Source organism: Pseudogulbenkiania subflava DSM 22618 (assembly GCF_900177275.1).
GTDB classification, from domain to species: domain Bacteria; phylum Pseudomonadota; class Gammaproteobacteria; order Burkholderiales; family Chromobacteriaceae; genus Pseudogulbenkiania; species Pseudogulbenkiania subflava.
Genome location: NZ_FXAG01000002.1, coordinates 221,819 through 278,478 on the forward strand (window position 1 = coordinate 221,819; position 56,660 = coordinate 278,478).

At 64.9% G+C, this 56,660-nt stretch carries 48 protein-coding genes and 1 riboswitch (2 of these 49 running past the window's edge); of the genes, 27 read left to right on the forward strand and 21 right to left on the reverse strand.

The window, feature by feature from the left end; translation table 11 throughout:
• The 4 genes from B9N72_RS02635 to ispH form a co-directional block, all read left to right on the forward strand.
• Positions 1-616: the 3' portion of a bifunctional riboflavin kinase/FAD synthetase gene (locus tag B9N72_RS02635; protein ID WP_085274888.1), read on the forward strand. 320 nt of this gene lie to the left of the window's left edge; only the last 616 of its 936 coding nucleotides appear in the window; the start codon falls outside the window, past its left edge; it ends in the stop codon at positions 614-616.
• Complete coding sequence (gene ileS, locus B9N72_RS02640) at positions 613-3,396, forward strand: isoleucine--tRNA ligase (protein ID WP_085274889.1); 2,784 nt, start codon at positions 613-615, stop codon at positions 3,394-3,396. The genes B9N72_RS02635 and ileS overlap by 4 nt, the downstream gene beginning before the upstream one ends.
• Positions 3,389-3,892, forward strand: coding sequence for a signal peptidase II (gene lspA / locus B9N72_RS02645; protein WP_085274890.1), 504 nt, complete (start codon positions 3,389-3,391; stop codon positions 3,890-3,892). Before ileS ends, lspA begins: the two co-directional genes overlap by 8 nt.
• A gap of 148 nt (positions 3,893-4,040) precedes the next feature.
• On the forward strand, positions 4,041-4,976 hold the full coding sequence (ispH, locus tag B9N72_RS02650; RefSeq protein ID WP_085274891.1) for a 4-hydroxy-3-methylbut-2-enyl diphosphate reductase: 936 nt from the start codon (positions 4,041-4,043) through the stop codon (positions 4,974-4,976).
• Positions 4,977-5,019: 43 nt separating this feature from the next.
• Here the strand turns inward: ispH and B9N72_RS02655 are convergent, their stop codons facing one another.
• Positions 5,020-5,811, reverse strand: coding sequence for a substrate-binding periplasmic protein (locus B9N72_RS02655; protein WP_085274892.1), 792 nt, complete (start codon positions 5,809-5,811; stop codon positions 5,020-5,022).
• A gap of 171 nt (positions 5,812-5,982) precedes the next feature.
• Here B9N72_RS02655 and htpG point away from each other — a divergent pair, with 171 nt between their 5' ends.
• The 4 genes from htpG (at position 5,983) to B9N72_RS02675 (ending at position 9,727) form a co-directional block, all read left to right on the forward strand.
• On the forward strand, positions 5,983-7,887 hold the full coding sequence (gene htpG / locus B9N72_RS02660; RefSeq protein ID WP_085274893.1) for a molecular chaperone HtpG: 1,905 nt from the start codon (positions 5,983-5,985) through the stop codon (positions 7,885-7,887).
• A 309-nt stretch (positions 7,888-8,196) separates the two neighbouring features.
• Entirely contained in the window at positions 8,197-8,577 is a 381-nt protein-coding gene (locus B9N72_RS02665; protein ID WP_085274894.1) for a DUF2784 domain-containing protein, read from the forward strand.
• A gap of 32 nt (positions 8,578-8,609) precedes the next feature.
• On the forward strand, positions 8,610-9,047 hold the full coding sequence (trxC, locus tag B9N72_RS02670; RefSeq protein ID WP_085274895.1) for a thioredoxin TrxC: 438 nt from the start codon (positions 8,610-8,612) through the stop codon (positions 9,045-9,047).
• Positions 9,048-9,124: 77 nt separating this feature from the next.
• Positions 9,125-9,727: a 3'-5' exonuclease gene (locus tag B9N72_RS02675; protein ID WP_085274896.1), complete on the forward strand. Its 603-nt coding sequence runs from the start codon at positions 9,125-9,127 to the stop codon at positions 9,725-9,727.
• A 232-nt stretch (positions 9,728-9,959) separates the two neighbouring features.
• Here B9N72_RS02675 and B9N72_RS02680 read toward each other — a convergent pair whose 3' ends face one another.
• The 6 genes from B9N72_RS02680 to B9N72_RS02705 all read right to left on the reverse strand — a co-directional run bounded on the left by B9N72_RS02680 (position 9,960) and on the right by B9N72_RS02705 (position 17,040).
• Positions 9,960-10,571 carry a glutathione S-transferase gene (locus tag B9N72_RS02680; protein ID WP_085274897.1) on the reverse strand — a complete coding sequence of 204 codons (612 nt, stop codon included), beginning with the start codon at positions 10,569-10,571 and terminating at the stop codon, positions 9,960-9,962.
• A gap of 283 nt (positions 10,572-10,854) precedes the next feature.
• Entirely contained in the window at positions 10,855-11,562 is a 708-nt protein-coding gene (locus B9N72_RS02685; RefSeq protein WP_085274898.1) for an SIMPL domain-containing protein, read from the reverse strand.
• Positions 11,563-11,754: 192 nt separating this feature from the next.
• The gene (locus B9N72_RS02690; protein WP_085274899.1) at positions 11,755-12,549 is read right to left on the reverse strand and encodes an ABC transporter ATP-binding protein; all 795 of its coding nucleotides are present in this window, start codon (positions 12,547-12,549) and stop codon (positions 11,755-11,757) included.
• Positions 12,536-13,462, reverse strand: coding sequence for an ABC transporter permease (locus tag B9N72_RS02695; RefSeq protein ID WP_085274900.1), 927 nt, complete (start codon positions 13,460-13,462; stop codon positions 12,536-12,538). The genes B9N72_RS02690 and B9N72_RS02695 overlap by 14 nt, the downstream gene beginning before the upstream one ends.
• Positions 13,463-13,563: 101 nt before the next feature.
• Positions 13,564-14,532 carry an ABC transporter substrate-binding protein gene (locus B9N72_RS02700; RefSeq protein WP_085274901.1) on the reverse strand — a complete coding sequence of 323 codons (969 nt, stop codon included), beginning with the start codon at positions 14,530-14,532 and terminating at the stop codon, positions 13,564-13,566.
• Positions 14,533-14,874: 342 nt separating this feature from the next.
• Complete coding sequence (locus B9N72_RS02705) at positions 14,875-17,040, reverse strand: malate synthase G (RefSeq protein ID WP_085274902.1); 2,166 nt, start codon at positions 17,038-17,040, stop codon at positions 14,875-14,877.
• A gap of 193 nt (positions 17,041-17,233) precedes the next feature.
• Between B9N72_RS02705 and B9N72_RS02710 the strand changes: the two genes are divergently transcribed.
• Both B9N72_RS02710 and B9N72_RS02715 read left to right on the forward strand, forming a co-directional pair.
• A complete protein-coding gene (locus B9N72_RS02710; protein WP_085274903.1) occupies positions 17,234-18,130 on the forward strand; it encodes a LysR family transcriptional regulator in 897 nt (298 codons plus the stop codon).
• A gap of 489 nt (positions 18,131-18,619) precedes the next feature.
• On the forward strand, positions 18,620-20,017 hold the full coding sequence (locus B9N72_RS02715) for a branched-chain amino acid transporter BcaP (RefSeq protein ID WP_085274904.1): 1,398 nt from the start codon (positions 18,620-18,622) through the stop codon (positions 20,015-20,017).
• Between the two features lie 375 nt (positions 20,018-20,392).
• Here the strand turns inward: B9N72_RS02715 and aceA are convergent, their stop codons facing one another.
• The gene (gene aceA, locus B9N72_RS02720) at positions 20,393-21,691 is read right to left on the reverse strand and encodes an isocitrate lyase (RefSeq protein ID WP_085274905.1); all 1,299 of its coding nucleotides are present in this window, start codon (positions 21,689-21,691) and stop codon (positions 20,393-20,395) included.
• Between the two features lie 434 nt (positions 21,692-22,125).
• Here aceA and grpE point away from each other — a divergent pair, with 434 nt between their 5' ends.
• The 3 genes from grpE to dnaJ all read left to right on the forward strand — a co-directional run bounded on the left by grpE (position 22,126) and on the right by dnaJ (position 25,991).
• Complete coding sequence (gene grpE, locus B9N72_RS02725) at positions 22,126-22,671, forward strand: nucleotide exchange factor GrpE (protein ID WP_085274906.1); 546 nt, start codon at positions 22,126-22,128, stop codon at positions 22,669-22,671.
• A 115-nt stretch (positions 22,672-22,786) separates the two neighbouring features.
• The gene (gene dnaK, locus B9N72_RS02730) at positions 22,787-24,706 is read left to right on the forward strand and encodes a molecular chaperone DnaK (protein ID WP_085274907.1); all 1,920 of its coding nucleotides are present in this window, start codon (positions 22,787-22,789) and stop codon (positions 24,704-24,706) included.
• Positions 24,707-24,863: 157 nt separating this feature from the next.
• A complete protein-coding gene (gene dnaJ, locus B9N72_RS02735; RefSeq protein ID WP_085274908.1) occupies positions 24,864-25,991 on the forward strand; it encodes a molecular chaperone DnaJ in 1,128 nt (375 codons plus the stop codon).
• Between the two features lie 67 nt (positions 25,992-26,058).
• On the opposite strand, the gene B9N72_RS02740 is transcribed toward dnaJ, so the two are convergent.
• The 4 genes from B9N72_RS02740 to B9N72_RS02755 all read right to left on the reverse strand — a co-directional run bounded on the left by B9N72_RS02740 (position 26,059) and on the right by B9N72_RS02755 (position 32,885).
• Positions 26,059-27,456 (reverse strand): amino acid permease, encoded by a 1,398-nt coding sequence (locus tag B9N72_RS02740; RefSeq protein WP_085274909.1) that lies wholly within the window; start codon positions 27,454-27,456, stop codon positions 26,059-26,061.
• 824 nt (positions 27,457-28,280) lie between these two features.
• On the reverse strand, positions 28,281-29,774 hold the full coding sequence (locus B9N72_RS02745) for a leucyl aminopeptidase (RefSeq protein WP_085274910.1): 1,494 nt from the start codon (positions 29,772-29,774) through the stop codon (positions 28,281-28,283).
• 465 nt (positions 29,775-30,239) lie between these two features.
• Complete coding sequence (locus B9N72_RS02750; protein ID WP_085274911.1) at positions 30,240-31,553, reverse strand: voltage-gated chloride channel family protein; 1,314 nt, start codon at positions 31,551-31,553, stop codon at positions 30,240-30,242.
• A gap of 88 nt (positions 31,554-31,641) precedes the next feature.
• Positions 31,642-31,705, reverse strand: a riboswitch (Fluoride riboswitch).
• 118 nt (positions 31,706-31,823) lie between these two features.
• Entirely contained in the window at positions 31,824-32,885 is a 1,062-nt protein-coding gene (locus B9N72_RS02755) for a porin (RefSeq protein ID WP_085274912.1), read from the reverse strand.
• A 484-nt stretch (positions 32,886-33,369) separates the two neighbouring features.
• Here B9N72_RS02755 and B9N72_RS02760 point away from each other — a divergent pair, with 484 nt between their 5' ends.
• From B9N72_RS02760 to mpl, 14 genes are all read left to right on the forward strand, one after another.
• Positions 33,370-33,627 (forward strand): hypothetical protein, encoded by a 258-nt coding sequence (locus tag B9N72_RS02760; protein WP_085274913.1) that lies wholly within the window; start codon positions 33,370-33,372, stop codon positions 33,625-33,627.
• Positions 33,628-33,743: 116 nt separating this feature from the next.
• Positions 33,744-34,745, forward strand: a complete 1,002-nt coding sequence (gene hemB / locus B9N72_RS02765; protein WP_085274914.1) for a porphobilinogen synthase — start codon at positions 33,744-33,746, stop codon at positions 34,743-34,745.
• A gap of 262 nt (positions 34,746-35,007) precedes the next feature.
• A complete protein-coding gene (locus B9N72_RS02770; protein WP_085274915.1) occupies positions 35,008-36,207 on the forward strand; it encodes a glycine C-acetyltransferase in 1,200 nt (399 codons plus the stop codon).
• A gap of 109 nt (positions 36,208-36,316) precedes the next feature.
• Positions 36,317-37,348, forward strand: a complete 1,032-nt coding sequence (gene tdh / locus B9N72_RS02775) for an L-threonine 3-dehydrogenase (RefSeq protein ID WP_085274916.1) — start codon at positions 36,317-36,319, stop codon at positions 37,346-37,348.
• A 355-nt stretch (positions 37,349-37,703) separates the two neighbouring features.
• Complete coding sequence (glyQ, locus tag B9N72_RS02780; protein ID WP_085274917.1) at positions 37,704-38,594, forward strand: glycine--tRNA ligase subunit alpha; 891 nt, start codon at positions 37,704-37,706, stop codon at positions 38,592-38,594.
• A gap of 4 nt (positions 38,595-38,598) precedes the next feature.
• On the forward strand, positions 38,599-39,039 hold the full coding sequence (locus B9N72_RS02785) for a surface-adhesin E family protein (RefSeq protein WP_085274918.1): 441 nt from the start codon (positions 38,599-38,601) through the stop codon (positions 39,037-39,039).
• A complete protein-coding gene (gene glyS / locus B9N72_RS02790; protein ID WP_085274919.1) occupies positions 39,036-41,096 on the forward strand; it encodes a glycine--tRNA ligase subunit beta in 2,061 nt (686 codons plus the stop codon). The genes B9N72_RS02785 and glyS overlap by 4 nt, the downstream gene beginning before the upstream one ends.
• A 78-nt stretch (positions 41,097-41,174) precedes the next feature.
• Entirely contained in the window at positions 41,175-41,717 is a 543-nt protein-coding gene (gene gmhB / locus B9N72_RS02795) for a D-glycero-beta-D-manno-heptose 1,7-bisphosphate 7-phosphatase (RefSeq protein ID WP_085274920.1), read from the forward strand.
• Positions 41,718-41,745: 28 nt separating this feature from the next.
• Positions 41,746-42,516 carry a lysophospholipid acyltransferase family protein gene (locus B9N72_RS02800; RefSeq protein WP_085274921.1) on the forward strand — a complete coding sequence of 257 codons (771 nt, stop codon included), beginning with the start codon at positions 41,746-41,748 and terminating at the stop codon, positions 42,514-42,516.
• The gene (locus B9N72_RS02805; protein ID WP_085274922.1) at positions 42,497-43,189 is read left to right on the forward strand and encodes a M48 family metallopeptidase; all 693 of its coding nucleotides are present in this window, start codon (positions 42,497-42,499) and stop codon (positions 43,187-43,189) included. Before B9N72_RS02800 ends, B9N72_RS02805 begins: the two co-directional genes overlap by 20 nt.
• 26 nt (positions 43,190-43,215) lie before the next feature.
• Positions 43,216-43,602 carry a lactoylglutathione lyase gene (gene gloA, locus B9N72_RS02810; RefSeq protein ID WP_085274923.1) on the forward strand — a complete coding sequence of 129 codons (387 nt, stop codon included), beginning with the start codon at positions 43,216-43,218 and terminating at the stop codon, positions 43,600-43,602.
• A 258-nt stretch (positions 43,603-43,860) separates the two neighbouring features.
• Complete coding sequence (locus tag B9N72_RS02815; protein WP_234985865.1) at positions 43,861-46,062, forward strand: sensor domain-containing diguanylate cyclase; 2,202 nt, start codon at positions 43,861-43,863, stop codon at positions 46,060-46,062.
• 220 nt (positions 46,063-46,282) lie between these two features.
• On the forward strand, positions 46,283-47,680 hold the full coding sequence (locus B9N72_RS02820; RefSeq protein WP_085274925.1) for a sodium:proton antiporter: 1,398 nt from the start codon (positions 46,283-46,285) through the stop codon (positions 47,678-47,680).
• Between the two features lie 132 nt (positions 47,681-47,812).
• Positions 47,813-49,189 (forward strand): UDP-N-acetylmuramate:L-alanyl-gamma-D-glutamyl-meso-diaminopimelate ligase, encoded by a 1,377-nt coding sequence (gene mpl / locus B9N72_RS02825; protein ID WP_085274926.1) that lies wholly within the window; start codon positions 47,813-47,815, stop codon positions 49,187-49,189.
• A 75-nt stretch (positions 49,190-49,264) separates the two neighbouring features.
• Here mpl and B9N72_RS02830 read toward each other — a convergent pair whose 3' ends face one another.
• The 9 genes from B9N72_RS02830 to B9N72_RS02870 all read right to left on the reverse strand — a co-directional run.
• The gene (locus B9N72_RS02830; protein WP_085274999.1) at positions 49,265-50,200 is read right to left on the reverse strand and encodes a GGDEF domain-containing protein; all 936 of its coding nucleotides are present in this window, start codon (positions 50,198-50,200) and stop codon (positions 49,265-49,267) included.
• A gap of 124 nt (positions 50,201-50,324) precedes the next feature.
• A complete protein-coding gene (locus tag B9N72_RS02835; protein ID WP_085274927.1) occupies positions 50,325-52,253 on the reverse strand; it encodes a sensor domain-containing diguanylate cyclase in 1,929 nt (642 codons plus the stop codon).
• A 157-nt stretch (positions 52,254-52,410) separates the two neighbouring features.
• Positions 52,411-52,926, reverse strand: a complete 516-nt coding sequence (locus B9N72_RS02840; protein WP_234985866.1) for a hypothetical protein — start codon at positions 52,924-52,926, stop codon at positions 52,411-52,413.
• A 23-nt stretch (positions 52,927-52,949) separates the two neighbouring features.
• Complete coding sequence (gene serB / locus B9N72_RS02845) at positions 52,950-53,801, reverse strand: phosphoserine phosphatase SerB (RefSeq protein ID WP_085274929.1); 852 nt, start codon at positions 53,799-53,801, stop codon at positions 52,950-52,952.
• 174 nt (positions 53,802-53,975) lie between these two features.
• Positions 53,976-54,440, reverse strand: a complete 465-nt coding sequence (locus tag B9N72_RS02850; protein WP_085274930.1) for a DoxX family protein — start codon at positions 54,438-54,440, stop codon at positions 53,976-53,978.
• The gene (locus B9N72_RS02855) at positions 54,437-55,210 is read right to left on the reverse strand and encodes an HvfC/BufC N-terminal domain-containing protein (RefSeq protein ID WP_085274931.1); all 774 of its coding nucleotides are present in this window, start codon (positions 55,208-55,210) and stop codon (positions 54,437-54,439) included. The genes B9N72_RS02850 and B9N72_RS02855 overlap by 4 nt, the downstream gene beginning before the upstream one ends.
• Positions 55,194-56,030 carry an MNIO family bufferin maturase gene (bufB, locus tag B9N72_RS02860; RefSeq protein WP_085274932.1) on the reverse strand — a complete coding sequence of 279 codons (837 nt, stop codon included), beginning with the start codon at positions 56,028-56,030 and terminating at the stop codon, positions 55,194-55,196. The genes B9N72_RS02855 and bufB overlap by 17 nt, the downstream gene beginning before the upstream one ends.
• A gap of 66 nt (positions 56,031-56,096) precedes the next feature.
• Positions 56,097-56,354, reverse strand: a complete 258-nt coding sequence (locus B9N72_RS02865; protein WP_085274933.1) for a BufA1 family periplasmic bufferin-type metallophore — start codon at positions 56,352-56,354, stop codon at positions 56,097-56,099.
• Positions 56,355-56,432: 78 nt separating this feature from the next.
• On the reverse strand, positions 56,433-56,660 hold the 3' portion of the coding sequence (locus tag B9N72_RS02870) for a BufA1 family periplasmic bufferin-type metallophore (protein ID WP_085274934.1). It continues 36 nt past the right edge of the window; the window shows 228 of its 264 coding nt (coding positions 37-264); its start codon lies beyond the right edge, outside the window; it ends in the stop codon at positions 56,433-56,435.

Here is a 56,660-nt window from a genome sequence, read left to right on the forward strand (position 1 = left end):
CGGGCAGGTGCTGGTCGAGCAACTGCAGGCCCGTTATCTGCTGATCGGCGACGATTTCCAGTTCGGTGCCGACCGCAAGGGGGACTTCCGGCTCCTCTCAGCCTGTCCAGGCTTTGTCACCGAGGCGATGCCGTCGGTGCTGGTGCAAGGCGAGCGTGCCTCGAGCACCCGGGTGCGGGAGTGTCTGGCAGGTGGTGATCTGGCCGCCGCCGAGCGCCTGCTCGGCCGGCCCTACCAGTTGTCCGGGCGTGTCATGCACGGCAAGAAACTGGGCCGCACCATCGGCTTCCCCACTGCCAACGTCCATCTGCCGCATCGCAAACCGGCGCTGCAGGGGGTGTTCGTGGTCGAGGTGGATACGCCGGACGGACGCAAGGGCGGGGTGGCGAGCCTCGGGCTCAACCCTACCGTCAGCACCACGCCGGACTACAAGCTGGAAGTGCACCTGTTCGATTATGCCGGCGATCTCTACGGCCGGCGTCTGAGCGTGCGTTTTCTGAAGAAATTGCGCGATGAAGCGCGTTACGACAATTTGACTGAACTGGTAGCCCAGATCGAACGCGATGCTGCCAGTGCCAAAACCTATTTGACCAGTTTGCAGCGAGAGCAGGCATGAGTATCGATTACCGCAAGACCGTCAACCTCCTGGATACCCCGTTCCCGATGCGCGGGGACCTGGCCAAGCGTGAGCCGGGCTGGCTCAAGCGCTGGAGCGAGCAGAAACGCTACGACAAGCTGAGAAAGCTTGCCGCCGGGCGTCCCAAGTTCATCCTGCACGACGGCCCGCCGTACGCCAACGGCGACATCCATATCGGCCACGCGGTCAACAAGGTGCTCAAGGACATCATCGTCCGCTCCAAGACGCTGGCCGGCTTCGACGCACCCTACGTGCCGGGCTGGGACTGCCACGGCTTGCCGATCGAACTGATGGTGGAGAAGCTGCACGGCAAGAACATTCCCGCCGCCAAGTTCCGCGAGCTGTGCCGTGAATACGCGCACGAGCAGATCGCACGCCAGAAAAAGGATTTCATCCGCTTGGGCGTCTTGGGCGACTGGGACAATCCCTACCTGACCATGGATTTCAAGACCGAGGCGGACATCGTGCGCACCCTCGGCAAGATTTACGAGAACGGTTACCTGTTCAAGGGCGAGAAGCCGGTGCACTGGTGCATCGAGTGTGGTTCGGCGCTGGCCGAGGCCGAGGTGGAGTACGAGGACAAGACCTCGCCGGCGATCGACGTCGGCTTCAAGGTGCTGGACGGTGCGCGTCTGGCGGAAGCCTTCGGTCTTTCGGCCAACGTCGACAACGCGCTGGCCGTGATCTGGACCACCACGCCGTGGACGCTGCCTGCCAACCAGGCGGTGGCGGTCAATGCCGCGCTGACCTATGGGCTCTACGATACCCCGCTGGGCAAGCTGGTGCTGGTGAAGGAACTGGCGGCCGGCGCGCTCAAGCGTTACGGCTGCGAAGACGCGCCGCTCTTGGCCGAAACCGTCGGCGAGCAGCTCGAGGGTTTGCAACTGCAGCATCCGTTCTACGAGCGCGTGGTGCCGATCGTCTGCGGCGAGCACGTCACCACCGACGCCGGTACCGGCCTGGTGCACACCGCACCGGCACACGGCCTGGAAGACTTCCAGGTGGGCCAGGCCTACGATCTGCCGGTGGAAAACCCGGTGATGGACGATGGCCGCTATGCCTCGACGACGCCGCTGTTCGCCGGGCTGTCGGTATGGGAAGCCAATCCCAAGGTGATCGAGACGCTGGCCGAGCAGGGCACGCTGCTGCATCACACCAAGCTGGCACACAGCTACCCGCACTGCTGGCGCCACAAGACGCCGATCATCTTCCGCGCCACGGCGCAGTGGTTCATCGGCATGGACAAGCAGGGCAACGGCGGCGAGGTGCTGCGTCAGCGTGCGCGCAGCGCGGTCGACGCTACCGAGTTCTTCCCGGGCTGGGGCCGCGCCCGCCTCGAAGCGATGATCGGCAACCGCCCGGACTGGTGCGTGTCGCGCCAGCGCAATTGGGGCGTGCCGATGACCTTCTTCGTGCACAAGGAAAGCGGTGAGCTGCACCCGCGTTCGGCACAGCTGCTGGAAGAGGTCGCGCTGCGCATCGAGCAGCAGGGCATCGAAGCCTGGTTCAGCCTCGACGCGCACGAGCTGTTGGGTGACGAGGCCGAGCAGTACAAGAAACTGTCCGACACCCTGGACGTCTGGTTCGACTCCGGTTCGACCCATTTCGCCGTGCTGAAGCAGCGCTCGGAGCTGGCGTGGCCGGCCGACCTGTACCTGGAAGGTTCGGACCAGCACCGCGGCTGGTTCCAGTCGTCGCTGCTCACCGGTTGCGCCACCATCGGCCGCGCGCCGTACCAGCAGTTGCTGACCCACGGCTTCGTGGTGGACGGCAAGGGCCTGAAGATGTCCAAGTCCAAGGGCAACGTGGTGGCGCCGCAGAAGGTCAACGACAGCCTCGGCGCTGACATCCTGCGCCTGTGGGTGGCGTCGACCGACTACTCCGGCGAGCTGGCGATCTCCGACGAGATTCTCAAGCGCGTCACCGAGAGTTACCGTCGCCTGCGCAACACGCTGCGCTTCCTGCTGGCCAACCTGTCCGATTTCGACCCGCTGGACAACGCGGTGCCGTTCGCCGACCTGCTGGAAATCGACCAGTACGCCATCCTGATGGCCAAGGAACTGCAGGAAAAGGTGGCCGGCGAGCTGTATACCCGCTACGCCTTCCACTATGCGGTGCAGGAAATCGTCGGTTACTGCTCGGAAGATCTCGGCGCCTTCTACCTCGACGTGCTGAAGGACCGCCTGTACACCACTCAGGCCGATAGTCGTGCCCGCCGTTCGGCGCAGACCGCGCTGTACCACATTACGCGCAGCCTGCTGCTGTTGATCGCGCCGATCCTGTGCTTCACCGCCGACGAGGCGTGGGAAGTGCTGACCAAGAGCGAGGAGGAGAGCACGCTGTTCCACCTCTGGCACGAGTTCCCGCTGCCGGAGGCCGAGCAGGAGGCGGCGCTGGTGGCGAAATGGAGCGCGCTGCGCGCTTTCCGCGCCACGGTGAACAAGGACATCGAGGCGCTGCGTGCCGAGGACAAGCTGGGCTCCTCGCTGCAGGCCGAACTGGACATCGAGGCCGACGCCGAGCTCTATCCGCTGCTGGCGTCGCTGGGCGACAGCCTGAAGTTCGTGCTGATCGTGTCGCGCGCCACCGTGCGCCAGGCCGAGCAGACGCGTGTAGCGGTGACGCCGTCGGAGCACGCCAAGTGCGAGCGCTGCTGGCACTACCGTGACGACGTCGGCGCCCACGCCGGCCACGACAACGTGTGCGGCCGCTGCGTGGACAATATCGACGGCAAAGGCGAGGCGCGTGTTCATGCCTGATAGCGCAGCACTGGCCGCCGGCCGCAGGGGTTATCTGAAGTGGTTCGCGCTGGCACTGCTGGTGATCGTGCTCGACCAGCTGAGCAAGGTGTACTTCAACAGCCAGTACCAGTTTGGTGAGGTGCACGAGGTCGTGCCCGGCTTCTTCGGCTTCACCCTGTTGTACAACCCGGGTGCGGCGTTCAGCTTCCTGGCCAGCGCCGGCGGGTGGCAGAAGCATCTGTTCACGCTGCTGGCCTTCGCCGTGTCCGGCTGGCTAGGCTGGAGCATCGTCAAGGGCCATTTTTCCTGCCGCATGAACCTGGCCGCCGCCTTCATCATGGGCGGGGCGCTGGGCAACGTGATCGACCGGATGATTCACGGCCACGTGATCGACTTCATCCTGGTGCACTACTACAACGCCTGGTACTACCCGGCGTTCAACCTGGCCGACTCGTTCATTTGCGTCGGCGCCGGGCTGATGGTGCTGGACGGACTGAAAAAGCCGTCACGGTGATGGCCAGGTTGGCCGAAGGCGCCTTTGCTGGCGGCCTGGCCGGTCTGTACGCGGAATACTGGAAGGGCAGTGCCTGAGCCTCGCTGCCCGAGCTGACGAGGTCGGCCGTGCCCTTCCGACAAACTACGATGCTGATAAGGATTAACCGATGACGAAGACCATCATGCTCGCCAACCCGCGCGGTTTCTGCGCCGGGGTGGATCGTGCCATCGCCATCGTCGAGCGCGCGCTGGAGCTCTACGGTGCGCCGATCTACGTGCGTCACGAGGTGGTGCACAACCGTTTCGTGGTGGACAACCTGCGCGACAAGGGCGCGATCTTCATCGAAGACCTGGCCGACGTGCCGCGTGGCGCCACGCTGGTCTATTCGGCGCATGGTGTGCCGCTGTCGGTGCGTCAGGAAGCCGAGGAACGCGGACTGACGGTGTACGACGCCACCTGTCCGCTGGTGACCAAGGTGCACGTCGAGGTCAAGCGCATGCACCTGGCCGGCATGGAAATCATCATGATCGGCCACGCCGGCCACCCCGAGGTGGAGGGCACCATGGGCCAGGTGGACGGTGACATGTACCTGGTGGAAAACGTCGCCGACGTGGCGACGCTCGTCGTGAAGAACCCCGACAAGCTGGCCTATGTCAGCCAGACCACGCTGTCGGTGGACGAGACGCGCGACATCATCGCCGCGCTGCGCGCGCGCTTCCCTGCCATCGCCAACCCGAAGAAGGACGATATCTGCTACGCCACGCAAAACCGCCAGGATGCGGTGAAGGTGCTGGCCGAACAGTGCGACCTGGTGATCGTGGTGGGCTCGCCCAACAGCTCCAACTCCAATCGCTTGCGCGAGGTGGCGGCGCTGAAAGGGGTGGCGGCGTACATGGTCGACAACGCCACGCTGCTGGAGCCGCAGTGGTTCGAGGGCAAGAGCCGGGTCGGCGTCACCGCCGGGGCCTCTGCGCCCGAAGTGCTGGTGCAGGCCGTGATCGCCCGCATCCGCGAGCTGGGGGCCGATAACGTGACCGAACTCGACGGCGTCGAGGAGACCACGACCTTCGCCCTGCCGCCGGGCTTGCGTGCCGCCTCCTGAGCCCGTTGCCTGCGTTCCCCGATACGAAAAAACGCCCTGCCGGTCAGGGCGTTTTGCTTGTCTCGGCGCTGTCTGCCGTGCCGGCGTAGTGCAGCCACTGCGTCAGGCTGCGGCCGGTATGGCGGCGATAGAGCCGGTCGATCTCGCCCTGTTCCTTCATGCGGGTGAGCACCGCATCCAGTGTCTTCGGTAGCTCCGGGTGGCGCGCCGCCAGCACGGCGTACACCGGCTGGCGCGCTACCACCGGATGCAGCGGGCGCAGCGGTAGCCTCAGCGTGGCGTTGCTCTGTTCGAACGCCAGCAGGTCGAGGAACACCGCGTCGACACGCTTGCGGGCGATCAGGCGGTAGGCCTGGGTCGGGTCGGTGGCCGGCCAGGCGTGCGCCTGGATGAAGGCTTGCAGCGGTTCGGGATAGAGGTAGCCGGTGATCAGCGCGAGGCGGGCCTGTTCGAAGGCGGCGAGGCCCTGGTATTGGGTGAGCGGCGAGTCCTGGCGCACGATGGCAGCGATCTGCCAGTACTCGGTGGCCTCGTGTGCCTGCGGCAGGCCAGGTAGTTCGTTGTCGAGCACGAACAGCTTCATGTCGACCAGCCCTTGCTTGAGCTGTTCCGAGCAGCGGTTGTACTGCATTTCCTTGAATGCCACCGTGGGAACCCCCGCCTGGCGCAGCGCCTGGCGGTAGATGTCGATGCTGGGGCCGTAGGCCTGGCCGGTCCTGCTCAGCTGGGCGTAGGGTGGCCACTCCTCGAAACAGACGGTGAAGGTGCCGGCAGCATGGCTGCTGGCCGTGGCCAACAGCAGCAAACACCAGAGGGTGGGGAGGAGTTTGCGCATGGGTTCCGCTCAGTGGTTTTGTGTGTGCCGGGGCGTGCTCGTGCTCCTGATGCAGTCCGGAACCGGAGGCCCGGGCTGGGCCAACAGCATACACGATGCCTGCCGGCACTTGAAATAGCGCCTTATGCCTCTACTTCCCCCTCATTCCGTCAACAACTGTGAAACGACACCATGAGCGCACAGAAAGAAACCCTGGGCTTTCAGACCGAAGTCAAACAGCTTCTGCACCTGATGATCCACTCCTTGTACTCGAACAAGGAAATCTTCCTGCGTGAACTCATCTCCAACGCTTCGGACGCGTCCGACAAGCTGCGCTTCGAGGCGATCGCCAAGCCTGAGCTCTTGGAAGATGACGCCGAGCTGAAGATTCGCGTGAGCCTGGACAAGGAAGCCCGCACCGTCACCATCACCGACAACGGTATCGGCATGAGCCGCGCCGAGGTCATCGAGCACATCGGCACCATTGCCAAGTCCGGCACCAAGGCTTTCTTCGAGTCGCTGACCGGCGACGACAAGAAAGACGCCAACCTGATCGGCCAGTTCGGGGTCGGTTTCTACTCCGCCTTTATCGTTGCCGACAAGGTGACGCTGACCACGCGCCGCGCCGGCGCGCCGAGCAGCGAGGCGGTGTGCTGGGAGTCGGAAGGGCACGGCGAGTACACGCTGGAGCCGGTGGAGAAGGCCGCGCGCGGCACCGAGATCGTGCTGCACCTGAAGGAAGGCGAAGACGAGTTCCTCAACGACTGGTCGATCAAGCGCATCGTGCGCACCTACTCCGACCACATCTCGATCCCGATCCAGATGAAGCAGGGCGCCAGCTTCGACGAGGACGGCAAGGAAGTGGTGTCGGACGAGTGGGAAAGCGTCAACGCCGCCTCGGCGCTGTGGACCCGTTCCAAGAACGACATCAGCGACGAGCAGTACCGCGAGTTCTACAAGCACACCGCACACGATTTCACCGACCCGCTGGCGTGGAGCCACGCCCGCGTCGAGGGACGCCAGGAGTACACCGAGCTGTTGTACATCCCGTCGCGTGCCCCGTTCGACCTGTACGAGCGCGAGCGCAAGCAGGGCGTCAAGCTGTACGTGCGCCGCGTGTTCATCATGGAGGACACCGAGAAGCTGATGCCGCACTACCTGCGCTTCGTGCGCGGGGTGATCGACAGCAACGATCTGCCGCTCAACGTCAGCCGCGAGATCTTGCAGCAGAGCAAGGACATCGACGCCATCCGCGCCGGCTGCGTGAAGAAGGTGCTGGCGCTGCTGGAAGATTTGGCTGCCAACGATGCCGAGAAGTACGCGACCTTCTGGCAGGAGTTCGGCCAGGTGCTGAAGGAAGGCGTCGGCGAGGACTTCGCCAACAAGGAGCGCATCGCCAAGCTGCTGCGCTTTACCTCGACCGTGAGCGAGGGCGACAAGCCGACGGTGTCGCTGGCCGACTACGTGGCGCGTATGAAGGAAGGTCAGGAGAAGATCTACTTCATCACCGCCGAGACGCTGGCCGCCGCCAAGAATAGCCCACACCTCGAGGTGTTCAAGAAGAAGGGCGTCGAGGTACTGCTGCTGACCGACCGCGTCGACGAGTGGGTGAGCGCCAGCCTGACCGAATTCGACGGCAAGCCGTTGCAGTCGGTGGCCAAGGGCGCGCTCGATCTGGGCAAGCTGGAGGACGAACAGGACAAGGCGGCGCAGCAGCAGGCTGAAGAGGCCGCCAAGCCGGTGCTTGAGCGTATCAAGAGCGCGCTGGCCGAGCGCGTGCAGGACGTGCGCGCCACGGCGCGCCTGACCGACAGCCCGGCCTGCCTGGTGGTGGGCGAGCACGATATGAGTGCGCACCTCGAGCGCCTGCTCAAGGCCGCCGGCCAGAGCGTGCCGCAGGCCGCCAAGCCGACGCTGGAGATCAACCCGGAGCACGTGCTGGTGAAGCGTCTGGCCGAGGAGCAGGACGAGGGCCGTGCCAGCGATCTCGCCCAGGTGCTGTACGACCAGGCGCTGCTGGCCGAAGGCGGCAAGCTGGACGATCCGGCTAGCTTCGTCAAACGCATCAACAAGCTGTTGCTGGAACTGTCGGTCTGATTCAGGGCTTCGGCCAACGTTGGCCGAAGGCGCCGTCGCGACCGCTCTCCCGTCACTGGGAGGGCGGTTTTTACATGAGGGCCTGGCAGGCGTCGCCATCCTGGGCTAGTTAGAGAGGGCGAGCCCACGGCGGTGACGGGTGGGCGGGGAGGGCGAAATGTGGCTGGCAATGGGACGGCGTGGGGCGGTGGCCAGGTTCGACGGGGCCGCCGGCGCGCCGAGTGGGCGCCGCCGCGGACCCTGGCCCTGCGCTTGCTGCCCTTGCGTATGCCCGCCATTGGGCTGGCGTGACGGCGGCGGGGCGGCGACGTGATCTATCGTCTGCTGGCCGATGCCGTGTTGTTGCTGCACCTGGGGTTCATCGTGTTTGCGCTACTGGGCGGCTTGCTGGTGTGCCGGCGGCGCGGCTGGCTGTGGTGGCACCTGCCGGCCGCCGCATGGGCGATGGCGATCGAACTGAGCGGCGGAATCTGCCCGCTGACACCGCTGGAAAACCGCTTGCGTGCGCTGGGCGGGGCGGCCGGCTACCCGGGCGGCTTCGTCGAGCACTACCTGCTGGCGCTGATCTATCCCGAGGCCCTGACCCGTGCGCTCCAGCTGGTGCTGGCCGGGCTGGTGCTGGCGGTCAATCTGGCGGTGTACGGGTACGTCATCCGGCGCTGGCGCCGGGGTCAGCCGCCCGGCGGCTAGGGTGAGTCGTTTTGATGAAGGAGTGATGTGAGATGCAATTGGTTTGCCCGTCCTGCGGTGCCCGCAACCGTGTTCCCGACGAACGTCTGCTGGAGTCGCCCAAGTGTGGCAAGTGCGCCGGCGCGCTGCTCGCCGCCGCGCCGCTGGCCTTGTCCGACACCGCCTTGCCGGGGTTTCTCGCCGGCACCGAACTGCCGGTGCTGGTGGACTTCTGGGCCGGCTGGTGCGGTCCGTGCCAGATGATGGCGCCGCAGTTCGCCGCCGCCGCCAAGGCGCGGCCGACGCTGCGTTGCGTCAAGGTCGACACCGAGCAGGCGCCGCAGGCGTCGCGGCACTACCAGATCCGCAGCATCCCGACCCTCATCCTGTTCTGGCAGGGGCGCGAGCTGGCGCGTCACAGCGGTGTGATGCAGGCCTCCGAACTGCTGCAGTGGGCCGAGCGCCAGCTGCAGGCGGCGGGCGTGCGCTGAGCGCGGCGCTGGTGTTCTGTGCCGGCGCCGCGTACACTCGGCCGGCCTTCATTCCCCGCGCCGGTGCCTGTCTTCCCATGACCGCAGAACAACACTTGTCCAAGGACGATATCCGTACCCTCCCGAGCTATCCGGGGCTGGCTCCGATGGCGGTGAGCGTGGTGGCGAACGAGGCCGAGATGGAAGCCGCGTATCACCAGCTCAGCGTATGCCGCGTGCTCGGCTTCGATACCGAGTCGCGCCCGACCTTCCACAAGGGCGAGACCTCGAGCGGCCCGCATCTGGTGCAGCTCGCCACCGCCACGCACGCCTACCTGTTCCCGGTGGAGCGGCTCGCCGACCTGACGCGGCTGCGGATGATCCTGGAGTCGCCGGCAATCCACAAGGTTGGTTTCGAGCTGGGCTCCGACGTGCAGCGGCTCCGCGCCAAGCTGGGCATCGAGTGCGCGGCGCTGGTGGATATCGGGCGGCTGTTTCGTCAGCCGGGCGAGCACCGTACCGTGGGTGCGGTGCAGGCGGTGGCGCGCTTGTTCGGCCAGTGTTTCCGCAAGTCGAAGCGCCAGTCGACCTCGAACTGGGCGAGCCCGGTGCTGAGCGAGGCGCAGTGCGTGTACGCCGGCAACGACGCCTACGTGGCGCTGCAGGTATACCGTGAGCTGGAGCGACAGGGGCGGGTCTAGGGCATGGGCGTGCTGGATGACACGCCTTAGAACCTGTTCACGATCTTGCTGCGCGTCCCTGAGCGGGGCTCATGTGCTGCTCGGAATCCACATGTACTCCAGTACACTCCGGTTCCTGCGCTGCTCTTCACCCCGCTGAGGGCCGCTCGCGAACAGAGCGTGGACAGGTTCTTAGGGCAGCAAAAAGCCGGGGAAAACCCCGGCTTTTGTTTGTCTGGTGTGCAGCGCCGCTTCAGGCCGTCGGCGGTACGGTGTCGACGAAGGACTGACGTGCCGACAAACGCTGGTAGTAGTCGGCGAGGGTGGGGTGGCTGGTGCGCCAGTCCAGCGTGGCGAAGCGGAAGTCCAGGTAGCCCAGGCAGCAGCCGACCGCGATGTCGGCCAGGCTATAGCCTTCGCCGTTGCACCACGGGCGTTCGCCCAGATCGTGCGCCAGCGCTGCCAGGCCGCGCTCGACTTTCTGCTGCTGGTGCGCCATCGCTTCCTCGCTCTGTTTCTCCGGCGGGCGGCGCCGTTCCATGACGATGGCGACGGCCGCGTCGCAGATGCCGTCGGCCAGCGCTTCCCAGCGCCGGGTGGCGATGAACGAGCGGTTGTCCTGCGGCAAGAGGCGCGACACTGGCGAGATGTTGTCGAGGTACTCCACGATCACGCGCGAGTCGTACAGCGTGTTGCCGTCGTCCAGCACCAGCACCGGCACCTTGCCGAGCGGATTGTAGCGAGCAACTTGCGAATCGGCCTCCCAAGGCTGGTCGATCAGGATCGGGCAGTCGATTTTCTTTTCGGCGAGCACGACCCGCACTTTGCGGGCGTAGGGACTGGTGAGTGACGCGATCAGTTTCATGGCATGAACAGGGTGCTTGGTCGTGGGGGAGCCGGTCGACCTCGACCGGCGGGTAAGCAGGTTTACTTTAACGTATCGGCGGGCCGCCTCAAAGCGCTTTAGTGTCTATCCCGATCTGTCGGCAGCGCCTGCGCCGCTTGTGTGTCGGCAGCTCACTGAGCGTGCGAGTCTCTGTCCAGAGACTCGCTCAGCCATGATCCTCATGTGCCTTGTGGCCATTCCGGTTGCTGTGCTCTGGCGACACCCCAGCTGCTTTGGCGCGCTCTCCGGCCGGGACAGACTCTTAACGCAGTTCCAGCTGGCCGTTGACCTGCAACTGCAACTGGCTGCGGCCGGGCTGCCATTCGGCCGGGGCGACTTCGGCGTCGGCGGCCATGGCCAGCGTCTTGCTGCGCATCAACAGCGGTACCGGCGGCGGCATCTGGTTGCCGATGGTGAGCTGGTGCATGTTGAGGGTGTTCTTGCCCAGCGCCTTGGCCGCGATCTGCGCCTGCTCCATCAGCGCGGCGATGGCTTCCGGGATCATGGCCTTTTCCGCGGTGTGGCGGGCGTCATCGGACACCACGAACTGCACGCCTTCCAGCAGCATGTAGCCCTGCAGCTTGGCGATCAGCTCGCTGCCTTGCGCCATGTCGCGGGTTTTCAGCTTCAGTTCGGCGCGGCCCTGCCAGCCGTCGATCTTGCCGCTCTTGTTGTAGGCGGGCCAGCTGTTGTAGCTGCCGCTGCTGACTTCGACGTTCTTGTAGCCGCGCGCGTCGCTCTGGGCGCGGTTGATGAGCTGGTTGAGGCGGTTGGCCAGCACGCCCGGCTGCGGCTGACGGTCCTGCACATACAGCGTGGCGATCATCTGGTCGTTGGCGATCTCGCGCTGGGCGCTGGCCGACAGGTTCAGCACGGTGGCGGCCGGGTCGGCCCGTTCGGCGGCCGGCGCCAGCGGGGCCAGCAGGAACAAGGGGGCGGCCAGGCTCAACAGGGTGGTGAGGCGGGTCATGGGGGCTCCTGTCTCGGGAAGGCGGATAATGACAGTATCGCTCAGCGGCGCGGCACTGTCGTGACAAGAGACTATGACGATGGCGGGCGCGATGAGTTCAGTACGGCGCCAACGGTGTCGGCCAACCCGATGAGTTCAGCCGCGCGCCAAACGCTTCGGCCAACCTTCAAAGGTTGGCCGATGGGGCGGAGATCAGCCCAGCAGCAGCGCGTCGTCGGCGATCGCTTCGCCGCGGGTGCGTTCGAACATCGCCAGCAGATCGGGCACGTCCATGCGGGCGCGCTCCTCGCCGGATACGTCCAGCACCACCCGGCCCTGATGCAGCATCACGGTGCGGTCGCCATGATCCAGCGCCTGTCGCATCGAGTGCGTCACCATCATCGCGGTCAGCTGGTTCTCGCGCACGATCTGGTCGGTCAGTTCCAGCACGAAGGCGGCGGTCTTGGGATCGAGCGCCGCGGTGTGCTCGTCCAGCAGCAGGATCTGCGACGGCTTGAGCGAGGCCATCAGCAGGCTCACTGCCTGGCGCTGACCGCCGGAGAGCAGGCCCATGCGGTCTGACAGGCGGTTTTCCAGGCCCAGCTTCAGCGTGGCGAGTTTGTCGCGGAACAGGCTGCGCAGCGAGGCATTCAGGGCGCCTTTCAGGCCGCGCCCTTCGCCGCGCTGCCAGGCGATCGCCAGGTTCTCCTCGATGCTCAGCGCCTCGCAGGTGCCCGCCATCGGGTCCTGGAACACGCGGGCCACCAGGCCGGCGCGCTGCCAGGCGTTGAGCCGGGTGACGTCGCGCCCGGCGATCTCGATGGTGCCCTGGTCGACGATCAGGTCGCCGCTGATGGCGTTGAGGAAGGTCGACTTGCCGGCGCCGTTCGAACCGATCACGGTGACGAACTGGCCTTGCGGGATGTCCAGCGAGGCCCCGCGCAGCGCCGGGTTCTCGATCGGGGTCCCGGGGTTGAAGGTTTTGTAGAGGCCGTTAGCGCGCATCATGAGCAGTGCTCCCCTTGGTGACGGCCGAGCGTTTGGCGGCGAATTTGCGTTTGAGTGACGGCAGTACCAGCGCGAAACCGACCAGCAGCGCGGTGATCAGGTTGAGGTCTTGCGCCTGCAGGCCGATGAAGTCGGCGTTGAGCGCCAGCGCGATGAACAGGCGGTACACCAGGGCGCCGAGCACGGCGGCCAGTGTCGCCACCATGATGGTGCGGCCCGGGATCAGCGTCTCCCCTATGATCACTGCCGCCAGCCCCACCACGATGGTACCGATGCCCATCGAAATGTCGGCACCGCCCTGGGTCTGCACGTACAGAGCGCCGGCCAGCGCGATCAGGGCATTGGAGATGGCCATGCCCAGCAGCACCATGCGCTCGGTGGCGACGCCCTGCGCACGCGCCATGCGTGCGTTTGCGCCGGTGGCGCGCATCGCCAGGCCGGACTGGGAGGCGAAGAAGGCGTCCAGCGCCAGCTTGGCGATCACCACGATCACCGCCAGTACCAGCGGCTGGATCAGGTATTGCGAGTCGGGCGCCCGGGCGATGAACGGGCTGAACACGGTGTCGGCGCCGATCAGCGGCATGTTGGGTGCGCCCATGATGCGCAGGTTGACCGAGTAGAGCGCGATCATCACCAGGATACTGGCCAGCAGTTGCAGGATGTTCAGCCGCACGTTGAGCCAGGCGGTGATCAGGCCGGCCACGGCACCCGCCGAGGTGCCGGCCAGCGTGGCCAGCCACGGGTCATGGCCGCCGGCGATCAGGGTCGCGGCGACGGCGCCGCCCAGCGGGAAGCTGCCGTCGGCGGTCAGGTCGGGGAAATTCAGAATGCGGAAGGAAATCAGCACACCCAGCGCCACCAGCGCGAAGATCAGGCCGATTTCCGTGGCGCCCAGCAAGGCGATCAGGGACATGAAACGACACCTCGTGAAACGTTCGCTCCCCAGGCCGGGCTTGTGGCCCGACCCGGGGAGAGGGAGCAGACTTCGGGGTTGGCCGAAGCCTCAAGACAGACTTACTTGATGACTTCCTTGGCGGTTTTGATCAGCTCGGGCGACAGCTTGATGCCCTGCTTCTCGGCCGCGGCCGGGTTGACCACCAGATTGAGCTTGGTGCCCACTTCCGGTGCGATCGCGCCCGGCTTCTCGCCCTTCAGGATGCGCACCACCAGCTTGCCGGTCTGGCGGCCCATGTCGTAGTAGTTCTGGCCGAGGGCGGCGACGGCGCCACGCTTGACCGTGTCGGTATCGGCGGCCACCAGCGGCAGCTTGCTGTCGACGGCGACCTTGTACAACGACTCGTAGGCCGACACCACGTTGTTGTCGGTGGTGGTGTAGATCACGTCGACCTTGCCGACCAGGCTCTTGGCGGCGGACGGCACGTCCACGGTGCGGGCGGCGGACGCTTCCACCAGCGACATGCCCTGCTTGGCGAGTTCGGCCTTCAGTTCCTTGGCGACGATGGTCGAGTTCACCTCGCCCGGGCTGTACACCATGCCGACGTGCTTCACGCCCGGCTTCACCTTCTTGATTAGCTCGATCTGCGGGGCCAGCGGCAGCGCATCGGAGACGCCGGTAATGTTGGTGCCGGACGGCTTCCAGTCCTTCACCAGCTTGGCGGCAACCGGATCGGTCACGGCGGAGAACACCACCGGGATCGACTTGGTCGAGGCGGCCAAGGCCTGGGCGCTCGGGGTGGCAATGCCGACGATCACGTCCGGGGTGTCGCCGACGAACTTGCGGGCGATCTGCGCGGCAGTGGCGGTGTTGCCCTGGGCGCTCTGGAACTGGTACTTCAGGTTCTTGCCCTGAACAAAGCCGGCGGCCTTGAGCTCGTCCTCGATGCCTTTGCGGGCGGCATCGAGCGCCGGGTGTTCGACGATGGCGGTGACCGCCACCGATTTCATCTCGGCGGCCAGCAGCGGGGAGGACAGCGCCGTGGCGGCAGTGGCCAGCAGCAGCGAGCGGGAAAACAGCGACTTCATGCAGACTCCTTGTGCGGTATGGGCCGAAACCGGGACTCATGTTGCGGCATCGTGGCAATTTTATGGCAAAGCACAAAAAAAATTTGCCGTACGCGCGCAATGAAATGTCTTGTTTGATGGTGTTATTGCAAGAATATTGTCTGTTTTGCCATGGCGCGGGGGCGAGGCTGCGCCCGGGGGCCGTGCCGTGGTGAATCATGGCAAAGTATTTTGTCTACAGTATTGTCTTTTCTTAGACAAAACCGCTGCCAGAGAAGGAATGGCCAGGTGAAAGGACACGAAAAAGCGGCCCTTGACGGGCCGCTTTGCGTTGAGCAAAAAGACGCTCTTTCGCCTCGGCTCTTACAGCGCGTGTGCCTTCTCTACCTGGCGCCAGTGGTGCAGCAGCGGCTCGGTGTATCCGGACGGCTGGGCGCAGCCCTGGAACACCAGGTCGCAGGCGGCCTTGAAGGCGATCGAGGTGTCGAACGCCGGAGCCATCGGCTGATAGGCCGGATCGCCAGCGTTCTGGCCGTCCACCACCGCGGCCATGCGTTGCAGGGTTTCCTTCACCTGCGCCACGGTGACGATGCCGTGGCGCAGCCAGTTGGCGATGTGCTGGCTGGAAATGCGCAGCGTGGCGCGGTCTTCCATCAGGCCGACGTTGTGGATGTCCGGCACCTTGGAGCAACCCACGCCCTGGTCGATCCAGCGCACCACGTAGCCCAGGATGCCCTGCGCGTTGTTGTCGAGCTCCTGCTGGATGTCTTCGGCCGACCAGTTCGGATTGGCCGCCACCGGGATGGTCAGGAGGTCGTCCTGCACGTCGACGTACTGGCCTTCCAGCGCCTTCTGCACTTCCTGCACATCGACCTGGTGGTAGTGCAGCGCGTGCAGCACGGCGGCGGTGGGCGACGGCACCCAGGCGGTGTTGGCGCCGGCCTTGGGATGGGCGATCTTCTGCTTCAGCATCTCGGCCATCAGGTCCGGCATCGCCCACATGCCCTTGCCGATCTGGGCGTGGCCGCGCAGGCCGCAGTCGAGGCCGACCTGGACGTTGTTGCGCTCGTAGGCGGCGATCCACTTCGAGGTCTTCATGTCGCCCTTGCGGATCATCGGGCCGGCTTCCATCGAGGTGTGCATCTCGTCGCCGGTGCGGTCGAGGAAGCCGGTGTTGATGAAGGCCACGCGGTGACGGGCGGCAGCGATGCACGCCTTGAGGTTGACGCTGGTGCGACGTTCCTCGTCCATGATGCCGAGCTTCACGGTGTACTGCGGCAGGCCGAGCAGCTGTTCCACCTTGCCGAACAGCTCGTCGGCGAAGGCGACTTCGTCTGGGCCGTGCATCTTCGGCTTGACGATGTAGATCGAACCGGCGCGCGAGTTGCCGCTGCGCTGCTGGTCGTGCAGCGCGATCAGCGTGGTCACCACGGCGTCCATGATACCTTCCGGCACTTCGTGGCCGTCGCCGTCGAGGATGGCCGGGTTGGTCATCAGGTGGCCGACGTTGCGCACGAACATCAGGCTGCGGCCATGCAGCGTCAGCGCGCTGCCGTCGGCGGCGGTATAGCGGCGGTCCGGGTTGAGGGCGCGGGTGAAGCTCTTGCCGCCCTTGCTCACTTCTTCGGTCAGCGTGCCCTGCATCAGGCCGAGCCAGTTGCGGTACACCACGACCTTGTCGTCGGCGTCGACCGCGGCGACCGAGTCCTCGCAGTCCATGATGGTGGTGATGGCGGCTTCCATCACGATGTCCTTGACCCCGGCGCCGTCCTGGGCGCCGATCGGGTTGCTCTTGTCGATCTGGATCTCGAAGTGCAGGCCGTTCTGCTTGAGCAGCACCGAGGTCGGCGCGGCGGCGTCGCCGTTGTAGCCGAGGAACAGCTCCGGCTGCTTGAGCGAACTGGTGCGACCGTCCTGCAGCTCGACCTGCAGCTGGCCGCCGGCCACGCGGTAGGCCGCGGCCTGGTGGTGAGAACCGGTTTCCAGCGGCGCGCTGGCGTCGAGGAAGTCACGGCCGAAGGCGATCACCTTGGCGCCGCGCACCGGATTGTAGCCGCCTTCCTTGCCGGCGCCGCCTTCTTCGCTGATGGCGTCGGTGCCGTACAGAGCGTCATAGAGGCTGCCCCAGCGCGCGTTGGCGGCGTTCAGGGCATAGCGCGCGTTCATCACCGGCACCACCAGCTGCGGGCCGGCCTGCTCGGCGATTTCGCTGTCGATGTTGCTGGTGCTGATGCGGCCGTCGGCCGGCACCGGCTTGAGGTAGCCGATGGAAGTGAGGAACGCCTTGTAGGCGGCCATGTCCGCGATCGGGCCCGGATGCTGGCGGTGCCAGGCATCGATTTCGCTCTGCAGGCGGTCGCGCTCGGCGAGCAGGGCGCGGTTCTTCGGCGCCAGTTCGTGCACCAGGACATCGAAACCGGACCAGAACGCGGTGGAGCCGATGCCGCTACCCGGCAGGACTTCCCGTTCGATGAAGGCGTGGAGGACGGTGGCAACCTGCAGTCGATGGCAAGGGGTTCGTTGGGTCATGACGTTACTCTCTCTCGTTTCCGTTGGGGCTGGTCCCCGATCAACCGGCCTGGGTTTTCGTGGCGACACCAGGGGAATATTCCCTCTTAATTTGACATAAATGGTATCGCGATGCGCTGGGATCAGTTTAGTGATGTTTATATGACAAAAAAAGACCTAAGATGCCATAGCATCTTTTACTTTTTGTGAGCTAATGGACACGTTCAAGCAACTCGAAACCCTGGTCGCGGTGGTGGCACACGGCAGCCTGTCGGCGGCAGCGCGCATCGAGGGGGTGGTGCCGGCCGTGATCGGCCGCCGTCTGGATGCCCTGGAGGAGCGCCTCGGCGCCAAGCTGCTGGTGCGCACCACGCGCAGCGTCACGCTGACGCAGGAGGGCAGCGCCTTCTACGAGGAAAGCCTGCGCATCCTGGCCGAGTTGGCCGAAGCCGAGGCGGCGGTGGCGTCCGGCAGCGCGCGTGCGCGCGGCCACCTTCGGGTAAGCGCTCCGGCCGGTTTCGGCCGCCGTCACGTTGCCCCGCACGCCGCCAGCTTCCAGCTGCTGCACCCGGACGTGAAGGTGACGCTCGACCTGTCGGACCGCCTGGTCGACCTGGTGCGCGACCGCGTCGACTGCGCCATCCGGATTTCGGACCTGTCCGATTCCAGCCTGGTGGCGATCCGCCTGGCCGAAAACCATCGCGTGGTGGTGGCCGCGCCAAGCTACCTGGAGCGCCACGGCACGCCGCGCACGCTGGACGACCTGGCGCAGCACAACTGCCTGTCGCTGGGCGAAAGCCAGAGCCGTGGCTGGACCTTCACCCGCGACGGCGAACCGGTCAACCTCAAGGTCTCCGGCACCCTGGAATGCAACGACGGCGCGGTGCTGCACGACTGGGCGCTGAAGGGGTACGGGCTCACCTGGCGCTCGTTGTGGGAGGTCAAGGATGACCTCTCCGAAGGGCGGCTGGTGACAGTGCTGGACAGCTTTTCCTCGCCGGATTACCCGGTGTACGCCATGGTGCCGCAGCGCAAGTTCCTGCCGCTGCGGGTGCGCCACTTCATCGACCATCTCAAGGCCTGCTACGCCGAACCGGGCTATTGGGGTTGAGCGCGGCGCTGCGCATGATCGGCATGCCCGGTACCCCGCGCGTGGCGTCGCCTTGGCGGTGTTTTGGCGGTAGGGCGTTCGGCTGCTCGCAGTGTCGTTCGCTGCGGCATATGGTGGCCTCGCCGGCACCTTCGCCGTGTGGCGGAATAAGGTGTGAAATTGCGCTGGATCAATGGATCGGGGTGCAGTGTTTCCGATAGAGGGCAAAGGCTGCTATTTTGCGCGCCTGTTTGCCGGATTGTTGCAGCCTGGGCCATGGCGGCTATGACAGCGGCGAGTATGGGGTATGAGTTTTACCTTGTCTGGCCTGTGCATTGAGGTAATATCACGCCGTTTCGTCTTCGTGTAGGTGGCTTTATTGGCTGTCTTCGCGCATTGACGAGTTATTTTCGGAGCGCCGTGTGCCCTGACCCATTTCTGCCATGCGCCCGCCTCACGGCGGGCGCATGGCATTTGGCACACCGTGAACACTCGGGGACTGTTTGAAACATGAGCTTGATGCGCAAGAAGAGCGTGAGGGGCATGCTGTCTGCCGCCCACACCTCACAGGGGCTCCGCAAGGAGCTGTCCGCTTTTGACCTGACCATGCTGGGTATCGGCGCCATCATCGGCACCGGCATCTTCGTCCTGACCGGCACCGGGGCCACCGTGGCCGGCCCTGGCCTGGTGCTGTCCTTCGTCATCGGCGCCATCGCCTGCGGTTTCGCCGCGCTGTGCTACGCCGAATTCGCGTCCATGCTGCCGGTGTCGGGTTCCACCTATACCTACGCCTATGCCACGCTGGGCGAGCTGATCGCCTGGATCATCGGCTGGGACCTGATGCTGGAATACCTGCTGGCGTCGTCGGCGGTGTCGGTGGGCTGGTCCGGCTACTTCCAGAGCCTGATCGCCGGTTTCGGCCTGCATCTGCCCGACGCCTTGACCGCGGCGGCCGGCGCCCGCCCCGGCGTGGAGACGGTGTTCAACCTGCCGGCGTTCGTGATCGCCATGCTGATCACCGCGCTGCTGGCGTTCGGCATCAAGGAGTCGAAGAAGGTCAATAACGTGGTGGTGATGATCAAGGTGGCGGTAGTGGTGCTGTTCATCGCCATCGCGGTGTGGCACGTCAAGCCGGCCAACTGGAATCCGGCGCTGCCGTACGGCATGACCGGCGTGTTCCACGGCGCCGCCATCGTGTTCTTCAGCTTCCTCGGCTTTGACGCCGTGACCTGCGCCGCGGAAGAGGTGAAGAACCCTGAGAAGGATATCCCGAAGGGCGTGATCTGGTCGCTGGCGGTGTGTTCGGTGCTGTATGTGATCGTTTCCGCCATCATGACCGGTATCGTGCCGTTCATGCAGTTCAAGGGCATCGACCACCCGGTGTCGCTGGCGCTGCAGGTGGCCAAGCTCGACTGGTTCGCCGGTTTCGTCGATCTGGGCGCGATCCTGGGCATGCTCACCGTGATCCTGGTGATGACCTACGGCCAGACCCGCATCCTGTTCGCGATGTCGCGCGACGGCCTGTTGCCCAAGGTGTTCTCCGAGGTGCATCCGAAATACGGCACGCCGTACAAGGCCACCTGGCTGATCGGTACCATCATCGCGTTGATCGCCGGTTTCGTGCCGCTGGGCACGCTGGCCGAGCTGGTGAACATCGGCACCCTGGCCGCGTTCTCGCTGATCGCCGCCGCCATCATCCTGCTGCGCAAGCGTGAACCGGACCTGCCGCGCAAGTTCCACTGCCCGGGCGTGCCGTACATTCCGGCGCTGGCTATCGTGTTCTGCGTGTTCCTGATGACGCAGCTCGCGGCGCTGACCTGGCTCTGTTTCGTGGTCTGGCTGGTGCTGGGGCTGGTGGTGTACTTCGGCTATTCGCGCCGCCGCTCGCTGCTGCACGTGCGCGCCTGACCGAGGCGACGCTCCGTAGGCATCCAGGGCCGGCTTTTGCCGGCCTTTTTGCTGGGCGGCCGGCGGATTGAGGCCAATCGGTCGGCCGGGTGTCGCCGCCGGCCGGCCCATGGCCTGAAGGCTGCGACGACCTTGTGTCCGGTTGGCGCGGGGAACAGCAGGAGTGTGCCGGTAGAGGTGCTGCTGATTCGTTTGAGATCAGGGCCGCGCGTAGTGGCCACCTGCCAGGATGGGCGGTCCCCCGCGTGATCTTGTTGCGCCGGGAAACAATAGAGCGATGCCTGGATGGCGCCGCAACGAAAAACCCCCGCCGAGGCGGGGGTTGCTTGACACAGACGGCAGGGTCGAATTGCCGTTCAGTCGAACGCTTGGATCTTAGTGGAACTGTTCTTCTTCGGTCGAGCCGGTCAGCGCGGTCACCGAGGACTTGCCGCCCTGGATCACCGTGGTGATGTCGTCGAAGTAGCCAGTGCCGACTTCTTGCTGGTGCGAAACGAAGGTGTAGCCACGTTCGCGGGCGGCGAATTCCGGCTCCTGCACCTTCTCCACGTAGGCGGACATGCCGCGAGCCACGTAGTCTTGCGCCAGATCGAACATGTTGTACCACATGTTGTGGATGCCGGCCAGGGTGATGAACTGGTACTTGTAGCCCATGGCACCCAGTTCGCGCTGGAACTTGGCGATGGTGGCATCGTCCAGGTTCTTCTTCCAGTTGAACGATGGCGAGCAGTTGTAGGCCAGCAGTTTGCCCGGGTGCTTGGCGTGAACGGCTTCGGCGAAGCGGCGGGCGAACTCGAGGTCCGGGGTACCGGTTTCGCACCATACCAGGTCGGCGTAGTCGGCGTAGGCCACGGCGCGGGCAATGGCTTGCTCCAGGCCTTTACGGGTCTTGTAGAAGCCTTCGGCGGTGCGCTCGCCGGTCAGGAACGGACGATCGCGCTCGTCGCAGTCGCTGGTCAAGAGGTCGGCCGCTTCGGCGTCGGTACGGGCGATCACCAGGGTCGGCACGCCGTAGACGTCGGCCGCCATACGGGCAGCGATCAGCTTCTGTACGGCTTCCTGGGTCGGTACCAGCACCTTGCCACCCATGTGACCGCACTTCTTCACCGAAGCCAGCTGGTCTTCGAAGTGCACGCCACCGGCGCCGGCGCGGATCATCGCCTTCATCAGCTCGTAGGCATTCAGCACGCCGCCGAAACCGGCTTCGGCGTCGGCCACGATCGGGGCGTAGTAGTCGGTGTAGCCGGCGTCGCCGCGCTCGATACCCTTGGAGTGCTGGATTTCATCGGCACGGGTAAAGGCGTTGTTGATGCGCTCGACGACCTTCGGCACCGAGTCAACCGGGTACAGCGACTGGTCCGGGTACATCGCGGAGTATTCGTTGTTGTCGGCGGCGACTTGCCAGCCGGACAGGTAGATGGCCTTGATGCCGGCTTTCACCTGCTGCATGGCCTGACCGCCGGTCAGCGCGCCAAGGCAGTTGATGTACGGTTCGTTGTTGACCAGGTTCCACAGCTTTTCAGCACCGTTACGAGCCAGGGTATGTTCCACCAGAACGGAGCCGCGCAGGCGTTCTACATCGGCAGCGGTGTAACCACGCTTGATGCCTTTCCAGCGCGGATTTTCGTCCCAGTCTTTTTGGATGGCGGCAATGCGTTGTTCGCGAGTCGTCATGCTTGAATCCTTCTCGATTACGTTTTTTAGTAAACCGGTAAATTAAGCCGGCATTCCTCTGGCTATGATGAATCGGTTTTACCGTCACCTTTTATTGACAACGTGTTTTGCCCGTTGTCTTTTCGACCGCCGAAGCCTATTCCGTAAGGGAGACAGACCTGCTGGTCGTCGTGTGCTGTGAGTCCATTTAAACATAAAAAAAACGTAATGTGTGCAGTGCAGCACAAAAAAATCCTTTGTTTTCAAAAGGTAACAAAACCGACAAAAAACGAATGAAATGCCATGCTGTTTTTTTCCATTTCCGAAAGCAAAAGTTCCCAAACGAGCGGTTGCTTGGTTCGCTTGCGCGTCGACCGCGCTCTCTTGAAATTTTCGCCAAAGCCCCTACCTAGCGTCAGGTCATCCTCAATCGCCTAGCTAACAAGGGAATCGTCATGCAGGAAAACCAACAGAATCCGGTTAACGAGGCCGTGGACAGCACCGCCGCCCAGGCTCCCGCCGATAGCGCGGTCGAGCCGACCACGGAGGCGCGCGTTGCCGCACTGGAAATCGAGTTGGCCGAAGCTCGCGAGCAGTTTCTGCGCTCCCGCGCCGAAATGGAGAACCTGCGCCGTCGTACGGCCGAAGAGGTGGTAAACGCACAGAAGTACGCCATCAACAAGTTTGCCAACGAGTTGTTGGCGGTGAAGGACAGCCTGGAGATGGCGCTGGCCGACCAGAGCGGCCAGTTCGACAATCTGAAGTTTGGCGTCGACCTGACGCTGAAGCAGCTGGTGTCGGCCTTCGACAAGGCCCAGATCAAGGAAATCAACCCGGTCGGCGAGGCGCTCGATCCGCACCGCCATCAGGCGATCAGCATGGAAGAAGCGGACGCCGAGCCGAACACCGTGCTGCGCGTGATGCAGAAGGGTTACCAGGTGGCCGACCGCGTGCTGCGTCCGGCCATGGTGGTGGTCGCCAAGGCCAAGAGCCAACAGTAAAAAGGTTGGCCGAAGCCCTCTTGAAAACGTGGGCATAGCCATTACCTATCCAGTCAACAGGCGCTGACTATCGCGATTGCGGTACGCCGTAAAGAGTCAAGGAAAGGAATTAAACATGGGCAAAATCATTGGTATCGACCTGGGCACCACCAACTCCTGCGTGTCGGTGATCGAGAACGGCCATCCGAAGGTGATCGAGAACGCCGAAGGCACTCGCACCACCCCGTCCATCATTGCTTACATGGAAGACGGCGAGATCCTGGTCGGCGCCCCGGCCAAGCGTCAGGCCGTGACCAACCCGAAGAACACCCTGTACGCCATCAAGCGCCTGATCGGCCGCCGCTTCGAAGAAAAAGAAGTGCAGAAGGACATCGACCTGATGCCGTTCGAGATCACCAAGGCCAAGAACGGCGACTCGTGGGTCAAGGTGCGCGACCAGGAACTGGCGCCGCCGCAGATTTCCGCCGAAGTACTGCGCAAGATGAAGAAGACCGCCGAAGACTACCTCGGCGAAGAAGTGACCGAAGCCGTGATCACCGTGCCGGCCTACTTCAACGACAGCCAGCGCCAGGCTACCAAGGACGCCGGCCGCATCGCCGGTCTGGACGTCAAGCGCATCATCAACGAGCCGACCGCAGCCGCGCTGGCCTTCGGCCTCGCCAAGCAGGAAGGCGACCGCAAGATCGCCGTGTATGACCTGGGGGGTGGCACCTTCGACATCTCGATCATCGAGATCGCCGACGTGGAAGGCGAGCATCAGTTCGAAGTGTTGTCGACCAACGGCGACACCTTCCTGGGCGGCGAAGACTTCGACCAGCGCCTGATCGACTACATCGTGACCGAGTTCAAGCGCGAGCAGGGCGTGGATCTGAAGAACGACGTGATGGCGCTGCAGCGCCTGAAGGATGCCGCGGAAAAGGCCAAGATCGAGCTGTCGTCCGCTTCGCAGACCGAAGTCAACCTGCCGTACATCACCATGGATGCTACCGGTCCGAAGCATCTGGCGATGAAGATTACCCGCGCCAAGTTCGAGAGCCTGGTGGAAGACCTGATCGCCCGTTCGATCGAGCCGTGCCGTGTCGCCCTGAAGGACGCCGGCGTGTCGATCAACGACATCTCCGACGTGATCCTGGTCGGCGGCCAGACCCGCATGCCGAAGGTGCAGGATGCGGTGAAGGAGTTCTTCGGCAAAGACCCGCGCAAGGACGTGAACCCGGACGAAGCCGTGGCCGTGGGTGCCGCCATCCAGGGTTCGGTGCTGTCCGGTGACCGCAAGGACGTGCTGTTGCTCGACGTGACCCCGCTGTCGCTGGGTATCGAGACGCTGGGCGGCATCATGACCAAGCTGATCCAGAAGAACACCACCATCCCGACCAAGGCGCAGCAGACCTTCTCCACCGCCGATGACAACCAGACCGCGGTGACCATCCACGTGCTGCAGGGCGAGCGCGAGAAGGCCTCGGCCAACAAGTCGCTGGGCCAGTTCAACCTGTCCGACATCCCGGCCGCGCCGCGCGGCATGCCGCAGATCGAAGTGACCTTCGACATCGACGCCAACGGCATCCTGCACGTGTCGGCCAAGGACAAGGGCACTGGCAAGGAAGCCAAGATCACCATCCAGGCGTCCTCCGGCCTGTCCGAGGAAGAAATCCAGCGCATGGTGAAGGACGCCGAGGCCAACGCCGAAGAAGACAAGAAGCTGCACGAGCTGGTACAGGCCCGCAACCAGGCCGAAGGCATGATCCACTCGGTGAAGAAATCGCTGGCCGAGCACGGCGACAAGGTCTCCGCCGACGAGAAGGCCGCCATCGAAGCTGCTCTGAAGGAAGCCGAGGAAGTGGTGAAGGGCGACGACAAGGACGTCATCGAAGCCAAGGTGCAGGCACTGATGACCGCCTCGCACAAACTGGCCGAGCAGATGTACAGCCAGTCCCAGGCCGAAGCGGGTGCGGCCGAGGGTGCAGCTGGTGCCGGCAAGCAGGACGAAGGCGACGTGGTGGATGCCGAGTTCGAAGAAGTGAAGGACAAGAAGTAAGCGTTCTTGCGCCTAGGGCCGGCTCCGATGCTGCGTGTCGGCGGCGGCTCTAGAGAGGCACAGGGTTCCGAGGGCTTTCCTCCGGCCCCTGTGCCTTTCCTGTTTCGGAATCCCCCTTTTCGGCCAGCCCTGGCGGATGGCCCCAAGGTAGAACAGCATGTCCAAACGTGATTATTACGACACTCTCGGCGTGAACCGCGATGCCTCCGACGACGACGTCAAGAAGGCGTACCGCAAGCTGGCGATGAAGTACCACCCGGACCGCAATCCGGACAGCAAGGACGCCGAGGAGAAGTTCAAGGAAGTCAAGGAAGCCTACGAGATCCTGTCTGACGGGCAGAAGCGTGCGGCCTACGACCAGTTCGGCCACGCCGGGGTCGACCCCAACGCCGCCGGCGCGCGCGGCGGCCAGGGCTTTGGTGATTTCGCCGACGCCTTCTCCGACATCTTCGGTGACATCTTCGGCGGCCGTGGCGGCGGCGGTGGTGGGCGCTCCAACGTCTACCGTGGCGCCGATCTGCGCTACAACATGGAGATCACGCTGGAAGAGGCGGCGCGTGGCTGTGAGAAGCAGATTCGCATTCCATCGCACGAGAACTGCGACGTCTGCCACGGCAGCGGCGCCAAGCCGGGCACCCAGCCCAAGACCTGCCCGACCTGCGGCGGCCACGGCCAGGTGCGGGTGAGTCAGGGCTTCTTCTCGATCCAGCAGACCTGCCCGACCTGCCACGGCAGCGGCAAGCAGATCACCGACCCGTGTAACAAGTGCCACGGTGCCGGCCAGGTCAAGACCCACAAGACGCTGAACGTGAAGATTCCGGCCGGCGTCGACGAGGGTGACCGTATCCGCCTCTCCGGCGAGGGCGAGGCAGGACAGAACGGCGGCCCGTCGGGCGACCTGTACGTGGTCACCCACATCAAGGCGCACCCGGTGTTCCAGCGCGACGGCATGGACCTGCACTGCGAGATGCCGATTTCGTTTGCTACGGCGGCCTTGGGCGGCGAGGTGGAAATCCCCACGCTGGACGGCATGGCCAAGGTCAAGATCGCCGCCGAGACGCAGTCCGGCCGCCAGTACCGGCTGCGTGGCAAGGGTATCAAGGCGGTGCGCGGCGCCGACTACGGCGACCTGATGTGCCACGTCGTGGTGGAAACGCCGATCAACCTGACCGAGCGCCAGAAGGAATTGCTGCGCGAGTTCGAGTCGATCAGCCAGGGCGATACCGCCATGCACAACCCGCGTGCCAAGTCCTTCATGGACAAGCTGAAGGACTTCTTCGGCTGAACCGAAGGCATGGCGATAAAAAAACGGCGACTCATCGAGTCGCCGTTTTTTCTTGTCGGGGAATGCGTTATGCCGACTGGCGTGCGGTCTTCAGCGCCGGCTCGCCGCTTTGGCGGTGGTAGCCCAGGACATAGTAGAGCACCACCAGCAGCACCAGCCAGCCCGGCCCGATCACCAGCGCGATGCGGGTGTCCGGGAAGTAGGCCATCAGACCCACCACCAGCACCAGGAAGGCCAGCGCGATGTACGAACCGTACGGGAACAGCGGCATGCGATGCTCGAGGGCCGACAGCTGAGCCGGGCTCAGGGTGCGGCGGAACTTGAGCTGCGACAGCAGGATGATCGCCCAGGTCCAGATCGCGCCGAAGGTCGAGATCGCGGTGAGCCAGGTGAACACTTCCTTCGGTGCCAGGTAGTTGAGCAGCACGCCACCCAGCAGCATCACCACCGAGATCAGCACGGCGGCGTTCGGCACGCCGTTCTTGCCCACCTTGGCGAACACCGGCAGCGCCTGCCCTTGCTGCGCCAGGTTGTACACCATGCGGCCGGTGCTGAAAATGCCGCTGTTGCACGACGACAGCGCGGCGGTCAGCACCACGAAGTTGATGATGCCGGCGGCGGCCGGGATGCCCATCTTCTCGAAGGTCATTACGAACGGGCTGCCGCTGGTGCCGATCTGATCCCACGGGTAGATCGACATCACCACGAACAGGGCGCCGACGTAGAAGATCAGGATGCGCCAGAACACCGAATCCACGGCACGAGCCAGGGTTTTTTTCGGGTTCTTCGCTTCGCCGGCGGTCAGGCCGATCATCTCGACGCCGAGGTAGGCGAACATCACCATCTGCATCGACATCAGGATGCCCTTGACGCCGTTGGGCATGAAGCCGCCGTGCGTCCACAGGTTGGCGATGCCGGTGGCGAGGCCGCCGTTGCCGAAGCCGAACACGATCATGCCGAGGCTGGAGATGATCATCAGCACGATGGTGACGATTTTGATCAGCGCGAACCAGAACTCGAACTCACCGTAGGCCTTGACCGCGATGAAGTTCACCGAACCCATCACGACCAGCGCCGATAGCGCCCAGATCCAGTGCGGCACGTCCGGGAACCACACGCCCATGTAGACGCCGACCGCGGTGATCTCGGCCATGCAGGTAACGATCCACAGGAACCAGTAGTTCCAGCCGGTGAGGTAGCCGGCCAAGGGGCCGAGGTAGTTCTGCGCGTAGCGGCTGAACGAGCCGGCGACCGGATTGTGGATCGCCATTTCGCCCAGCGCGCGCATGATCAGGAAAATGGCGAAGCCGCCCAGCGCGTACGAGATCATGATGGCCGGGCCGGCCATCTTGATCGCGCTGGCCGAGCCCAGGAACAGGCCGACGCCAATGGCGGCGCCGAGCGCCATCAGGTTGATATGCCTCTCTTCGAGGCCTCGGTGCAAGTGGTCTTGCTGGTTCTGCATCAGGTTTCTCCATCTTTGAGCAGGGGAGGGCGTCCGGGCCGATCTGGCCGCGGCGCCGCCTTATTTGTCGCAGCACTGAGCGGCTGCTTGTTATGGACCGGCCGAGCGCTGGTGGGCACTCGGAGCGGTCGTTTTCGCGGGAATAGGGTGTCCAGCGAGAAGGCATAGTATAAAAACTAACAGTATAGTTTTTTCACTATATATTTTTATTTTTATGGATAAATACACTTATATTTTGCATTTTGTCAGGTAGTGCTGCATATGCCATTGCAGGGGTGCGCTGGCCACAAATGCCACTTGGCATACGCCACGGCAGCCCGGGTCTGGCGCTCCCGCTGCGTCGGCGGCGGCCTTAAGGAGGCGAATCGCCGGTCGGTACAAGGTGCCGGGCTCGGATGGCAAGGCGTTGTATAGGTATCGCCGGCGTGGTGGCCTGGCTCAACATTGCCGCGATCCTGGTGTGGCAGATATCGGTCCTTATCGTGCTGCGTGACGACGAGGCACAGAAGGCGTAGGGGGGATCCTGTGTTCCATCCCGAGAAGCTCGGTATCAAGAACGCCGACTACGGGACCGGCCGCTAGGCAGAAGACAAGCTGGAAGCGGAGCGCCAGCACGGCGGCCAGCCGGTCTACGAGAAGAGGTAAGCCTGCTGCGCCAATCCCTTACCCGAACGCCGGATCGCTCCCGGCATTTTTTATTTGCAGCGACAGATCGACACCGCTTTTCCCCGGTAATCCGGGAAGAGCCAAAAAAAAATCCCCCGAAATCGGGGGCAAGGGAACACACTCCAACCAAAGGAGCCAGTCAGGTTAAAACGTTGGCGTCATCGGGGCCGATTGCCTGCCGCCTGCTGCAGCAAAAACTGCACCAGCAGCGGAACCGGCCGGCCGGTGGCGCCGCTCTTGTCGTCGCGGCCGGTGGCGGTGCCGGCGATGTCGAGATGCGCCCAGCGGTAAGCGCTGGCGAAGCGCGACAGGAAGCAGGCCGCGGTGACGCTGCCGGCGGCGCTGCCGCCGATGTTGCGCATGTCGGCGAAGGTGCTGTCCAGCTGCTCCTGGTAGTCGTCGAGCAGCGGCAGTTGCCAGGCGCGGTCACCCGCTTCGATGCCGGCGGTCAGCAAGTCGCGCGCGAGATCGTCGTCGTTGGCGAACAGGCCGGAAGTGACGTGGCCCAGTGCGGTCACGCAGGCACCGGTCAACGTTGCCACGTCGATCACCGCGGCGGGGTTGAAACGCGCCGCGTAGGTCAGGGCGTCGCACAGGATCAGGCGACCCTCGGCATCGGTGTTGAGGACTTCGACAGTCTGGCCGGACATCGTCGTGACGATGTCGCCGGGGCGCAGTGCGTGGCCGGAGGGCATGTTCTCGCAGGTGGGGATGACGACGCGGAGGTTGATCGGCAGCGCGAGTTCGACCGCCGCCTGAAACGCCCCCAGCACCGCGGCGGCGCCGGACATATCGTACTTCATGCCCTCCATGCTGGCCGGCGGCTTGAGCGACAGGCCACCGGAGTCGAAGGTGATGCCCTTGCCGACCAGCACCACCGGGCGCTCGTCGGCCGATGCCGCGCCGCGATACTGCAGCACGATCAGACGAGCGCCAATCGCGGAGCCCTGGGCCACGGCCAGGAAGGAGTGCATGCCGAGGGAGTCGATGGCGGCCGGCTCCAGGATCTGCGCCTCGGCGCCGAGCCGCTCGGCCATGTCGCGGGCGGTGTCGGCCAGGTAGACCGGGGTGCAGACGTTGGCCGGCAGGTTGGCCAGGTCGCGCGTCAGCTGCATGCCGCGGCCGATGGCCTGCGCCCGTTCCAGGCCGGTGCGGTTGGCACTGTCGCCAGCGGCAAGCAGCAGCGTCTTGAACGGGCGCTTGTCGTCACCGGCCTGGGTCTTGAAACGCTCGAAGCGATACAGCGCCTCGGACAGGCTGAGCGCTGCCTTTTCCACCTTCCAGTCGTGGTCGTGTCCGGTCACCGGCAGTTCCGGCAGGTAGCTGGCGACGCTGCCGCACGGGTTCTTGGCCAGTATCTTGGCCGCCGCGCGGCAGATCTTGAGGTAGTCGGCAGCGCCGAGATCGTCGGCCGTGCCCAGACCGACCAGCAGCACGCTCCTGCCGGGCAGTTGCGGCACGCAGTGCAGCAGCAGCGAGCTGCCGAGCTTGCCGTCGGCCTCGCTGCGCTGCAGCGCCTCGCTGATCGCTCCCTGGCTGGCCTGGTCGAGGCTGGCCGCTGCCGGCGACAGCGTGCGCGGGGCGTAAAAGCCCACGATGACACAGCCGGTGGCGAGGGTCTCGGGGCGTGCGCTTGTCAGATCGAATTCCATGTGTCGTTCAACTCCCTGGGGGTGGTGAAGGGCTTGGCGGGACCGGGTCGTCCTGCCCCGCTCGGGGCGGCCGTGCTCGGGCGGCTTTTCCTGGTGCCGAGTCGCCCGGGCTGAGAGCCTCCGGTAGGGCCCGGCCGGTCAAGGCGGACGGCGCGTCCACTGGTTCTGACCCTTAGTATTTCAGATCACAACTATCATATCCACTTATAAAAAATTAGAATCAATAACCAAATGTTAATCATTGGTCGGTGACGAGCATTAGGGCTGTCGAGGAAGGGAGGGGCTCGCGTCGAATGTCATGCCGGGCGTGGTGCAACCAGGGTGATCCACGATCAGGCTGGTAAAGAGCTTGAGCAGGGGGGCTCTGTCGCTTCGGCGACTCTCTCGATGATCCCCGGCGCACGTGGCTATGCCATCAGCACGGGCGCAGGGCGGCTGTGTCTTTCATGGCGCCATTTCGCCGTCTCACGGCTTGGTTTGTTCGGTAGCGGAGCGCGGCAGCTGTTCTTTGCGGTAGGCGGACAGTTCGCCCAGCTTGATGCCCTCCGGCGTGTCGCGGTGCTTGGCGTGGCCGATGCGCTGCGAGCGGTAGATGCCGGTGTGCCCGGAAAACAGGTAGCTCACCACGCAGGCCATGCCGGCGTAGACGCCGACCTGTGGCCCGAACAGCTCGATCGCCATCAGCGTCGAGGCGATCGGGGTGTTGGCGGCGCCGGCGAACACCGCGACAAAACCGATGCCGGCCAGCAGAGGCAGGGGCATGCCGAGCAGCGGCGCCAGGGCGTTGCCCAGCGTCGCCCCGATGTAGAACAGTGGAGTGACCTCGCCGCCCTTGAAGCCGCTGCCCAGCGAGACGATGGTGAAGGCCATCTTGGCGGCGAAGTCGTACGGCGCCAGCGGCTGCTGGAACGCCGACACGATGGTCGGAACGCCCAGCCCGAGGTAGCGGTCGGCACCCAGCAGGTAGGCGGCGGCAGCGATCACGATCCCCCCCAGCAACGGCCGCAGCGGGGCGTAGCCGATGCGCTGCTTGATCCAGCCGCCCAGGCCGTGGGTGAGGTCGGCGAAGACCTTGCCGGTGAGGCCGAACAGCATCCCGGCGATCACCGTCGCCGTCAGTCCCCAGACCGATAGCGGCGGGATGAAGGGGATGGCGTAGTGGGTGTGATGCACGCCCCACAACAGGCCGACCTGGTCGGCCACGATTGCCGCCACCATGCAGGGCAGGATGGCGTCGTAGCGCAGTCGGCCGATGGCGAGCACTTCCAGCCCGAAGATGGCGCCGGCCAGCGGCGTGCCGAACACCGAGGCGAAGCCCGCGCTGATTCCCGCCATCAGGATGATGCGGCGATCCTCGTGGCGCAGCTTGAACAGGTGGGTGAACTGGTCGGCCAGCGCACCCCCCATCTGGACCGCCGTCCCCTCGCGGCCCACCGAGGCGCCGAACAGGTGGGAGAGTACGGTGCCGCCCAGCACCAGGGGCGCCATGCGCAGCGGGATGACCCTGTTCGGGTCGTGGATTTCGTCGATCAGCAGGTTGTTGCCGGCTTCGACGCGCTGCCCGAAGCGCAGGTAGAGCCAGCCGACGCCGAAGCCGGCCAGCGGCAGCAGCGCAATCAGCCAGCGCTGCGCGACGCGGCTGGCCGTGGCCCAGTCGAGGGCGAACAGGAACAAGGCGGAAGCGGAACCGGCGAGCGCGGCGACGGCGCTGGCCAGCAGCAGCCATTTGCCGAGGTAGGGCAGCAGGTCGATCTGTTCGGGACGTTGGGTGTGTTTCATGCGTGTTCAGTGATTGTGGGCTGAAGGCACAAACCTGGACAGGCAGCGGGCTGTCGGATACGTACCTACACCTCCTGCCAGTCGAGGAATCCGTGTAGGCATCATCAGCCCCGAGGGCGGTTACAAGGAGGCATGCCATCTCCTGTCTCTGGATTCTACCGGCAAGCCGTGCGGCAAACCATCCCTTCGATGCGGCGCATTCTTGCGGGAACAAAAAAAAAGCCACCGTGTTCACGGTGGCAAAGTGGACAGGACCAGCAAAGCTTGTGATCAGAAATTGTGCTTGGCCATCAAGGTGAAGACCGAGGATTTGTCGTCGGCATGGCCCAGCACCGTTTGTGCGCCTTTGTCTTCCTTGATCACACCGTAAGAGGCCTGCAGCAGGGTGTGCTTGCCGAGGTTGTAATCCAGTCCCAGGGCCCACTGCTTGGCACCCCAGTCCTGAGTGTTGCCGTTCACCTTGGCGTCCTTGCGCTCGGAGTAGAGGAAGGAGGGCTTGAAGGCGCCGAGCTGGTAGGCAACGTTGACGGCCCAGGTCTGGTTCTTCAGATTGGCTGCGGTATCGGCAATGCCCAACGCGGTGGCGTCACCGTAGAGGTCTACCCACTGGTAGGTGGCGGCAAGGTACAGGTTGTTGGCGTCGTAGCCGAATTCGACGCGGTGCGTCTTGCTGTCCTTCTCCGGCACGGCGTTCCGCTTGCCCATGAAGGCATAGGCGCCGAACAGGCCGATATCGTTGCGGTAGGCCAGACGGGCGCCGACGGTATCGCCGGAGTTCTTGCCGTCCACCTTTTTCTCCCCGGCGCCATACTGCAGCATGGCGTTCACGCCGTGCCAGTCGGGGGAGTCGTAGCGGACGGAGTTCTTGACGCGCAGGTCGCCGTAGGTGCCGAACAGGTCGTAGCCCTCGTAGAGCGGGAAGTTGCTGCCGGAACCGTCGCGACGCGGGCCGTACAGGTTGTCGGTGGCCTCGGTTTCGGCCAACACGTCGTCGAGGTAGCCGAGGCGAATCTTGCCGAACTCGCCGCTCAGTCCGATAAAGCTGGCGCGGTTGGCAAAGGTGCCGCTGCCCGAGCCGGAGGTGGCGACGCCGTCCACGGCGAAGCCGTTTTCAACCTGCCACAGCGCCTTGAGACCGTTGCCGAGGTCTTCGTTGCCCTTGAAGCCCATACGGCTGCCGAAATCATCGATGCCGGAGACGTTCTTGAAATCGGTGCCGGCATTGTTCACGGAGGAATAACCCGCGCGGATCGAGCCGTAAATGGTGGTGTCGGCCTGGGCCATTACCGGCAATGCAGCCGCCACGGCTGCAGCAATGAGCAGTTTCTTCATTTCTTCCTGATTTCCCTTTGTAGGTTTTGTTTTGCTTCATTACCGGTTGGGTAATAAAGACACTCAAGCCTTTATCCCGCGCTGGTAGCGCTGCATAAATCTTGAGCGGCTGAGTGTGTGAATTACCGCCAAATTACGTCAAGCAATAATTTATTATTATTAAAACGCTGATTGTATAATCAAATGTTATACATAATATACAATCGGAAATGTATGTTTTCGGGAAGAGGAAATGAAAGTCGGGTTAATTCAGGAGAAACAGCGGGTTAAACGGTTGTGCGACATTAGCCAATTTTGCCGCTGAGTAAAAAACAAATTATTTGAATGGCATTTTTTCTGCCGGCGCCCTGTTGCATTTTTTTGACGCATGGGTTGCCGTGGCATCTCTACGCAAGGCGGAAGCGAGCGGCCAACTCGGCGTAAAATGAAAATATCGAAATCACTGGCCGGCGCATGCCGGCACGGACAAGAGGTTGGCCGAAGCATGGATATCTTTCACAGCACGTGGTTCTGGGTGGTGGTGATCGGGGCGCCGCTGGTGTCGGTGATCGGCACCCTGGCGCGCCTGGCGCACAAGGAGCCGCCGATCAAGCTGCCGCCAGGCGTGGTGCCGCAGCCTTATAAATTCGACGACGAGGAAGAGGGCGAGGACGACGATTGGGGCAAGAAGCCGGAACCGGCTGCCGGAGAAAAGAAGAACGAGACCGAGGGCCAGAAGAAGGACAGCGATCACCCGCGCTGAACAGCCTGTTCTCCCCGCCGGCTGGCCGGGCGGCGGCGGGCTTGTTAAGCTAACGTCTTTGCGCGCCCGCCGCCACCCCGGGCGCCTTGCCACGTTCCGACAGGACCCGAATCACGATGATTTTCGCCAACCGTTTCTTCCCCGCCACGCGCCTGCGCCGCATGCGCAAGGACGACTTTTCGCGCCGCCTGATGCGCGAGAACGTGCTCACCGCCAACGACCTGATCTACCCGGTGTTCGTGCTGGAAGGCGCCAACCGGGAAGAGGCGGTGGCCTCGATGCCGGGCGTGGTGCGCCAGAGCCTGGACAAGCTGCTCTATACCGCCGAGCAGGCGCTGGAGCTGGGCATCCCGATGCTGTCGATCTTCCCGGTGATCGAGACCGGCAAGGACAACGCCGGTGCCGAGGCGTACAACCCGGAAGGTCTGGTGCCGACCGTGCTGCGCGAACTCAAGGCGCGCTTCCCCGAACTGGGACTGATGACCGACGGCGCGCTCGACCCGTACACCATCCATGGTCAGGACGGCATCATCGACGAGTCCGGCTATGTGCTCAACGAGGAGACCATCGAGGTGCTGGTGAAGCAGGCGTTGTGCCACGCCGAAGCCGGTTCTGACGTATTCGGCCCGTCCGACATGATGGACGGCCGTATCGGCGCCCTCCGCGAGGCGCTGGAAGAGGCCGGCCACATCCACACCAAGATCCTGGCCTACTCGGCCAAGTACGCTTCGGCGTTCTACGGCCCGTTCCGCGATGCTGTGGGCTCTTCGGCCAACCTCGGCAAGGCCGACAAGTCCACCTACCAGATGGACCCGGCTAACCTCGAGGAGGCGATCCAGGAAGTGGCGATGGACCTGGAAGAGGGCGCCGACATGGTGATGATCAAGCCGGGCATGCCCTACCTCGACGTGATCCGCCGCATCAAGGACACCTTCCGCGTGCCGACCTACGCCTACCAGGTGTCGGGCGAGTACGCCATGCTCAAGGCCGCGTTCCAGAACGGCTGGCTCAACGAAGAGAAGTGCATGATGGAAAGTCTGTTGGCGTTCAAGCGTGCCGGCGCCGACGGCATCCTGACCTACTTCGCGCTCGACGCGGCACGACTGTTGAAGCGCTGAGCCTGCCTCCGTGTCGCTGCTGCCAGAACCCGCCCGCGTGGCGGGTTTTGTTTTGGCGGCGCGGGCCGCCGTCATGATCGCGGGCCATCGCAGCGGGGCGTGCAGACGCCATCAGGACAGTGACAGCCACCCCCGCCAAATCGCCGGCAACTGTGCCTGATCAGCGCGCCGGGGCTGGTCTAGAATGGGGTCAGAACGATGACGGCCGGATGGCGGAAATCCCGCGCCGGCCTCCACGCCGACCACACAGGGAATGTGCCCGATGAACCATACCTATCTCGCCCATCTACAGGCGACGCTGGCGCAAATCCGCGCCGACGGCTTCGAAAAACCCGAGCGCATCATCGCCAGCCCGCAAGGGGCTGACATCGCGCTGGCCAACGGCCACCACGTGCTCAACTTCTGCGCCAACAATTACCTGGGTCTGGCCGACGACGCGCGCCTGATCGCCGCGGCCAAGCAGGGGCTCGACGACTACGGCTACGGCTGCGCCTCGGTGCGCTTCATCTGCGGCACGCAGCAGGTGCACAAGGACCTGGAAAAAGCCATCGCCGACTTCCTCGGCACCGACGACACCATCCTCTATTCCAGCTGTTTCGACGCCAACGGCGGCGTGTTCGAAACCCTGCTGTCGGAAGAGGATGCGGTGATCTCGGATGAACTCAACCACGCCTCGATCATCGACGGCGTGCGTCTGTGCAAGGCCAAGCGCTTCCGTTACAAGAACAACGACATGGCCGATCTCGAGGCCCAGCTCCAGGCGGCTGACGCGGCCGGTGCGCGCTTCAAGCTGGTCGTCACCGACGGCGTGTTCTCGATGGACGGCATCATCGCCGACCTCAAGGGCATCTGCGAGCTGGCCGACCGCTACGGCGCCATCGTCATGGTGGACGACTCGCACGCGGTGGGCTTCATCGGCGAGCACGGCGCCGGCACCCCGGACCTGTGCGGTGTGGCCGACCGCATCGACGTCTACACCGGCACCCTGGGCAAGGCGTTGGGCGGCGCCTCCGGCGGTTACGTCTCCGGCCGCCAGCCCATCATCGACCTGCTGCGCCAGCGCTCGCGCCCCTACCTGTTCTCCAACACCCTGGCGCCCGCCATCGCCGCCGCCAGCCTGAAGGTGTTCGAGATACTGAAAAGCGAAGGCACCGAACTGCGCGCCCGCCTCAAGCGCAACGCCGAGCTGTTCCGCCACGGCATGAGCGCCGCCGGTTTCTCGCTGATTCCCGGCCAGCACCCGATCATCCCGGTGATGCTGGGCGACGCCAAGCTGGCCGGCGAGATGGCTGCCGCGTTGCTGGCCGAAGGGGTGTACGTGATCGGTTTCTCCTATCCCGTGGTGCCCAAGGGCAAGGCGCGCATCCGCACCCAGATGTCGGCCGGCCACACCCCGGAACAGGTGGAACAGACCGTGGCGGCCTTCATCAAGGTCGGCCGCGAGCTGGGCGTGATCCGCTGATTTCCGAATGACTCCCGTGCCGATCCCGAGCGCTACAGCCGCCAGACGGGATCGGCCTTAAAGGCTGGTCGAAGCGATCCTTCGACCGCCCTCGCCACAGGATGACACCATGAAGGCGCTTGCCAAACTGAAAGCCGAACGCGGCCTGTCGATGACCGACGTTCCCGTGCCGGAAATCGGCCACAACGATCTCTTGATCAAAATCACCAAGACCGCCATCTGCGGCACCGATATTCACATCTGGAACTGGGACGAGTGGGCGCAGAAGACCATCCCGGTGCCGATGCACGTCGGCCACGAATACGTCGGTGTGGTCGCCGGCATCGGCTCGGAAGTGCAGGGATTCACGCTCGGCCAGCGCGTTTCCGGCGAAGGCCACATTACCTGCGGCTATTGCCGCAACTGCCGCGCCGGGCGCCGCCACCTGTGCCGCAACACCATCGGCGTCGGCGTGAACCGTCCCGGCGCGTTCGCCGAGTACCTGGTGATCCCGGCGTTCAATGCCTTTCCGATCCCGGACGACATTTCCGATGATCTCGCCTCCATCTTCGACCCGTTCGGCAACGCGGTGCATACTGCATTGAGCTTCAATCTGGTCGGCGAGGACGTGCTGATCACCGGCGCCGGCCCGATCGGCATCATGGCGGTGGCCATCGCCCGCCATGTCGGCGCCCGCCACGTGGTGATCACCGACGTCAACGACTACCGCCTGGAACTGGCCCGGAAGATGGGCGCCAGCCGCACCGTCAACGTCGCCACCGAGGACCTGAAGACGGTGATGGGCGAGCTGCACATGACCGAGGGCTTCGACGTCGGCCTGGAAATGTCCGGCAACCCGCAGGCCTTCCGCCAGATGCTGGAAACCATGAACCACGGCGGCAAGATCGCGCTGCTGGGCATTCCGCCCGAGAACACCGCCATCGACTGGAACCAGGTCATCTTCAAGGGCCTCGAGATCAAGGGCATCTACGGCCGCGAGATGTTCGAGACCTGGTACAAGATGGTGGCGCTGTTGCAGTCCGGACTGAAGCTCGACCCGATCATCACGCACCACTTCAAGGTCGACGATTTCGAGCAGGGTTTCGCCGCGATGCTGTCGGGCCAGAGCGGGAAGGTGATTCTCGACTGGCAGGGGGTGTAGGGCGAGTCGGGGGGGGGCTATCGCAATTGACCAGTAAGCTCGGTGAGTGGCCCGAACCGCCCTTCCGCCGCGCCAGCTGCCAGCCAGACGGAAACAAGCGGTGGTGGGCTCGCCTTGGGAGCGTCGAGGGGCTTGGCGACGCAAGCCCCTCGACCCGCCTGCCGGGCGGGACCGGCAACCCCCGTATGGCGGGCCACTGCATCAACGGGCAGCAACAGGGGACTTAACTGAATAGCATTTCGCCACGAAAGCCCAATTTCCTGCACACGGCAGGCCGTTTTGGCCTGCCGTTTGCTTTTCCCGCCCCACGGTAATCGGTAGAATCGGCCTTTACCCTTCACTCGTGATACGCGACATGCTCACTTTCCAGGAAATCATCCTCACGCTGCAGAACTACTGGAACCGTCAGGGCTGCGCACTGTTGCAGCCGTACGATACCGAAGTCGGTGCCGGCACCTCGCACACCGCCACCTTCCTGCGCGCCTTGGGCCCCGAGCCGTGGGCCGCCGCCTACGTGCAACCGTCGCGCCGTCCCAAGGACGGCCGCTACGGCGAGAACCCCAACCGCCTGTTCCAGCATCACCAGTATCAGGTGGTGATCAAGCCGTCCCCGCCCAACCTGCAGGATCTCTACCTCGGTTCTCTGAAGGAACTGGGCATCGACCCGACCGTGCACGACATCCGCTTCGTCGAAGACGACTGGGAAAACCCGACGCTGGGCGCCTGGGGCCTGGGCTGGGAAGTGTGGCTCAACGGCATGGAAGTGACGCAGTTCACCTATTTCCAGCAGGTCGGCGGGCTCGAGTGCAAGCCGGTGCTGGGTGAGCTGACCTACGGCCTGGAGCGTCTGGCGATGTATCTGCAGGGCGTCGAGAACGTCTACGACCTGGTGTGGGCGCGCATGCCGGACGGCCGCACGCTGAGCTACGGCAACGTGTTTCTGCAGAACGAAGTCGAGCAGTCGCGCTATGCCTTCGAGCACAGCAACGTCGCGCTGCTGTTCCAGCAGTTCACCGACTACGAGGCGGAAGCCAAGCGCCTGCTGGAAGCCGGGCTGCCGCTGCCGGGCTACGAGACCATCCTCAAGGCCGGCCACACCTTCAACCTGCTCGACGCGCGCGGCGCCATCTCGGTGACCGAACGCGCCGCCTACATCGGCCGTATCCGCAATCTCGCCCGTCAGGTCGCTCAGGCCTATTACGACTCGCGCGAGGCGCTGGGCTTCCCGATGTGCCAGAAGGCCTGACCACATGAAGACGTGGGTCGGACTCTGTCTTGCCGCGCTCGCGCTGTCCGCCGGGGCGGCGCCGCTCGCCGACTGGTCGGTGTACCGCCAGGGCGAGGCGCTCGAACTGGCGGTGGACCTGGCGTCCATCTGGCGCGAAGACGGGCTGATCCATTTCGTCAACCAGGAGCGGTTTGCCGAGCGCCAGTACGAAAAAGGCTACGACGTGAACTTCCACATCCGCCGTACCACCGGCTATGCGGATTGTGCCAAGTACCAGTACGCCTTCGTCTCCTCGGCCTACTACACGGCGTCCAACCGCCACGTGTGGTCGACGCTGTACCCGCTGCCGCGCTACAGCTGGACCTGGCAACCTGTTTATGAAAACTCGGTGGCCGATGCCATGATGCGCGTCGTCTGCACCGCCGGCAAAACCGCTTCCAGCAAGAAATCCAACAGACCATGAACCCGACCCTGCTGATCGAACTCCTCACCGAGGAACTGCCGCCCAAGGCCCTGCCCAAGCTGGCGGCAAGCTTTGCCCAGACCATCACCGACGAACTGAAAAAACTGCAGTTCGTCGCTGCCGACGCCAGCGCCCACGTGTTCGCCTCGCCGCGCCGTCTGGCGCTGACCCTGCCCGCCGTGCTGGCGGTGCAGCCGGATCAGACCATCGTCAAGAAAGGCCCGGCGGTTGCCGCCGGCATGAAAGACGGCCAGCCGACCCCGGCACTGGCCGGTTTCGCCCGCTCCTGCGGTGTCGAGGTGAGCGAGCTCTCCACCATGAGCGACGGCAAGCAGGACGTCTACGCCTACCGCAGCGTCAAGGCCGGCCAGCCGCTCGCCGCCGTGCTGTCCGACATCGTCGCGCTGGCGCTGAAGAAGCTGCCGGCGCCCAAGCTGATGCGTTGGGGCGATTCCGACTACCAGTTCGTACGCCCGGTGCACGGCCTGGTGCTGCTGCATGGCAGCGAACTGATCGCCGGCGAGGTGCTGGGGCTTGCCAGCCGCCGCGCCACGCTGGGCCATCGCTTCCTGTCCGCCGGTGAAGTGACGCTGCCCGATGCCGACAGCTACGCCCGCGTGCTGTACGAGCAGGGCAAGGTGGTGGCGAGCTTCGAGGCGCGCCGCGAACTGATCCGCCATCGCCTGGCCGAAGCCTCGGGCAAGCTCGGTGCCGTGATCGCCGCCGAGCAGGCGCTGGTCGACGAGGTAACCGCGCTGGTGGAGTGGCCGGTGGTGCTGGAGGCTGGCTTCGAAGCCGAATTCCTCAAGGTGCCGCAGGAATGCCTGATCCTCACCATGCAGCAGAACCAGAAGTATTTCCCGCTGCTGGATGCCCACGGTAAGCTGATGAACCGCTTCCTGCTGGTGTCCAACCTCGAGGCGGCCGACCCGTCGCACATCATCCACGGCAATGAGCGCGTGCTGCGCGCGCGTCTCTCCGACGCCAAGTTCTTCTTCGAGCAGGATCAGAAGGTCCGCCTGGAATCGCGCCTGCCGCGCCTGGCCGACGTGGTCTACCACAACAAGATCGGTAGCCAGCTCGAGCGTGTCGAGCGCCTGCAGAACCTGGCCGGCACCATCGCCGGCAAGCTCGGCGCCAACGTCGACGACGCCCGCCGTGCCGCCTATCTGGCGAAGGCCGATCTGGTGTCGGACATGGTCGGCGAATTCCCTGAACTGCAGGGCATCATGGGCATGTACTACGCCCGTCATGACGGCGAACACGAAGCGGTGGCCGCCGCCATCGAAGGCCACTACCACCCGCGCTTCGCCGGCGACAGCCTGCCGCACGGTCCGGTGGCGCTCTCCGTGGCGCTGGCCGACAAGCTGGAGACCATCGTCGGCATCTGGGGCATCGGCCTGGTACCGACCGGCGACAAGGACCCGTTCGCTCTGCGCCGTGCCGCGCTCGGCGTGCTGCGCATGGTGCTGGATACGCCGCTCGACCTGAAGCAGCTGATCGTCGACACCCATGATTCGTTCCCGGCGGGCAAGTTGTCGGCCAGCGTGGTCGACGAGGTGTTCGCCTTCTGCCTCGAGCGCCTGAAGAACTTCCTCGCCGCCGACTACAAGGTGGATGAGATCGAGGCCGTGCTGGCGCTGGAGCCGACCCGTCTCGACGAAGTGCGCGCGGTGCTGGCCGCCGTGGCCGAGTTCAAGCAGCTGCCGGAAGCCGCCACCTTGGCAGCGGCCAACAAGCGGGTGAAGAACATCCTGAAGAAGGCCGAGGGCGAAGTGGGCGTGGTCAACCACGCGCTATTGGCCGAAGACGCCGAGAAGGCGCTGTACGCCGCGGTGCAGCAGCTGGCGCCGCAGGTCGCTGACAAGTTCGCCGCGCACGACTTTGCCGGTGCGCTGGCGCAGCTCGCCAGCCTGAAGGCTCCGGTGGATGCCTTCTTCGACGGCGTGATGGTGATGGCCGACGACGCTGCGGTGCGCGCCAACCGCATCGCGCTGCTGGCGAGCCTGGCCGAGCTGTTCAACCGCGTGGCGGACATTTCGCTGCTGGCCGACTGAGTCTGCCACCGCGTGGCGCGGACCGGCCGGCTGGCGGGTCCGCGCCTTTGGCCGTTTTACCGACAGAAAAAACCTGCCATGAAACTAGTCATCCTGGATCGTGACGGCGTGATCAACAAGGATCGCGACGATTTCGTCAAAAACTCGCTGGAGTGGGAGCCGCTCGACCATAGCCTGGAGGCCATTGCCAACCTGACCCAAGCGGGCTGGCGCATCGTGGTGGCGACCAACCAGTCGGGCATCGGCCGCGGGTTGTTCGACCTGCACGCGCTGCACGCCATGCACACCAAGATGCACCGCCTGGTCAACCAGGCCGGCGGCCGCATCGACGCCGTGGTGTTCTGTCCGCATACCCCGGACGACAACTGCGACTGCCGCAAGCCGTTGCCGGGCATGGTCAAGGAAGTGACCGAGCGCTTCAACGTCAAGCCCGATGGCCTGCCGATGGTTGGCGACAGCCTGCGCGACCTGGAGGCGATCGCTGCGGTGGGCGGCCAGCCCATCCTGGTCAAGACCGGCAAGGGCGAAAAGACCTTCGAGAAGGGCGGTCTGCCCGAGGGCACGCTGGTGTTCGACGACCTCTACGACGCCGCCGAATACCTGATCCAAACGCATCACTGACTGTTTTTCACAAGGGCATAGCGCCGTAATGTTTATCTGGATTCGTACCCTGGTCTACTGGGTGGGCCTTGCCTTCCTGACGACCTTCTGCTTCCTGCTGATCCTGCTGGGCTGCATCGCGCCACATCGCGTACGCCACAGCTTCGCCCAGGCTTGGGTGAAAGGGTTGCTGTGGCTGCTCAAGCACGTCTGCGGGCTGAGCTACAAGGTGGTCGGCGCCGAGAACATCCCCGATACGCCGTCCATCATCTGCTCCAAGCACCAGTCCGGCTGGGAAACGCTGGCCCTGCAGGCGATCTTCCCGCCGCAGGTGTTCGTGGCCAAGAAGGAACTGCTGTGGATTCCGTTCTTCGGCTGGGGCCTCGCCTTGCTCGACACCATCGCCATCGACCGCTCGGCCAAGACCAAGGCCAGCCAGCAGATCGTCGAACAGGGGCGGGATCGCATTGCCAAGGGCTACTGGATCGCGGTGTTCCCGGAAGGCACGCGCACGCCGCCGGGCGTGGCGGGCCGCTACCAGCAGGGCGCGGCGCGCATGGCCAAGGCGTTCGACGTGCCGATGGTGCCGGTGGCGCTCAACGCCGGCGAGTTCTGGCCCAAGAACGCGTTCCGCAAGTTTCCCGGCGAGATCACCGTGGTGATCGGCAAGCCGATCCTGCCGCAGGACAAGAGCTCGGCGGCGATGACGCGCGAGGCGGAAGAGTGGATCGAGGCTCGCCAACTGGAAATCGGCGGCGTCGGCCCGTTCGCCCATCCGGACCAGCGCAAACGGCGGCCAGGTGATTCTCAGCCTGCCTGAGGCCGACATCCCGGTCGCGCTGATCCGCCGCGCGCGTCAGAGCATCGGCATCCGCATCAAGCAGGGGCGGGTCGAACTGATTGCCCACCCCGCGGTGCCGATGAGTACGCTGCAGGCGGTGCTGGATAAGCGCCGCGACTGGATCCGCCAGCATTGGCTGGAACAACAAAGGCGTTGTGCCGAACTGGCGGCGCAGCCGCGTCAACTGCGTCTGGCCGGGGAGCCGCTCGACATCGTGTACATTGCCGGGCAACGTCCGGCAGCCCGGATCGACGGCCGGATACTGCAGGTGGCCGGGGTTGCGGCGCACGAGCGTGAGCGGTTCGACGCCACCGTTGCCGCCTGGCTCAAGCGCGAGGCGGCGCGCCGCTTTCCCGCTCGGCTCGCCGAGGTGGCTCGGCATAGCCGCCGCCAGCCTGCCTCGCTATCCTTGTCCTCGGCCCGCACGCGCTGGGGCAGTTGTTCCGCCAGCGGCGCCATCCGCCTCAACTGGCGGTTGGTGCAGGCGCCGCCGCATATCCTCGACTACGTGCTGGCGCACGAACTGGCTCATCTGGTGCACATGAACCACTCCGCCGCGTTTTGGTCGGAAACCGAGCGGATGTTTCCACAGTGGCGCGCGGCGCGCCAATGGCTGAAGCAACACGGTGATACCCTGTTCGCGTTCGGCTGATCTGATTTCTACGGAAGGAAAACATCATGCGTCTGCTGCATACCATGCTGCGAGTTGGCAATCTCGAGCGTTCCCTGGCGTTTTATCAGGAGGTGCTGGGCATGCGCCTGCTGCGCCGCAACGATTACCCCGAAGGCCGTTTCACCCTGGCCTTCGTCGGTTACGGCGACGAGTCGGCGCACACCGTGCTGGAGCTGACCCACAACTGGGATACCGACAGCTACGAGCTCGGCAACGCCTATGGCCACATCGCCATCGAGGTGGACGATGCCGCCGTCGCCTGCGACATGGTGCGCGCCAAGGGGGGCAGGGTGGTGCGCGAGGCGGGGCCGATGAAGCACGGCCACACCGTGATCGCCTTTGTCGAGGATCCGGACGGTTACAAGATCGAGTTCATCCAGAAGCATCACTGAGCCGGGTGTGGCAGGCCTGCGCGGCCATGCCACTCGGTTTTCTGCACCGATAACCCCGATGCTGAAGGGGATTTCCTCCCGAAGGAAATAAGCGCATGGTATGCTGGGGCGCGGGCATGCTGTCTCCGGCATGCACCCCTGTCCCCGATGTGGCGCTGCCGCAGCGTGTCAGGCCAACCCCCTGCATAGAGTCATTCCGTGTCCAACACTGCGTCATTCTCCTTTCCCGCCCCCGGCCCGGGTGAGCGGGGGCAAGCCGTGTTGCGCTTGTTGCTGCTCGTCAGCGCCTACGTCGGTAGCGGGCGTCTCGGTCTGGCCATTCCCTATATCGGTTCCAACATCACGCTGGTCTGGCTGCCGACCGGCATTGCCGTGGCCGCGCTGGTGCGCTGGGGATGGCGCTACTGGCCGGGTATCTGGCTCGGCGCGTTGCTGGTCAACCTCTCGATCGGTTCGTCGTGGCTGGTCGCGGGCAGCATTTCCCTCGGCAACACCCTGGGGCCGCTCGCCGCCTGGTGGCTGTTGCAGCGTCTCGATTTCCACCGTGCTTTCGACCGCCAGAAGGATGTCGCCCTGTTTGTCCTGGGAGCCGGCAGCGGCATGCTGCTGACCGCCTCCGGCGGGGTGGCGAGTCTGTGGCTGACCGGACTGGTCCCCACCGAGCTGGCCGGCAGGGCCTGGCTTACCTGGTGGCTGGGCGACACCGTCGGCATCCTGCTGGCCGGCCCGCTGCTGCTCACCATCAGCCGGAGCAGCCGGCAGGCCCTCTCCTGCCGCCGCTCCGAACTGGCGGTGTGGTGTCTGCTGACGTTGCTGGTGGCCTGGGGCGCCTTCATCCTCAATGCCGGGCAGGGCACGGGGGCGTTGCCCCTGGCCTTCCTCACGCTGCCGCTGGTGGTCTGGGCGGCCTTGCGCTTTGGCGTCACCGGGGCTTCGCTGGCTGCGCTGCTGTTGTCGGCGATCGCGACCTGGGGTACGGCGCACGGGCGCGGGCCGTTTTTCCTGAACGATGTGCACCAGGGGCTGATGCTGTTGTGGGCCTTCATGGTGGCATTGGTATTGATCGGCCTCTTGATCACCGCCTTGCAGGCGGAAGGCAGCCGGGCCGAAGCCGAGATCAAGAGCAGCCAGGAGCGCCTGAGCAGCCTGATCGAGGCGATGCCCGACGCCATCTTCTTCAAGGACGGGGCCGGCCGTTGGCTGATTACCAACGGCCCGGCGCAGCGCCTGTTCCAGTTGCAGGGTAACGAGTGGCTGGGCATCACCGATGCGGCCTTGGGGGCCGCCAGGCCCGAATTCGGCGATCTCAGCGCGGCTTGCCAACGCGACGACGAGTTGGCCTGGCAGGCCGGCAAGGTGTGCCTGTTCGAGGAACAACTGCGCGACGCCGAAGGGAGACCGCACCAGTTCGAGGTGCGCAAGGTGCCGATTTTTGAGAGCGATGGCCGGCGCAAGGGGCTGATCGTCATAGCCCGGAATGTTACTGAAGAGCGTAACGCCTTGCGCGAGATCGAGCAGCTGTCGCAACGCAACGAGCTGCTGTTGATGGCGGCGGGCGAGGGCATCTACGGCCTGGATGAGCAGGAACGCCTCACCTTCATCAACCCGGCCGCGCAGCGCATGCTGGGTTACCGTGCCGACGAACTGATCGGCCAGGTGCCTCCCTGGCGGCACCCGGAGCAGGCTGCCGATGATCGGCCGAACGAGTGCCCGGTGCGGCAAACCCTGGCGGACGGCCTGCCGCGGCGGGGCTGCGAAGCGTGGTTCCTGCGCCGGGACGGCCGTGGCTTCCCGGTGATGCTGACGGTGTCGCCGATCGGGGAGCCGGGACAGCTGAGCGGGGCGGTGGTGACGTTCCAGGATGTGACCGAGCGCAAGCAGGCCGAGGCGGACATTCACCGCCTGGCGTTCTACGATCCACTGACGGGTCTCGCCAACCGCCGCTTGCTGCACGACCGCCTGGCCCAGGCGTTTGCCAAGAGTGCGCGGCAGCGCGGCCACGGCGCCGTGCTGTTCATCGACCTGGATCATTTCAAGGCGCTCAACGATACCCTCGGCCATGACGTCGGGGATGTGCTGCTGGTCGAGGTGGCCCGTCGGCTGGTGGAGGCGGTGCGCGAGGAGGATACCGTGGCCCGTCTCGGCGGTGACGAGTTCGTGGTGATGCTGGAGCGGCTGGGTGGCGAACTGCTGCCGGCGGCTTTCCAGGCCGAACGTGTGGCGGAGAAGATCCGCACCGCGCTCAACCAGCCTTATGTGCTCAAGGGCCAGCCGTATCGCAGCTCTCCCAGCATCGGCATCAGCCTGTTCCTGGGGGAGCAGAAAACCCGGGACGAGCTGCTCAAGCACGCCGACATCGCCCTGTACCGGGCCAAGAAGGCGGGGCGCAATACCATCCGCTGTTACGACGTCGCCGACATGGTGGAACGGGGAAGCGGAGCGGGACAGCCGATTGCCTGAGGTGCCGGCGACAGGACGGCCATCGCGGTGTGGAACTTTCTTCCACCTGCACGGCCGGACTCAAGGCGCGGCACTGCGCGGCCCGCGTGCCGGTTTCAATGGCCGCCTGCGGCCTTCTGTCTGGGCAGCGACAGCGCTGTATCCGGGACGTTTACCTTCACCACCTTCGTCCGCGCCTGCTTCAGGGCGGGGAGCGTCTTTATTTTTTCCAGGAGATACGATGACCCGGAAACTGCTGGTGTCTGCCTTGCTGTCGCTGTTGCCCGCGCTGGCGCAGGCCGCCGAGCTCGACGGCGCTTCGCTGAGCCTGCTGTGGGCGCTGCCGTTCTGCGGCATCCTGCTGTCGATTGCCTTGTTCCCGATCTTTGCTCCGGGGCTCTGGCATCACCACTTCGGCAAGATCACGGCGCTGTGGAGCGTGTTGTTTCTGCTGCCGTTCACTCTGGCCTTCGGCCCAGGCAGCACGGCGTCCTTGGTCGCGCATGCGCTACTGACCGAATACCTGCCCTTCATCGTGCTGCTGCTGGCGCTCTACACTGTGTCGGGCGGCATCTTGCTGTGGGGCAACCTGCACGGCTCGCCCCGGCTCAATACCGTCTTGCTGGCAGCCGGTACGTTGCTGGCGTCGGTGATGGGCACCACGGGGGCTGCCATGCTGCTGATCCGCCCCTTGCTCAAGGCCAACGACAACCGCCGTCACAACGTGCACGTGGTGGTGTTCTTCATCTTCCTGGTGGCCAACGTGGGCGGCGGACTGACGCCGCTGGGCGACCCGCCGCTGTTTCTCGGTTTTCTGAAGGGGGTCGATTTCTTCTGGACCGTCCGCTTCATGGGGCTGCCGGTGCTGGCGGCGGCCCTGGCGCTGCTGGCCGTGTTCTACCTGGTGGACAGCTACTATTACCGCAAGGAGGGCGTGCTGCCGCGCGACCCGTCGCCGGACACGCCGTTGCGGCTGTACGGCCAGTTCAATTTCCTGCTGATCGCCGGGGTGGTCGGAGCAGTGCTGCTGTCCGGTCTCTGGAAACCGGGGCTGAGCATCGACGTTCTCGGCACGCCGCTTGAGCTGCAGAACGCGGTGCGCGACCTGATCCTGCTCTTGATCGCGCTGCTCTCGCTGGCGTTGACCCCGCGCCAGGTGCGCGCCGGTAACGATTTCAACTGGGCGCCGATGCTCGAGGTGGGCAAGTTGTTCGCCGGCATCTTCATCACCATCGTGCCTGCCATCGCCATTCTGCGTGCCGGCAGCGACGGACACCTGGCGACGCTGGTGGGACTGGTCTCGGGTGAGGACGGCATGCCGGTGAATGCCATGTACTTCTGGCTTACCGGGCTGTTGTCGAGCTTCCTCGACAATGCGCCGACCTACCTGGTGTTCTTCAACCTGGCCGCCGGCGATGCCCAACTGCTGATGAAAGAACTGCCGCAGACCCTGCTGGCGATTTCGATGGGGGCGGTGTTCATGGGGGCGATGACGTATATCGGCAATGCGCCGAATTTCATGGTCAAGGCGATTGCCGAGCAGCGCGGGGTGGCGATGCCGGGGTTCTTTGGCTTCCTGCTGTGGTCGGGCGTCATTTTGCTGCCGCTGTTTGCGGGGCTGACCTGGCTGTTTTTCTGAGCTGCCGGGCACTGCTCGCCTCATGGTGCGCGGTGTTGCCGGCTTGGGGCTGGCTTGAGGGGGGCGACAATCCCGCGTAAGCTAGCCGCTTTTGGCGCGTCAGCGCCGCGCTAGTCCTGGACTTTCTTCTTCATGCATATCCACATCCTCGGAATCTGCGGCACCTTCATGGGAGGTCTTGCCGCCATCGCTCAGCAGGCCGGCCACAAGGTGACCGGTTGCGACGCCAACGTCTATCCGCCGATGAGTACCCAGCTCGAGGCCATGGGCATCGAGCTGACCCAGGGCTTCGGGACGGAGCAACTGGCCATCGGCGCCGACGTGTACGTGATCGGGAACGTCGTCAAGCGCGGCACGCCGCTGATGGAAGAGATCATGAACCGCGGCCTGCCGTACATTTCCGGCCCGCAGTGGCTGGCGGAGAACGTGTTGGCCGACAAGTGGGTGCTGGCGGTGGCCGGGACACACGGCAAGACCACCACCAGCTCGATGCTGGCGTGGATTCTGGAGGACGCCGGCCTCGCGCCGGGCTTCTTGATCGGCGGCATTCCGCAGAATTTCGGCATTTCGGCACGTCTGCCGGGTACGCCGGCGCTCGACCCGGCCAGCCGTAGCCCGTTCTTCGTGATCGAAGCCGACGAGTACGATACCGCCTTCTTCGACAAGCGCTCCAAGTTTGTCCACTACCACCCGCGCACCGCGGTGCTGAACAACCTGGAATTCGACCACGCCGACATCTTTGCCGATCTCGCGGCGATCCAGACCCAGTTCCACCACCTGGTGCGCACCGTGCCGGGCAATGGCCGCCTGATCAGCAATGGCCGCGAGGCGAGCCTGGACGAGGTGCTGGAGCGTGGCTGCTGGACGCCGGTGGAGCGCTTCGGCGTCGATGCCGGCTGGCAGTTGGCCAACGTGGACGAACAGGGGCATTTCGACGTGCTGCTGGTCGGCGAGTTGCAGGGGCGGGTGTGCTGGGACCTGTTGGGCGAGCACAACCGCCTCAATGCGCTGGCCGCCATCGCCGCCGCGCGCCATGCCGGTGTCGCGGTGAAGGATGCCATCGATGCCCTGGCGCGTTTCCAGAACGTGAAGCGGCGCATGGAAGTGCGCGGCGTGGCGGCCGGTGTCACGGTGTACGACGACTTCGCGCACCATCCCACCGCCATTGCCACCACGCTGGAAGGCTTGCGCCGCAAGGTTGGCCGAAGCCCGATCCTGGCCGTGCTGGAGCCGCGCTCCAACACCATGAAGCTGGGCACCATGAAAGCGGCGCTGCCGGGGGCTTTGGCGGAGGCTGACCAGGTGTTCTGCTACGGTGCCAACCTGGGCTGGGATCCGGCCGAGGCGCTGGCGCCGCTGGGCGACAAGGCGGCGAGCTTCAACGATCTGGAGCGGCTGATCGCGGCCATCGTGGCCCAGGCCGAGCCGGGAAGCCACGTGCTGGTGATGAGCAACGGCGGTTTCGGCGGCATTCACCAGAAACTGCTGGACGCGCTGGGCGTGCGTTAAAGGTGGAGGGACACTCCCGGCAGCGCGCGGGTCAGTCCGTATCAGAGCAAGGGGGCCGCATGGCCCCTTGTCATTTCAGCTTTGCATGATCAGCTGGTTGCCGCCGCGTGCCTGGGCGACCTGCAGCGCCAGATCCATTCTTTCCAGCATTGCTTTGGGCGAGCGTTCCTCCTGCCGCAGGCTGCTGCCGCCGATGCTGGCGGTGTGATGCTCTTCCCTCCCATTGCGCACCAGCGTCAATTGCGACAGCGAGCGCAGCAGGCGCAGGGCGAAGAGCTTGCTGCCATCCAGCGTGGTGTTGGGCAGAATCATCACCAGGGCGCCGTCTTCCCGTTTGGCGATCAGGTCGCTCTCACGCGAAGCCTGGATGCACAGGCTGCTGGTCAGCTGATGCAGGTGGGAGAGGCTGTTGTCGTTTTCCTGATCGGTCTTCGGGTCGGGTTCGTCGAGCCGCAGCAGCAGGCCGGCGAGAGGGCTGCCATAGCGGTGGGCGCGCCCCACCTCGGTCTGGGTATTGCTCATCAGTGAGCGGATTCCCATCACACCGCTGACCGAATCTTCCAGCTCGTGTTGCTGGATTTCTTCGCGCAGCGTCTTGACCAGCTTGAGGGTGCGGTTGAGCAGCTGGCGTTCGTAATCGAGCAGCTGGCCGAGAATCTTGTTTTCCGACTGGTCGCTGAAGCTGACCACCAGCACCGGGCGGTCGATCTGCGGCAGGCGGCGCATCAGCAGCGAGACCTGGAACGGGCGGCCGCTGGACGAGCGCAGCAGACAGGGGTGGTTGTAGAGCATGCCGCGCTGTTCCAGCGCCTGCATCAGCATCCGTCCGTCCGGGTCGTCGGCGAGGAAGGGAAAGAACGGCTGCCCAGCCAGCTCATCGTAGGGTATCCCGAGCAGGATGGACGACAGCTGGTTGGCGTGAATGATGCGGCTATCGTCGGCATCGATCAGCAGGACCCCGCCGGGCAGGGTGTCGATGAGGGGCTGCAGGACTTCTTCGGGTAACTGCATGGCATCGTCCATAAAAGGGCTGTTGTCGTCCAGCCGGCATCGGTCGAACCGTTTCACGCTGCGATGGCGTACTCTATCCGGGGCCCCTTGCTACAGTTTGCTCACGACGCTTTCCGCGCTGGCTTCAGGGTTCGAGGCAGTTCAGTGCCCGTGCCGGGACGACGCGGTTACGTCCGGTTTCCTTGGCCTGGTACAGCGCCAGGTCGGCGAGCTTGAACAGCCGGCCGATCAGCAGCGGCCTATCCTGCGGGCTCCAGCAGGACACTCCGATGCTCAAGGTGACCCTGATCCTGTCATCATGATAGCTGATGATCAGTTCGGCGATCTTGCGTTTGACCTGTTCGGCCAGCTCGATGGCTTGGGCATAGTCGCAATGCGGCATCAGGATCGCAAATTCCTCTCCACCCAGGCGTCCCAGCTGCTGGCCCTCGCCCAGGCAGCTCTCGCAGGCCATGGCGACCTGCTGTAGCACCAGATCGCCGGCATCGTGGCCGTAGGTGTCGTTCACCAGCTTGAACATGTCCAGATCGATGATGGCCAGGCCGAGCGGTGTCCCCTGGCGCAGCGCCTGGCGGTAGGCTTGCTGCGCCTGCTGCAGGAAGTGCGGGCGGTTGGCGACGCCGGTGAGGTCGTCGTGGGTGGCCCGTTCGTACAGTTCGTGCTGCATTTCCTGCAGCTGCTTCACCAGGCGCTCCGTTTCCTGCTTTTCCCGCTGCAGCTGCTGGTTATGGCTCATGCGTTCGCTGATGTCGACCACGCTCATGACGATGCTGTGGTGGTCGTTGAAGCGCACCCGGCGCATCGAAACCTGGGACCAGAAGATTTTGCCGCCGCCGTCTCGCAGCTGGATTTCCCGGTCGCTGATCCCGAGCCCCTGGTCGAGCAGACTCTCGCAGCCTTCGACGTCGGCCGGCTCGGCGAGCAGGCTGAGGATGCTGCGCCCGATCAACTCCGAGATGTGCAGGCCGAACAGGCGGCCGGCCGCCATGTTGGCGGTGGTGACCTCGTGTCTGTCGGGATGCAGGATCAGCACCCCGACCTGGATGGTATCGAGCAGCGCCTGGAGGTCCTGATGCGTCGAGGCGAGCTTGTGCAGTTTCTTCTTCAGGTTGGCATTGGACAGCGCCAGCAGTGCGGTGTGCTCGTCGAGCTGCCGGCGTTCCCGGCGTGCCTGGTGGTGCAGACGGTTGCCGACGATGCCGAAGAAGACTAGCAGAGCGCTGAGCAGTGTGCTGCCCAAGAGCAGCAACGGCAGGCTGCGATCGGTGCTCCAGGTGCCTCGGGTGGAGACGGCCACGGTAATGCGCAGCGGGATGGAGGGGACGAGGGCGCTCGCCTCCATGTGGGGCGACGGCAGCAGCGTCAGCCACTGGGCGAGACGTCGCCAGCTCGAGGGGGACTGGGTCTCGGCGGGGGCCGGGGTGGACTGGATGAGCAACTGGCCAGCGCGGTTGAACAGGCGGATCTGGCTGCCGGGAGTGTCACGCAGCAGCGCCGGCAGCCAGTCGGAGGCATTGAAGCTGCCGTAGTAGCTCGCGCGGCAGGCGCCGCTGCGGTTGCAGGCCGGCAGCAGGAAGGGGATGCGTTTGCTGATGGAAAACTGCAGCGGCGGCGGGAGGAGGACGAACGGGGCGCCGTCGGCGGGACGGGAGACGAGCCCCCGTGCCAGGGCCTGGATAGGGAGGGGAGGGCGGTTGGAGCTGCCGCCCAGCGCACGCGGCGCGCCTTGCTGTGGGATCAGCCAGAGTTCGTCGAGATTGTCGATTGGCGCTGGCAGCGCACTCGCCTCCCGCTCCAGCGCGCGGTGCTGCAGTGCCGTCCGGAGCAAGGTGAACTGCTGTTCGAACTGGATGCTGGCCAGGTTGAGCTGGGCCTGGGCCATGTTTTGGGCATGCTCTTCGATCGAGCGCGAGCGTGCGTGAAACAGGGCCGCGGTCATGAGCCAGATCAGGGCTAGGCAACACAGCAGCAGGCCGAGCAGAAGCGTGCGCCACTCATGGCTGAGTCGGCGGCCATAGAGCTTCGGATCATCCGTGGTTAAGGTGAGGTGCATGAATCATTCCGACGCAATGATGATTTCATCATAAGTCGTTCCGTGCTGGTTGGGAATTGTCCGTGCCGAGTAAACCTTTTTTAAAGATAGACGGTTATTTTTAAATTGTTTTTTGATGTTGAATCAAGATGGGGTGACGAATGCCGGAGGAGGGGGATCAGCGTTCCTGAATGGCGCGGCGGTGGCGGCGGAACACCCACTTTTCCCATTGCAGATGGCTGGTTTTGTCGAAGGAGGGGCGGATGTCGGCTTGCAGCAGGTAGCCGGGCTGATCGGGCGAGGGCTCGCAGGCGTCGATGCTGCCCGCCAGGCGCAGGCTGAGGGCCGAGTCACTGTTGGGGTAGAGCGTCAGCAAGACCGGTTCGCCGACCGGGTAGGCGCGCTCGGAATGCCAGGCGATGGCGTCGAGGCCGAGCCGGCAGGGGGTGATGGCGGGGCGTACCGGGTAGCGCGAGGCGAGCACCAGTTCCAGCGTCAGGTCGATCTTGGCTTCCAGCCGCAGCAACAGCGGGTCGGCGTCGTCGGGGACTTCACCCGGCGAGGCGAGCAATTGCAGCGCCAGCCGGGTTTCGCGGTCGAGTCGGCCCTGGTAGGCAGTGTCGGCCAGGCGCTGGCAGGACAAGGGGAGGTCGGCATCGAAACTGGCGGTGGCCAGCGTGGGTAGTCTGCTCATGCGGTGTTCCTCCCTTTGCTCGGTCATGCGAACAGGTTGACGACTCCTTCCAGGCCGACATGGTTGAGCGCCACGTCGGCCTGGGTGCGTACCACCGGCTTGGCCTTGTAGGCCACGCCGAGGCCGGCTTCGGCCAGCATCTTGAGGTCGTTGGCGCCGTCGCCCATGGCGATGACCTGATCCGGCGCCAGCCCCAGCTGCTGGCGTATCTCGATCAGCAGCCTGGCCTTGGCGCTGGCATCGACGATGTCGCCCTTGACGCGTCCGGTGAGCTTGCCGTCGGCCACTTCCAGCACGTTGGCGAAAGCGTAGTCGAGCCCCAGTTCGGCTTTCAGGCGCTCGGTGAAGAAGGTGAAGCCGCCCGAGACCAGCATGAAGCGCACGCCGTTGGCCTTGCAGGCGGCGAGCAGGGTGTCGGCGCCGGGCGTCAGCCTGACCCTTTCACGATACACCGTTTCCAGCGCGCTTTCTTCCAGCCCGGCCAGCAGCGCCACGCGTTCCTTGAGCGAGGCGGTGAAGTCGAGTTCGCCGCGCATCGAGCGTTCGGTGACTTCCGCCACCAGGTGCTTGACGCCCACCATGTCGGCGATCTCGTCGATGCATTCGATGGTGATCAGCGTGGAGTCCATGTCCGACACCACCAGGCCGAAATCGGCGAAGCGGCGCCCGCTCGGGACGAAAGCGGCGTCCAGGCCGTGCTGTTCGCAGTAGGCGGCGATGTCGGCTCGGCGGGCGGGATCGACGCCGTGCAGGCGGGCCACGCTGTCGGAAACGCGTTCGATGTCGGAGGTGCCGCTCAGCTCGGCGACGGCGGCGAGTGGGCTGGCGGAGAGGAGCGGGGCCTGGAGGACGAGGGTGTAGGACGAAGACGGCATGGTTCGAGATTCGGTTGCAAGCGAATATTCGATTATGCCACGCGTCCGGCGCATTCCAAAAAGCATTGGCCCGAGAACGCCAGGACATGGCACGTGTTCGCCGGGTCCGCGGCGATCCGCACGCTGCCGGGACAACAATGCCGGCTCTGTGGTCGTGTCCAGCGCGAAGGGGGATCAGTCGTCCTGTTGCGGCCGGCTCCACCACGACAGCAGCCGGTCGAGCGACAGCAGGCCAGGACCGCTGCAGGCGATGACGGCCAGCAGCATGCCCCAGTAGTAATGGAACTGGCGCGTGGTGTCGGTCAGGCCGGGGTAGCTGATCACGGCCATGGTGTTGACCACGAACAGACCGGCGGCGGCGAAGCGGCCGGTAAGGCCCACGGCCAGCAGCGACGAGAACACCAGTTCGCCGAAGGTGCCCATCACCGCCGCCACGGCCGGAGGCAGCAGCGGCACGTGGTATTCCTCGGTGAACAGCAGCAGGGTGGTGTCCCAGTCGGCGATCTTGGTCAGGCCAGAGGAGAAGAACACGTTGGCGACCCACAGCCGGATGAACAGCAGCACGAGCGGCCGCAGGCCGTCGGCAAGACGGACGAGCGGGGATGCAAGCTGCTCGACGCGCAGGATCAGGGTTTTCATGACGGCCCTCCGGGTAGCTGGATGGACGACAGCAGGGCGCGTTCGAATAGCTGGCCGAGCAGGGCTTGCAGGTCGAACGACGGGTCTGGTTGCAGTGCCGCGTTGGTGGCGGCTTCCAGCATGGCGCCCTGCTGCAGCGCCAACAGGAAGGCCGCCGTGGCCGGATCCAGGCGCTCGACCTTGACCGTGCCGGCCGAACGTGTCACCAGCGCGGTTTCGGCGTGGTCGCCGAGGCGCTCGGGCAGGGGCACGCCGCTGTCCGGCTGGTGCGCGAGCCAGATCGTGGCGATGGGCCAGGGAGAGGCGACGACGGCCACATCGTCGGCCAGCCCGAAGCGCAGTTCGCCCCAGCGCTCCGGTTCCAGCGTGGCCAGCACGGCGAGGTCGGGTGGGGTGGCGTCGGCGGCGTAGTAGCTGCGGTGCACGTGCCACTCCAGCCGCGCCACGTCGGCCAGGTAGGGCAGATGGCGGACGTGTTCGAAGCTGTCGAGAAAGTCGCCAAAGGCGGCGCCGTAGCGGTGCAGGTTGCCGGAGTGCGAGGCGTGGCGCTTGACGTACTCGCGCGCCAGCGCGCGGAAGAATTCCTCGCCGACCAGCTGGCCCAGTACCGGGTAGGCGTAGGCCAGGGTGTCGATCAGCCCGACGCGGTAGTTGTTGCGGTACACCGCGAGCCCGGCCGCGGACAGGCCAAGGTTGGCCGAAGGGGCGTGCCGCTCGGGGTCGGCGATGGCCTCGAGCAGCGCGCTCGACCAGTCAGTCCACGAGATCATGGTGCCGCTCCTGCAGGATGGCCTGGGCTTTGGCTGCCTCGCCGCACAGCACGTCGAGCGGCGGGATGTCGATGTCCCATTCGATCAGCGTCGGGCGCGGACCGAGCCTGGCGATGGTGGTGCGGTACAGCTGCCACACCGCCGCGTAGACCGGTTGGCTGTGGGTGTCGACCAGCAGGCCGTCGCGCTCCGAGTAGCCGGCGAGGTGGATTTCGCCGATGGCCTCGGGTGGCAGCGCGGCGATCACCGCGTCCACGTCGGTGCCGAGGTTGACCTGGTTGACGTAGAGATTGTTGAGGTCGAGCAGGATGCCGCAGCCGGTGCGGCGTACCAGTTCGGCGAGGAACTCGCCCTCGTGCATCTCGTTGCCGGGGTACTCGACGTAGCTCGACAGGTTTTCCAGCAGGATGGGCCGGCGCAGCGCGTCCTGGGTCTCGGCGACGTGGGCGCTGACGGCATCCAGCGCATCGCGGGTGTAGGGCAGCGGCAACAGGTCGTTGACGAAACGCGTGGCGGAGTGGTTGAGGCACAGGTGCTCCGACACCGCCGCCGGCTCGAGCGCATCGACCAGCCGTTGCAGCGAGGCCAGGTGTCCGGCTTCGGGGCGTTGCGGCGAGCCCAGACCGAGGCCGACGCCGTGCAGCGACAGCGGGTAGCGTTCGGCCACGCGGTGCAGCATGGCGAGCGGCTGGCCGCCGTCGAAGAAGTTCTCGCTGTGCACTTCCACCCAGCCCAGCTCGGGTTGCTGCTGCAGCACCTGCTGGTAGTGCGGGGCGCGCAGGCCGATGCCGGCGCAGCGCGGGAGGCGGCTCAGGGACATGATTCGCTTTCAGGGGAGAGGCGCGCCAGCCGTGACGGGGCGGTCGCGGCTGGCGCGGGGATGGGCTTATTTCTTCGGCGCCTGCAGCGTGCCCCCCATCTGGGTGCAGCTGCCCTTGGCGACGAATTTCCAGTCGGTGGGATCGTTGTCGACCTTGGACTGGCCGGCGCAGGCGTGGGTGCCGACCACCGAGGCGCAGTCGTTCTTGCCGGCCTTGGCGACGCCGAAGCACTTTTCCTTCTCGGCGGCCATGGCCGGGGCGAGGCTGCCCAGCGCCACGAAGGCGCCGAGGGCGGAAACGATCAGGGTACGGGAGGTGTTCATGGTGGCGCTCCTGTCAGGGGGAAGGGCCACGGCGGGCCCGATGTGCCATTCGCTTGTAAGCCAGGATTCAGCGAATCCTTACTTCTTACCCGGCTGCAGCAGGCCTGCCATCTTTTCGCAGCTGCCCTTGGCGACGAATTTCCAGTCGTTCGGATCGTTGTCGACCTTGGCCTGGCCGGCGCAGGCGTGGGTGCCGGCGGCCGAGGCGCAGTCGTTCTTGCCGGCCTTGGCGACACCGAAGCATTTTTCCTTCTCGGCGGCGCTGGCCGGGGCGGCGGCGAGAGTGCCGAGCGCGACGACGGCGCC

What these genes read in the sequence shown, in the direction of transcription:
- ileS (WP_085274889.1), top strand. Translation starts at nt 613, where the DNA reads ATGAGTATCGATTACCGCAAGACCGTCAACCTCCTGGATACCCCGTTC.
- lspA (WP_085274890.1), top strand. Translation starts at nt 3,389, where the DNA reads ATGCCTGATAGCGCAGCACTGGCCGCCGGCCGCAGGGGTTATCTGAAG.
- ispH (WP_085274891.1), top strand. Translation starts at nt 4,041, where the DNA reads ATGACGAAGACCATCATGCTCGCCAACCCGCGCGGTTTCTGCGCCGGG.
- B9N72_RS02655 (WP_085274892.1), bottom strand. Translation starts at nt 5,811, where the DNA reads ATGCGCAAACTCCTCCCCACCCTCTGGTGTTTGCTGCTGTTGGCCACG.
- htpG (WP_085274893.1), top strand. Translation starts at nt 5,983, where the DNA reads ATGAGCGCACAGAAAGAAACCCTGGGCTTTCAGACCGAAGTCAAACAG.
- trxC (WP_085274895.1), top strand. Translation starts at nt 8,610, where the DNA reads ATGCAATTGGTTTGCCCGTCCTGCGGTGCCCGCAACCGTGTTCCCGAC.
- B9N72_RS02675 (WP_085274896.1), top strand. Translation starts at nt 9,125, where the DNA reads ATGACCGCAGAACAACACTTGTCCAAGGACGATATCCGTACCCTCCCG.
- B9N72_RS02680 (WP_085274897.1), bottom strand. Translation starts at nt 10,571, where the DNA reads ATGAAACTGATCGCGTCACTCACCAGTCCCTACGCCCGCAAAGTGCGG.
- B9N72_RS02685 (WP_085274898.1), bottom strand. Translation starts at nt 11,562, where the DNA reads ATGACCCGCCTCACCACCCTGTTGAGCCTGGCCGCCCCCTTGTTCCTG.
- B9N72_RS02690 (WP_085274899.1), bottom strand. Translation starts at nt 12,549, where the DNA reads ATGATGCGCGCTAACGGCCTCTACAAAACCTTCAACCCCGGGACCCCG.
- B9N72_RS02695 (WP_085274900.1), bottom strand. Translation starts at nt 13,462, where the DNA reads ATGTCCCTGATCGCCTTGCTGGGCGCCACGGAAATCGGCCTGATCTTC.
- B9N72_RS02700 (WP_085274901.1), bottom strand. Translation starts at nt 14,532, where the DNA reads ATGAAGTCGCTGTTTTCCCGCTCGCTGCTGCTGGCCACTGCCGCCACG.
- B9N72_RS02705 (WP_085274902.1), bottom strand. Translation starts at nt 17,040, where the DNA reads ATGACCCAACGAACCCCTTGCCATCGACTGCAGGTTGCCACCGTCCTC.
- B9N72_RS02710 (WP_085274903.1), top strand. Translation starts at nt 17,234, where the DNA reads ATGGACACGTTCAAGCAACTCGAAACCCTGGTCGCGGTGGTGGCACAC.
- B9N72_RS02715 (WP_085274904.1), top strand. Translation starts at nt 18,620, where the DNA reads ATGAGCTTGATGCGCAAGAAGAGCGTGAGGGGCATGCTGTCTGCCGCC.
- aceA (WP_085274905.1), bottom strand. Translation starts at nt 21,691, where the DNA reads ATGACGACTCGCGAACAACGCATTGCCGCCATCCAAAAAGACTGGGAC.
- grpE (WP_085274906.1), top strand. Translation starts at nt 22,126, where the DNA reads ATGCAGGAAAACCAACAGAATCCGGTTAACGAGGCCGTGGACAGCACC.
- dnaK (WP_085274907.1), top strand. Translation starts at nt 22,787, where the DNA reads ATGGGCAAAATCATTGGTATCGACCTGGGCACCACCAACTCCTGCGTG.
- dnaJ (WP_085274908.1), top strand. Translation starts at nt 24,864, where the DNA reads ATGTCCAAACGTGATTATTACGACACTCTCGGCGTGAACCGCGATGCC.
- B9N72_RS02740 (WP_085274909.1), bottom strand. Translation starts at nt 27,456, where the DNA reads ATGCAGAACCAGCAAGACCACTTGCACCGAGGCCTCGAAGAGAGGCAT.
- B9N72_RS02745 (WP_085274910.1), bottom strand. Translation starts at nt 29,774, where the DNA reads ATGGAATTCGATCTGACAAGCGCACGCCCCGAGACCCTCGCCACCGGC.
- B9N72_RS02750 (WP_085274911.1), bottom strand. Translation starts at nt 31,553, where the DNA reads ATGAAACACACCCAACGTCCCGAACAGATCGACCTGCTGCCCTACCTC.
- B9N72_RS02755 (WP_085274912.1), bottom strand. Translation starts at nt 32,885, where the DNA reads ATGAAGAAACTGCTCATTGCTGCAGCCGTGGCGGCTGCATTGCCGGTA.
- B9N72_RS02760 (WP_085274913.1), top strand. Translation starts at nt 33,370, where the DNA reads ATGGATATCTTTCACAGCACGTGGTTCTGGGTGGTGGTGATCGGGGCG.
- hemB (WP_085274914.1), top strand. Translation starts at nt 33,744, where the DNA reads ATGATTTTCGCCAACCGTTTCTTCCCCGCCACGCGCCTGCGCCGCATG.
- B9N72_RS02770 (WP_085274915.1), top strand. Translation starts at nt 35,008, where the DNA reads ATGAACCATACCTATCTCGCCCATCTACAGGCGACGCTGGCGCAAATC.
- tdh (WP_085274916.1), top strand. Translation starts at nt 36,317, where the DNA reads ATGAAGGCGCTTGCCAAACTGAAAGCCGAACGCGGCCTGTCGATGACC.
- glyQ (WP_085274917.1), top strand. Translation starts at nt 37,704, where the DNA reads ATGCTCACTTTCCAGGAAATCATCCTCACGCTGCAGAACTACTGGAAC.
- B9N72_RS02785 (WP_085274918.1), top strand. Translation starts at nt 38,599, where the DNA reads ATGAAGACGTGGGTCGGACTCTGTCTTGCCGCGCTCGCGCTGTCCGCC.
- glyS (WP_085274919.1), top strand. Translation starts at nt 39,036, where the DNA reads ATGAACCCGACCCTGCTGATCGAACTCCTCACCGAGGAACTGCCGCCC.
- gmhB (WP_085274920.1), top strand. Translation starts at nt 41,175, where the DNA reads ATGAAACTAGTCATCCTGGATCGTGACGGCGTGATCAACAAGGATCGC.
- B9N72_RS02800 (WP_085274921.1), top strand. Translation starts at nt 41,746, where the DNA reads ATGTTTATCTGGATTCGTACCCTGGTCTACTGGGTGGGCCTTGCCTTC.
- gloA (WP_085274923.1), top strand. Translation starts at nt 43,216, where the DNA reads ATGCGTCTGCTGCATACCATGCTGCGAGTTGGCAATCTCGAGCGTTCC.
- B9N72_RS02820 (WP_085274925.1), top strand. Translation starts at nt 46,283, where the DNA reads ATGACCCGGAAACTGCTGGTGTCTGCCTTGCTGTCGCTGTTGCCCGCG.
- mpl (WP_085274926.1), top strand. Translation starts at nt 47,813, where the DNA reads ATGCATATCCACATCCTCGGAATCTGCGGCACCTTCATGGGAGGTCTT.
- B9N72_RS02830 (WP_085274999.1), bottom strand. Translation starts at nt 50,200, where the DNA reads ATGCAGTTACCCGAAGAAGTCCTGCAGCCCCTCATCGACACCCTGCCC.
- B9N72_RS02835 (WP_085274927.1), bottom strand. Translation starts at nt 52,253, where the DNA reads ATGCACCTCACCTTAACCACGGATGATCCGAAGCTCTATGGCCGCCGA.
- B9N72_RS02840 (WP_234985866.1), bottom strand. Translation starts at nt 52,926, where the DNA reads ATGAGCAGACTACCCACGCTGGCCACCGCCAGTTTCGATGCCGACCTC.
- serB (WP_085274929.1), bottom strand. Translation starts at nt 53,801, where the DNA reads ATGCCGTCTTCGTCCTACACCCTCGTCCTCCAGGCCCCGCTCCTCTCC.
- B9N72_RS02850 (WP_085274930.1), bottom strand. Translation starts at nt 54,440, where the DNA reads ATGAAAACCCTGATCCTGCGCGTCGAGCAGCTTGCATCCCCGCTCGTC.
- B9N72_RS02855 (WP_085274931.1), bottom strand. Translation starts at nt 55,210, where the DNA reads ATGATCTCGTGGACTGACTGGTCGAGCGCGCTGCTCGAGGCCATCGCC.
- bufB (WP_085274932.1), bottom strand. Translation starts at nt 56,030, where the DNA reads ATGTCCCTGAGCCGCCTCCCGCGCTGCGCCGGCATCGGCCTGCGCGCC.
- B9N72_RS02865 (WP_085274933.1), bottom strand. Translation starts at nt 56,354, where the DNA reads ATGAACACCTCCCGTACCCTGATCGTTTCCGCCCTCGGCGCCTTCGTG.